The 55347-nt window shown below is 71.2% G+C and carries 55 protein-coding genes and 2 pseudogenes (1 of these 57 only partly in view); 28 read left to right on the top strand and 29 right to left on the bottom strand.

Annotated elements, in window-relative coordinates:
- The 3 genes from ACZ4VL_RS13605 to ACZ4VL_RS13595 all read left to right on the top strand — a co-directional run.
- Positions 1–375, top strand: the 3' portion of a protein-coding gene (locus tag ACZ4VL_RS13605) for a response regulator (RefSeq protein WP_468199340.1). 330 nt of this gene lie to the left of the window's left edge; 375 of the gene's 705 nt are visible here — the last part of the coding sequence; its start codon lies off the left edge, out of view; its stop codon occupies positions 373–375.
- 130 nt (positions 376–505) lie between these two features.
- Positions 506–1723 carry an alpha/beta hydrolase gene (locus ACZ4VL_RS13600; protein WP_468199338.1) on the top strand — a complete coding sequence of 406 codons (1218 nt, stop codon included), beginning with the start codon at positions 506–508 and terminating at the stop codon, positions 1721–1723.
- A gap of 258 nt (positions 1724–1981) precedes the next feature.
- Positions 1982–3223 (top strand): AI-2E family transporter, encoded by a 1242-nt coding sequence (locus tag ACZ4VL_RS13595; protein ID WP_468199335.1) that lies wholly within the window; start codon positions 1982–1984, stop codon positions 3221–3223.
- 31 nt (positions 3224–3254) lie between these two features.
- Here ACZ4VL_RS13595 and ACZ4VL_RS13590 read toward each other — a convergent pair whose 3' ends face one another.
- Both ACZ4VL_RS13590 and ACZ4VL_RS13585 read right to left on the bottom strand, forming a co-directional pair.
- Positions 3255–3545, bottom strand: a complete 291-nt coding sequence (locus tag ACZ4VL_RS13590; RefSeq protein WP_468199333.1) for a hypothetical protein — start codon at positions 3543–3545, stop codon at positions 3255–3257.
- A gap of 295 nt (positions 3546–3840) precedes the next feature.
- A complete protein-coding gene (locus ACZ4VL_RS13585; protein ID WP_468199331.1) occupies positions 3841–4338 on the bottom strand; it encodes a GNAT family N-acetyltransferase in 498 nt (165 codons plus the stop codon).
- A gap of 206 nt (positions 4339–4544) precedes the next feature.
- On the opposite strand from ACZ4VL_RS13585, the gene ACZ4VL_RS13580 reads away from it, so the two are divergent.
- The 3 genes and pseudogenes from ACZ4VL_RS13580 to ACZ4VL_RS13570 all read left to right on the top strand — a co-directional run bounded on the left by ACZ4VL_RS13580 (position 4545) and on the right by ACZ4VL_RS13570 (position 6384).
- Positions 4545–4712, top strand: a complete 168-nt coding sequence (locus ACZ4VL_RS13580; protein WP_468199329.1) for a hypothetical protein — start codon at positions 4545–4547, stop codon at positions 4710–4712.
- A gap of 391 nt (positions 4713–5103) precedes the next feature.
- Positions 5104–5360: pseudogene (locus tag ACZ4VL_RS13575) on the top strand (hydrolase); the annotation flags it as partial.
- Positions 5361–5553: 193 nt separating this feature from the next.
- The gene (locus ACZ4VL_RS13570; RefSeq protein WP_468199458.1) at positions 5554–6384 is read left to right on the top strand and encodes an alpha/beta fold hydrolase; all 831 of its coding nucleotides are present in this window, start codon (positions 5554–5556) and stop codon (positions 6382–6384) included.
- Between the two features lie 74 nt (positions 6385–6458).
- Here ACZ4VL_RS13570 and ACZ4VL_RS13565 read toward each other — a convergent pair whose 3' ends face one another.
- From ACZ4VL_RS13565 to ACZ4VL_RS13555, 3 genes are all read right to left on the bottom strand, one after another.
- Positions 6459–7427: a helix-turn-helix domain-containing protein gene (locus ACZ4VL_RS13565; protein ID WP_468199327.1), complete on the bottom strand. Its 969-nt coding sequence runs from the start codon at positions 7425–7427 to the stop codon at positions 6459–6461.
- Between the two features lie 168 nt (positions 7428–7595).
- Positions 7596–10304: a helix-turn-helix transcriptional regulator gene (locus ACZ4VL_RS13560; RefSeq protein ID WP_468199325.1), complete on the bottom strand. Its 2709-nt coding sequence runs from the start codon at positions 10302–10304 to the stop codon at positions 7596–7598.
- A 140-nt stretch (positions 10305–10444) separates the two neighbouring features.
- A complete protein-coding gene (locus tag ACZ4VL_RS13555; RefSeq protein ID WP_468199323.1) occupies positions 10445–10612 on the bottom strand; it encodes a hypothetical protein in 168 nt (55 codons plus the stop codon).
- A 48-nt stretch (positions 10613–10660) separates the two neighbouring features.
- Between ACZ4VL_RS13555 and ACZ4VL_RS13550 the strand changes: the two genes are divergently transcribed.
- From ACZ4VL_RS13550 to ACZ4VL_RS13540, 3 genes and pseudogenes are all read left to right on the top strand, one after another.
- Positions 10661–11425, top strand: a complete 765-nt coding sequence (locus ACZ4VL_RS13550; RefSeq protein WP_468199320.1) for an SAM-dependent methyltransferase — start codon at positions 10661–10663, stop codon at positions 11423–11425.
- A 176-nt stretch (positions 11426–11601) separates the two neighbouring features.
- Positions 11602–11847, top strand: coding sequence for a hypothetical protein (locus ACZ4VL_RS13545; RefSeq protein WP_468199318.1), 246 nt, complete (start codon positions 11602–11604; stop codon positions 11845–11847).
- 143 nt (positions 11848–11990) lie between these two features.
- Positions 11991–12104, top strand: a pseudogene (locus tag ACZ4VL_RS13540) (IS5/IS1182 family transposase); the annotation flags it as partial.
- 134 nt (positions 12105–12238) lie between these two features.
- Here ACZ4VL_RS13540 and ACZ4VL_RS13535 read toward each other — a convergent pair.
- Positions 12239–12790, bottom strand: coding sequence for an SMI1/KNR4 family protein (locus tag ACZ4VL_RS13535; RefSeq protein WP_468199316.1), 552 nt, complete (start codon positions 12788–12790; stop codon positions 12239–12241).
- 184 nt (positions 12791–12974) lie between these two features.
- Between ACZ4VL_RS13535 and ACZ4VL_RS13530 the strand changes: the two genes are divergently transcribed.
- The gene (locus tag ACZ4VL_RS13530; RefSeq protein WP_468199315.1) at positions 12975–13181 is read left to right on the top strand and encodes a hypothetical protein; all 207 of its coding nucleotides are present in this window, start codon (positions 12975–12977) and stop codon (positions 13179–13181) included.
- A 220-nt stretch (positions 13182–13401) separates the two neighbouring features.
- Here ACZ4VL_RS13530 and ACZ4VL_RS13525 read toward each other — a convergent pair whose 3' ends face one another.
- The 5 genes from ACZ4VL_RS13525 to ACZ4VL_RS13505 form a co-directional block, all read right to left on the bottom strand.
- Complete coding sequence (locus tag ACZ4VL_RS13525) at positions 13402–13962, bottom strand: nucleoside-triphosphatase (protein WP_468199313.1); 561 nt, start codon at positions 13960–13962, stop codon at positions 13402–13404.
- Between the two features lie 253 nt (positions 13963–14215).
- Positions 14216–14599 (bottom strand): VOC family protein, encoded by a 384-nt coding sequence (locus tag ACZ4VL_RS13520; RefSeq protein WP_468199311.1) that lies wholly within the window; start codon positions 14597–14599, stop codon positions 14216–14218.
- A 206-nt stretch (positions 14600–14805) separates the two neighbouring features.
- Entirely contained in the window at positions 14806–15912 is a 1107-nt protein-coding gene (locus ACZ4VL_RS13515) for a translocation protein TolB (RefSeq protein ID WP_468199309.1), read from the bottom strand.
- A 175-nt stretch (positions 15913–16087) separates the two neighbouring features.
- Positions 16088–17305: a M23 family metallopeptidase gene (locus tag ACZ4VL_RS13510; RefSeq protein ID WP_468199456.1), complete on the bottom strand. Its 1218-nt coding sequence runs from the start codon at positions 17303–17305 to the stop codon at positions 16088–16090.
- Between the two features lie 450 nt (positions 17306–17755).
- Entirely contained in the window at positions 17756–18064 is a 309-nt protein-coding gene (locus ACZ4VL_RS13505; RefSeq protein WP_468199307.1) for a hypothetical protein, read from the bottom strand.
- A 361-nt stretch (positions 18065–18425) separates the two neighbouring features.
- Here ACZ4VL_RS13505 and ACZ4VL_RS13500 point away from each other — a divergent pair, with 361 nt between their 5' ends.
- Positions 18426–19442: a phosphodiester glycosidase family protein gene (locus ACZ4VL_RS13500; RefSeq protein WP_468199305.1), complete on the top strand. Its 1017-nt coding sequence runs from the start codon at positions 18426–18428 to the stop codon at positions 19440–19442.
- Positions 19443–19598: 156 nt separating this feature from the next.
- Here ACZ4VL_RS13500 and ACZ4VL_RS13495 read toward each other — a convergent pair whose 3' ends face one another.
- The gene (locus ACZ4VL_RS13495; protein WP_468199303.1) at positions 19599–20342 is read right to left on the bottom strand and encodes a dienelactone hydrolase family protein; all 744 of its coding nucleotides are present in this window, start codon (positions 20340–20342) and stop codon (positions 19599–19601) included.
- Positions 20343–21060: 718 nt separating this feature from the next.
- Between ACZ4VL_RS13495 and ACZ4VL_RS13490 the strand changes: the two genes are divergently transcribed.
- On the top strand, positions 21061–21408 hold the full coding sequence (locus tag ACZ4VL_RS13490; RefSeq protein WP_468199301.1) for a WhiB family transcriptional regulator: 348 nt from the start codon (positions 21061–21063) through the stop codon (positions 21406–21408).
- A 201-nt stretch (positions 21409–21609) separates the two neighbouring features.
- Here ACZ4VL_RS13490 and ACZ4VL_RS13485 read toward each other — a convergent pair whose 3' ends face one another.
- The gene (locus tag ACZ4VL_RS13485; protein ID WP_468199299.1) at positions 21610–23271 is read right to left on the bottom strand and encodes a carboxylesterase/lipase family protein; all 1662 of its coding nucleotides are present in this window, start codon (positions 23269–23271) and stop codon (positions 21610–21612) included.
- 236 nt (positions 23272–23507) lie between these two features.
- Between ACZ4VL_RS13485 and ACZ4VL_RS13480 the strand changes: the two genes are divergently transcribed.
- Positions 23508–24485, top strand: a complete 978-nt coding sequence (locus ACZ4VL_RS13480) for a MerR family transcriptional regulator (RefSeq protein ID WP_468199296.1) — start codon at positions 23508–23510, stop codon at positions 24483–24485.
- Positions 24486–25002: 517 nt separating this feature from the next.
- Here the strand turns inward: ACZ4VL_RS13480 and ACZ4VL_RS13475 are convergent.
- The gene (locus tag ACZ4VL_RS13475; protein ID WP_468199294.1) at positions 25003–25740 is read right to left on the bottom strand and encodes a VOC family protein; all 738 of its coding nucleotides are present in this window, start codon (positions 25738–25740) and stop codon (positions 25003–25005) included.
- A 373-nt stretch (positions 25741–26113) separates the two neighbouring features.
- Here ACZ4VL_RS13475 and ACZ4VL_RS13470 point away from each other — a divergent pair, with 373 nt between their 5' ends.
- Positions 26114–27127: a beta-propeller fold lactonase family protein gene (locus ACZ4VL_RS13470; protein ID WP_468199292.1), complete on the top strand. Its 1014-nt coding sequence runs from the start codon at positions 26114–26116 to the stop codon at positions 27125–27127.
- Positions 27128–27433: 306 nt separating this feature from the next.
- Here ACZ4VL_RS13470 and ACZ4VL_RS13465 read toward each other — a convergent pair whose 3' ends face one another.
- Entirely contained in the window at positions 27434–27958 is a 525-nt protein-coding gene (locus ACZ4VL_RS13465) for a MarR family winged helix-turn-helix transcriptional regulator (RefSeq protein WP_468199290.1), read from the bottom strand.
- A 63-nt stretch (positions 27959–28021) separates the two neighbouring features.
- Here ACZ4VL_RS13465 and ACZ4VL_RS13460 point away from each other — a divergent pair, with 63 nt between their 5' ends.
- Positions 28022–30142: an MMPL family transporter gene (locus tag ACZ4VL_RS13460; protein ID WP_468199289.1), complete on the top strand. Its 2121-nt coding sequence runs from the start codon at positions 28022–28024 to the stop codon at positions 30140–30142.
- 248 nt (positions 30143–30390) lie between these two features.
- Here ACZ4VL_RS13460 and ACZ4VL_RS13455 read toward each other — a convergent pair whose 3' ends face one another.
- A complete protein-coding gene (locus ACZ4VL_RS13455; RefSeq protein WP_468199286.1) occupies positions 30391–31104 on the bottom strand; it encodes a hypothetical protein in 714 nt (237 codons plus the stop codon).
- A gap of 165 nt (positions 31105–31269) precedes the next feature.
- On the opposite strand from ACZ4VL_RS13455, the gene ACZ4VL_RS13450 reads away from it, so the two are divergent.
- Both ACZ4VL_RS13450 and ACZ4VL_RS13445 read left to right on the top strand, forming a co-directional pair.
- Positions 31270–31698, top strand: coding sequence for an Hsp20/alpha crystallin family protein (locus ACZ4VL_RS13450; RefSeq protein ID WP_468199284.1), 429 nt, complete (start codon positions 31270–31272; stop codon positions 31696–31698).
- Between the two features lie 226 nt (positions 31699–31924).
- A complete protein-coding gene (locus ACZ4VL_RS13445) occupies positions 31925–32320 on the top strand; it encodes a DUF2267 domain-containing protein (protein WP_468199282.1) in 396 nt (131 codons plus the stop codon).
- Positions 32321–32465: 145 nt separating this feature from the next.
- On the opposite strand, the gene ACZ4VL_RS13440 is transcribed toward ACZ4VL_RS13445, so the two are convergent.
- Genes ACZ4VL_RS13440 through ACZ4VL_RS13430 form a run of 3 tightly spaced genes read right to left on the bottom strand, consistent with a single transcriptional unit; the run spans position 32466 to position 34155 of the window.
- Positions 32466–32834: a hypothetical protein gene (locus ACZ4VL_RS13440; RefSeq protein WP_468199280.1), complete on the bottom strand. Its 369-nt coding sequence runs from the start codon at positions 32832–32834 to the stop codon at positions 32466–32468.
- Positions 32831–33514 (bottom strand): Asp23/Gls24 family envelope stress response protein, encoded by a 684-nt coding sequence (locus tag ACZ4VL_RS13435; RefSeq protein WP_468199278.1) that lies wholly within the window; start codon positions 33512–33514, stop codon positions 32831–32833. Before ACZ4VL_RS13435 ends, ACZ4VL_RS13440 begins: the two co-directional genes overlap by 4 nt.
- On the bottom strand, positions 33505–34155 hold the full coding sequence (locus ACZ4VL_RS13430; RefSeq protein ID WP_468199276.1) for an RNA polymerase sigma factor: 651 nt from the start codon (positions 34153–34155) through the stop codon (positions 33505–33507). Before ACZ4VL_RS13430 ends, ACZ4VL_RS13435 begins: the two co-directional genes overlap by 10 nt.
- Positions 34156–34313: 158 nt before the next feature.
- On the opposite strand from ACZ4VL_RS13430, the gene ACZ4VL_RS13425 reads away from it, so the two are divergent.
- The 6 genes from ACZ4VL_RS13425 (at position 34314) to ACZ4VL_RS13400 (ending at position 37097) form a co-directional block, all read left to right on the top strand.
- Positions 34314–34796: an Asp23/Gls24 family envelope stress response protein gene (locus ACZ4VL_RS13425; RefSeq protein WP_468199274.1), complete on the top strand. Its 483-nt coding sequence runs from the start codon at positions 34314–34316 to the stop codon at positions 34794–34796.
- 35 nt (positions 34797–34831) lie between these two features.
- Positions 34832–35011, top strand: coding sequence for a hypothetical protein (locus ACZ4VL_RS13420; protein WP_385805212.1), 180 nt, complete (start codon positions 34832–34834; stop codon positions 35009–35011).
- Positions 35008–35436: an Asp23/Gls24 family envelope stress response protein gene (locus tag ACZ4VL_RS13415; protein ID WP_468199270.1), complete on the top strand. Its 429-nt coding sequence runs from the start codon at positions 35008–35010 to the stop codon at positions 35434–35436. The genes ACZ4VL_RS13420 and ACZ4VL_RS13415 overlap by 4 nt, the downstream gene beginning before the upstream one ends.
- 34 nt (positions 35437–35470) lie before the next feature.
- Entirely contained in the window at positions 35471–36121 is a 651-nt protein-coding gene (locus ACZ4VL_RS13410; protein ID WP_468199269.1) for a DUF6286 domain-containing protein, read from the top strand.
- A gap of 52 nt (positions 36122–36173) precedes the next feature.
- Positions 36174–36773 carry an alkaline shock response membrane anchor protein AmaP gene (gene amaP, locus ACZ4VL_RS13405; protein WP_468199266.1) on the top strand — a complete coding sequence of 200 codons (600 nt, stop codon included), beginning with the start codon at positions 36174–36176 and terminating at the stop codon, positions 36771–36773.
- 111 nt (positions 36774–36884) lie between these two features.
- Positions 36885–37097, top strand: coding sequence for a hypothetical protein (locus tag ACZ4VL_RS13400; protein ID WP_468199264.1), 213 nt, complete (start codon positions 36885–36887; stop codon positions 37095–37097).
- Between the two features lie 782 nt (positions 37098–37879).
- On the opposite strand, the gene ACZ4VL_RS13395 is transcribed toward ACZ4VL_RS13400, so the two are convergent.
- The 4 genes from ACZ4VL_RS13395 to ACZ4VL_RS13380 all read right to left on the bottom strand — a co-directional run bounded on the left by ACZ4VL_RS13395 (position 37880) and on the right by ACZ4VL_RS13380 (position 41145).
- Positions 37880–38284 carry an ATP-binding protein gene (locus ACZ4VL_RS13395; protein WP_468199262.1) on the bottom strand — a complete coding sequence of 135 codons (405 nt, stop codon included), beginning with the start codon at positions 38282–38284 and terminating at the stop codon, positions 37880–37882.
- 80 nt (positions 38285–38364) lie between these two features.
- Positions 38365–38751, bottom strand: coding sequence for an STAS domain-containing protein (locus ACZ4VL_RS13390; RefSeq protein WP_468199259.1), 387 nt, complete (start codon positions 38749–38751; stop codon positions 38365–38367).
- A 371-nt stretch (positions 38752–39122) separates the two neighbouring features.
- Positions 39123–40319, bottom strand: coding sequence for an amidohydrolase (locus tag ACZ4VL_RS13385; protein WP_468199454.1), 1197 nt, complete (start codon positions 40317–40319; stop codon positions 39123–39125).
- Between the two features lie 604 nt (positions 40320–40923).
- Positions 40924–41145, bottom strand: coding sequence for a hypothetical protein (locus tag ACZ4VL_RS13380; RefSeq protein ID WP_468199257.1), 222 nt, complete (start codon positions 41143–41145; stop codon positions 40924–40926).
- A 395-nt stretch (positions 41146–41540) separates the two neighbouring features.
- Between ACZ4VL_RS13380 and ACZ4VL_RS13375 the strand changes: the two genes are divergently transcribed.
- Complete coding sequence (locus ACZ4VL_RS13375; protein ID WP_468199255.1) at positions 41541–41819, top strand: hypothetical protein; 279 nt, start codon at positions 41541–41543, stop codon at positions 41817–41819.
- A gap of 1058 nt (positions 41820–42877) precedes the next feature.
- On the opposite strand, the gene ACZ4VL_RS13370 is transcribed toward ACZ4VL_RS13375, so the two are convergent.
- Entirely contained in the window at positions 42878–43225 is a 348-nt protein-coding gene (locus tag ACZ4VL_RS13370) for a carboxymuconolactone decarboxylase family protein (RefSeq protein ID WP_468199252.1), read from the bottom strand.
- A 135-nt stretch (positions 43226–43360) separates the two neighbouring features.
- Here ACZ4VL_RS13370 and ACZ4VL_RS13365 point away from each other — a divergent pair, with 135 nt between their 5' ends.
- The 3 genes from ACZ4VL_RS13365 (at position 43361) to ACZ4VL_RS13355 (ending at position 46864) form a co-directional block, all read left to right on the top strand.
- The gene (locus tag ACZ4VL_RS13365) at positions 43361–44278 is read left to right on the top strand and encodes a LysR family transcriptional regulator (RefSeq protein ID WP_468199250.1); all 918 of its coding nucleotides are present in this window, start codon (positions 43361–43363) and stop codon (positions 44276–44278) included.
- A gap of 1430 nt (positions 44279–45708) precedes the next feature.
- Positions 45709–46227: a DUF6328 family protein gene (locus tag ACZ4VL_RS13360; RefSeq protein WP_468199247.1), complete on the top strand. Its 519-nt coding sequence runs from the start codon at positions 45709–45711 to the stop codon at positions 46225–46227.
- A gap of 76 nt (positions 46228–46303) precedes the next feature.
- A complete protein-coding gene (locus ACZ4VL_RS13355) occupies positions 46304–46864 on the top strand; it encodes a DUF6245 family protein (RefSeq protein ID WP_468199245.1) in 561 nt (186 codons plus the stop codon).
- Between the two features lie 319 nt (positions 46865–47183).
- Here ACZ4VL_RS13355 and ACZ4VL_RS13350 read toward each other — a convergent pair whose 3' ends face one another.
- From ACZ4VL_RS13350 to ACZ4VL_RS13330, 5 genes are all read right to left on the bottom strand, one after another.
- Complete coding sequence (locus ACZ4VL_RS13350) at positions 47184–48017, bottom strand: PIG-L family deacetylase (RefSeq protein WP_468199243.1); 834 nt, start codon at positions 48015–48017, stop codon at positions 47184–47186.
- 650 nt (positions 48018–48667) lie between these two features.
- The gene (locus ACZ4VL_RS13345) at positions 48668–49393 is read right to left on the bottom strand and encodes a dienelactone hydrolase family protein (protein WP_468199241.1); all 726 of its coding nucleotides are present in this window, start codon (positions 49391–49393) and stop codon (positions 48668–48670) included.
- 551 nt (positions 49394–49944) lie between these two features.
- On the bottom strand, positions 49945–51330 hold the full coding sequence (locus ACZ4VL_RS13340; protein WP_468199239.1) for an NAD(P)/FAD-dependent oxidoreductase: 1386 nt from the start codon (positions 51328–51330) through the stop codon (positions 49945–49947).
- Between the two features lie 76 nt (positions 51331–51406).
- The gene (locus tag ACZ4VL_RS13335) at positions 51407–52495 is read right to left on the bottom strand and encodes a terpene synthase family protein (RefSeq protein WP_468199237.1); all 1089 of its coding nucleotides are present in this window, start codon (positions 52493–52495) and stop codon (positions 51407–51409) included.
- A gap of 161 nt (positions 52496–52656) precedes the next feature.
- A complete protein-coding gene (locus tag ACZ4VL_RS13330) occupies positions 52657–53706 on the bottom strand; it encodes a polyprenyl synthetase family protein (protein ID WP_468199235.1) in 1050 nt (349 codons plus the stop codon).
- A 664-nt stretch (positions 53707–54370) separates the two neighbouring features.
- On the opposite strand from ACZ4VL_RS13330, the gene ACZ4VL_RS13325 reads away from it, so the two are divergent.
- Positions 54371–55132, top strand: a complete 762-nt coding sequence (locus ACZ4VL_RS13325) for an SDR family oxidoreductase (RefSeq protein WP_468199233.1) — start codon at positions 54371–54373, stop codon at positions 55130–55132.
- Positions 55133–55347 lie beyond the last annotated feature (215 nt).

The following is a 55347-nucleotide window of genomic DNA, read 5'->3' as shown; positions in this document are numbered from 1 at the left end:
GTCCAGCTCGCGGAAGCCGTACGCGTGCTGGCCCGGGGCGAAGCCCTTCTGGCGCCGGAGATCACCAAACGGCTCATCGCCGAGTTCTCCCGTGTGAGCCCCTCTGCGAAGAGTCCGACCGGGGTGCGCATCGAAGCCCTCACCAACCGCGAGACCGAAGTCCTCGTCCATGTGGCCCAGGGTTTGTCCAACGCCGAAATCGCCCGGACACTGGTCGTCGCTGAGGAGACGGTCAAAACCCACTTCGGCCGCATCCTGCGCAAACTACGGCTCCGCGACCGCACCCAGGCCGCCATCTTCGCCTATGAGACCGGCCTGATCACACCCGGTCATGCCACCCCCGCAAACGCCGCAGGCCCGTTCCACCTGACGTAGCACCGGAGAGCTACATGCCATGTTGGCTCCTGCGGGGGACGCGGAGCACAGGCTCCGGAAGACACTCTCATGGTGTCCCGAACGGAGGCCTCGCCCGCCTCCCACATCCCCATCTCCGAGGAACACCGCCATGTTCACCAGCAGACGCCCGGCGACGACACCAGCAGCCAGCCCTCCCGGCAAGCTCAGGCGAACCCTGCGCGTCGTGGTCGCCGTGCTCGCCTTCGCTGTGGCGTTCCTGACCTCCACGATCATGCTGGGTGCCCACGTTCCGGCAATCCCCAAAGCCGGTGTGATCGGTCCGGTTCTCGGTGGCCAGTATCCCTTCCACGTAGCCGCACTCGCTCTGGCCGGTGCCCTCTTGGGAGGCGTGGCCTGGCGCAGCGGGTTGGTGCGTGGCGGCCGTGTGCTCACCGCGGTCACCACGCTCTCCATGCTGGCGGCGCTGGCGATCGGCGGCATCCAGTTCAGCGCCGCGCAGCAGGCGGGCACGAAGATCTCCGCCCATGAGGTCTTCAGCCAGATCGCCTACCCCGACGCAACCCCTGATACATCTCAGGTGTACGCCACCCGCGACGGCCGAGCACTCACAGCGGACCTGTACCTTCCCCAGCACAGGAACAGCAACGTGCCGGCCATCGTCCTCGCCCATGCCGGAGGCTTCCACACCTTCGACAAGAGCGACCTGCGTGGTACCGGACGCTGGCTGGCCGACCAGGGTGTGGCCGCCATAGCCGTCGACTACAGCCTGGCCGCCCCCGGTCGGCCCACCTGGAACACCGCCCCGCAGGACCTGATGTCCGCCCTGCGCTGGGTGCAGGCCCACGCCTACGAGTACGGAATCGATACCTCCCGCATCTCCATGGGAGGCATGTCGGCTGGCGGCACCCTCGCCATGAACACCGCCTACCGTCTCCAGAACGGCACCATCCGCGCCGCCGAGGGATCCACCCCCGCACCTCCGGCCTCAGTCGTCGGCTTCTATCCCGGCACGGATGTCATACAGATGTGGAAGGACGACGTCTCGGGCTCGCGCGCAGCGGCAGAACTCTTCACCGGCGGCACCCCCGCGCAATACCCCCAGCGCTACCGCGAGGTCTCCCCGACCACTGACATCCGAAAGGGACTGCAACGCACCCTGCTCGTCGTCGGCGACCGTGACCGAAGCGCCCGACCCGAAACAATCAAGAGCTTCGCTGCATCCCTCCGGGCCGACGGGGTAGACACCACGTTCAGGGAACTGCCCTTCGCCGAGCATGCCTTCGACGACGCTTACGGCAGCCTCACCTCACAGACCAGCCGCCAAATCCTCCTCGACTTCCTCACCAAGGGCACCCGGCACCGGTAGCCGGTCGCAGCCACCCAGACGGCCCGGAGGAGCAGCGCCCCATCGAGGCCGTCCGCCCGACGGGATCACCGCGGACTCGCGGCGTTGTCGGTGTACCGCCACCGCCACCACCACCGCCGCCGGTACCAGTACCGGCACCGGGACAGCTGCCGCACCTGACACGATCCGGTGCGGCACGGATAAGGGCGGGTGTGCATGAACGGGGCAGAATTGGACAGCCGCCACGGGTAGGACGTTTCCCGAAGCGAGGCTGTCGTCGTGGCGCACGCAACCAGTTGGTGGCGGGGACGGTTCGCTCCGGCAGCCGCCTCCTTCCGGGCGCGCCTGCGGACCCCGCCCGAGGACTCCGACGACACGTCCTTCGACGACCAGGCCCACGCGGACCTGCCGACCCGCCCGCCGCCCGTCGACGTCATCCCCTGGGGGCTGCGCGTGGCGGCCGAGGCGGGGTGGCGGCTCCTGGTCATAGCGGCGGGCCTATGGGTGCTGTACCACGTGATATCCGCCCTGCGGATAGTGGTCCTGGCCTTCGCCGTGGCGCTGCTGGTGACTGCGCTCCTGCAGCCCGCAGTGGCCTGGCTGCAGCGGCACGGCGTCCCGCGCGGCCCAGCGACCGCACTGACCGCCCTGTGCGGGTTCGTGGTGCTGGGGCTGGCCGCCTGGTTCGTGTTGTGGCAGGTCATGGACAATGTGGACGTGCTCACCGCCCGGGTGAGCGAAGGCGTCCACGAGCTGAAGCAATGGCTGGTGCGCAGCCCGCTCCACGTCACCGAGAAGCAGATCAACTCCCTCGCCGACAAGCTGAGCGACGGCATAACCTCGGGAGGTGGCATCGCATCCCACGGGCTGCAAGGCGTCACCGTCGTCGTGGAACTGCTCACCGGCATCCTTCTGGTGATCTTCTGCACCCTGTTCATGCTGTACGACGGGGCGCGCATCTGGCGCTGGACCTTGAAGGCCGTGCCCGTCGCTGCCCGGCCCGCCGTGGCGGACTGTGGTCCTGCCGCCTGGCGGACGCTGACCGGCTACGTGCGTGGAACCGTCATCGTGGCTCTGGTGGACGCGGTGTTCATCGGGCTCGGCGTGTACTTCCTCGGTGTCCCCCTGGCTGTGCCCCTGGCCGTGTTCATCTTCCTCTTCTCGTTCATCCCCCTGGTCGGTGCCGTGGTCTCGGGTGCCCTCGCAGTGGTTGTCGCCCTCGTCACGGAAGGGCTCTTCGCCGCCGCGATGGTGCTGATGGTGGTGCTGCTCGTCCAGCAGCTCGAGGGTCACGTCCTGCAGCCCTTCATCCTCGGCAGGGCCGTACGGGTGCATCCGCTCGGGGTGGTGCTCGCCGTCACGGCGGGCGGCACCCTGGCAGGGGTCGGCGGCGCGGTGGTGGCGGTCCCCCTCGTCGCCGTGCTCAAGACCGTGGTCAGCCGACTGCGCCGCACCGCGGTGTCCGCCTCGCCGCCCTCAGCGCTGCCTCCGGCACCGGAGCCCGGGCGGTCCGGGTCGTGACGCCGAGCCGTCGCAGCCGCCGGCGGGCCCGTCAGGCCTCGGCTTGCAGCGGGACGTGTCCCACTGCTTTCTGCACCTCGGCCGCCAGCTCGTCGCGGTCCAAACCCAGCTCCTCCGCGTATTGGGTGAGGAAGTCCTCCAGCGGTTCCGAGACCTCACGCCAGTCTTCCCACGCGTCTCGCCAGGCCACGTGCTGTTCGTCGGTCCACTTCTGAACGCTGCCGAGTTCCTCCTGAAGGCGCTTCACCACGGCATGCGCTGCGTCGTTCGCTTCCTGCAGCTCGATCAGTTCATCCATGGCGTCAGCCAGTTCGATTTCCATTCGGGCATGCTAAGCGCCAGGACCGACAGTCGTTCCCACACCTCCGGAGGAGACCACCGGGCTCACCGGCCCGCAGGCTTGGACGTCCCTTCGGAGCAGGGGGATCGGTCGTCCGGTGAGATCGCGCTCTCGGCGTCCGCGTCGGATTCCTCCAAGGCGGACACCCCCGTCCGGACGGCCGATCGGCCCTCCCGCCGCGAACCTCCGCCCCGGCCACGCGCCGCCAGGCTGAGCCGGTCCCCGGCGGCGCCCCAAGCCGAGGAAGATCTCCGCGGCGCCGCACAATCCCAGGTCCTCAGCAGGGACGTTCGTATTCGAGCTGGGCGAGCGGGTTGCCGTCGCCGAAGTCGACGGCGCGTTCACGGCCCGATTCGAAGAACCCGCACTTGGTGTAGAAGCGACGGGACCGGGGAGTGTCGCGGAGCGTCCAAAGGTGCACCCGGGGGAAGTCGGCGCTCCGCAGGTGGCGCAGTGTCTCGGACATCAGGACGGCGGCCACGCCGCTGCCCCAGCCGTCGGGGTGGGCGTAGAAGCTGTAGATCTCCGCCAGGCCGGGACGGCTCGCGGACGGGACGGCGTAGGACATGGCGAGGGGGCGACCGTCGAGGGCGGCGAGCATGATCGTTTCCGGACCGTCCGTGATCCGCGCATGCCAGCGGCCGCGCCTGTCGCGGACGCCGTCGGCGGCGAACCCGGGCGCGAAGAAGGGGGCGTAGGCCGCTTCCCAGGCAGCGGCATGAATCTCACCGAGGGCGTCCCCGTCCTCGGGGACCGCGCGACGAACTTCGATCATCCGGTGAGCGTACCGGGCGGCGCCGCGAACCGCCCGGGGTCGGACGGAGGGGGGACCCTCACGGGGCGGCAGAGGTCTGGGTGCGAGGACGCGGCGCGCGAGCCGGGTCCCGCGGCCGTGCAGCGCCGGGCCGTGCGCAACTCGGGGCCCGTCCAGGACTTCTTCGGTGCCCACAACGGTGCGGCCATCGTGACGGTGCGGCCATCGTGACCGCTGCCCTGGTCGTCCTCGGCTGGGATCGTAGGGGGGTCTTCCTGCTCTGGTTCGGCATCGCCCTCACCTGGCTCCGCGTCGACGGGGACCGGGGCCGGCACGCACTGCAGCGCGCGTACAAGGCGACGTTCGGGTGGGGCGACGGGTCGCAGGCCCGCTGACTTCCTCGTGCCGAACGGTTCGCACGTCTCAGCCGGTCACCAGGGCCATGCCGCACAGGCAAGATCCGTGACCGGACCGAGCACACCTGTTGCTGGGGCGCGGAATCGTGCGCTCCACGTCAACGACCTTGATCGGTAGTCAGTTCGATCTGATGGATGCCAGCCGGCCATCAGGCGGGGCCGTGCCGCCGATGTCTGCCTGCTGGGACACGACCGACACCGTTGATTGCCGTCGAACCCCCTTGCGCTCGAGGGACAACCGTCGGACACGCAGGGGCAACTAGGCCTGGGCCCGCGGCCGTACGGTCGGAGTGTGCCGGGCGCGCGGGACCGCGCGGCGGACACTCGCCTACGCATTCCGACACGTCCGCATCCATCGAAGGGGACCCCCGTGTTCGACGTCGCCCAGGTGCAGGCCGCCCCGAGCGCAGACCTCCTCACCCCCGACAACGCCGTGATGCTCTTCCTCGACCACCAGCCGCAGAGGTTCTTCGGCACCGGCAGCGGCGACCGTGCTGCCATTTCAACCTGTGGACCGAGGTGTGCCTGGGGCTGCCCGCGCTGTCCGCACTGGAGCAGGGTTACGAGGTGTACGTGGTCACCGAGGCCTCTGGCGGCGTCACCCGGGCCGCCCGCGAGCACGCCATCTCCGCGCGAGACCGAGCCTCTCTCGGTTCGGAGCGATCCACCGATGCACCCCGCACCCGTACCCGGACCCGTACCCGCACGCGACCTCCACCCTGCCACCCCACCCGCCAAACCCACCAAACCCGCCAAACCCACCGACCCACCCGCCGTCCGCCCGACCGCAGCGGCGGCCGGAACCTACCGAAGGACACCCATGCCCTACACCGACGTCGCCGAAGGCAACAGCGCCCCCGTCCGCCTGTACTACGAGGACCACGGCGCCGGCCGCCCCGTGGTGCTGATCCACGGCTGGCCCCTCAACGGCGCCTCCTGGGAGAAGCAGACGGCCGCGCTGCTCTCCGCCGGCAACCGCGTGATCACGTACGACCGTCGCGGCTTCGGCCGCTCCGACCAGCCGGCGGACGGCTACGACTACGACAGCTTCGCCGCCGACCTGCACACCCTCCTGACCACGCTCGACCTGCGCGACGCCGTGCTCGTCGGTTTCTCCATGGGTAGCGGCGAGGTCACCCGCTACCTCGGCACCTACGGCTCCGAGCGGATCGCGAAGGCCGTCATGATCGGCGTCGTCCCACCCTTCCTGCTCAAGACCGACGACAACCCGGGCGGCGTCGAGGGGAGCGTCTTCAAGGGGATCGAGGAGGCCATCGCCGCCGACCGGTTCGCGTTCATGACTTCCTTCCTCGCGGACTTCTACAACACCGACGTGCTGGGCGGCGAGCGCATCAGCGAGTTGGCCGTCCAGGCCAGTTGGGCCGTCGCCGCGGGTGCCTCCGCCAAGGGCACCCTCGACTGCGTCCAGGCCTGGCTGACCGACTTCCGCGCGGACCTCCCGCGCATAGACGTACCCACCTTGATCATTCACGGCGATGCCGACCGCATCCTGCCGGTCGACGCCACCGCGGTCCCGCTGGCGCAGCTCATCGAGGGGGCCGCGCTGAGGATCGTGCCCGGCGGCCCGCACGGCCTTCTGTGGACGCATGCCGACGAGGTGAACGCCGCCCTGCTCGCCTTCCTGGACTGAGCGGACACCGCCCCGGGCGCGCCGGAGGCCGGCTCCCCACCGGGAGCGGGCCTCCGGCCCCCGCGGCGGCCCGCTCAGCCGGTGCCGGCCGGCCCCCGGGACGCCCTCTGCCACTCCCGCGGCGACATCCCGTACGCGGCGCGGAAGGCCCGGCTGAAGTGGGAGGGGCTCACGAAGCCCCAGCTCTGCGCGACCGCCGACACCGTCGGCCCCGTCCCGGTGCCGCGCGACAGGTCCCGCCGGCACCGGTCCAGGCGTTCGCGGTGCATCCACCGGCCCACCGACGTCCCGTCCGCCTGGAAGAGCCGGTGCAGGTAGCGCACCGAGATGTGGTGCGCGACCGCGATCCGCTCCGGGGTCAGCCCGGGATCCGCCAGATGCCGTCGTACGTACTCCTTGACCCGGACCAGCATGCCCCGGGCCGCCTCCGGCGCCCGTGGGTCCAACCGGTCCTGCCGCTCGCGGACCAGCACCGCGAGCAGGTCGGCGGCGGTCAGGGCGAGCCGGTGGCCGGTGTCCGGGGCGAAGCCGGACGCCTGCTCCGCGAGCCGGGAGAGGTAACCGGCGAGCAGTCCGGCGGTCCCGGAGCGGCCGTCGAACACGGTTCCCGTCACGGCCCTCAGGTCGTCGTCCGAGACGCCGACGTCCTCCTTCGGCAGGCGGAACGCGGTGAACCGGAAGTCGTCCGGCTGCTCCCGGCGGTACGGCTGGCCGGCGTCGGAGCAGGTGAACGTCCCCGGGACGACCAGCGCCTGCCGCCCGTGCTGGGTGAGCCGTGCCGTGCCCCGGTGCTGGAGGGTGAGGGTCACGTACTGTCCGCCGCCCTGCGCGATGCGGCGCCGGCTGCGGGTGACGGCCTGCGGGCCGGCGTCGACCTCGGATATCTGCAGGGGGCCGACGTGCTGGCTGACGATCGTGCCGACCGCCGGCTCCCGTTCGTGCAGGGTGACGTCCAGCGGGACGAACGTGCCGGAGACCAGGCTGTGCCAGTAGTCGGCGCGTTCGGTGGATGACAGGGCTGCGGTGGTGCTGACCAGGGACAACGTGACTCCGGGAGGATGCGGGGTGGTTCCGCACCCACTCTCGGATCACCGGCCGTCGGTGCCATCCGTCAAGTGACTTGCCTCGTGTACGTCACACCCTCGCCGGCGGCACCGACCGTTTCGGCACCGACCGTTTCGGCACCGACCGTTTCGGCACCGGTCTCCCGCTCAGTGGCCCGCCGCAGCATCCTGCTCTACCACGTCCCGCAGTTGGCTGCGCGAGGTCACGCCCAACGCAGGGAACGCCTGGTAGAGGTGTGTGCCCACGGTGCGCGGGGACAGGAAGAGCCGCTCGCCGATCTCACGGTTCGTCAGCCCCTGGGCGGCGAGCCGGACGATCCGCTGCCGCTGCGGCGTGAGGGACCGCAGGGCGCTGGGCCGTCCCGATTCGACGGTCACGCCGGCCGCCCGCAGCTCCGCCTCGGCCCGCCCGCTCCAGTGCACGGCACCGAGGCCGTCGAAGATCTCCCGGGCCTTGGTGAGCGCCTCGCGGGCGTCGGCTATCCGGCGCTGCCTGCGCAGCCACTCGCCGTACTCCAGCCAGACCTGGGCCCGTTCGAACGGCCAGCGCTGGCCCACCGGGTCAGCCAGTGCGGCCAGGAACAGGGAGCCGGCCTCCGCAGGGTCGGCGAGCAGTGCGGCGGCCCGGTCCACGATCTGCCGCAGCCGGGCCGAGGCCCCGTCGCCGACCTCGGCGGTCACCCGCTCCAGCACCGTACGGGCCTCGTCGGCGTGACCGGTCAACACGGCGGCGGCCGCGAGGTCGGCGACCGCGTAGCAGGAGAGGTGGTGGTGCAGCGGGACGCCCGCGGCGTCGAAGAGGCCGCGCAGGTGCCGGTGGGCGGCGGCGTGGTCGCCGAGGGCGGTGGCCGCCAGGCCGGCGGCGCGGCGGGCGCGCACCACCGTCGCGAGTGCGCCGGCCGGCTCGGTCGCGGCCAGCGCCGTCGCCGCGTGCCGGAGCGCCGGCTCGGGCTCGCCGGTGAGGGCGTGCAGGGTGGCCAGGACCGTCAGAGCCCGTACGGAGCCGAGGGTGTGCTCGCCCTCCAGGAACCGTGCGGCGAGCCGCTCGACGCCGAGCCGGGCGTCCGCCCACCGGCCGCCGTCCACGTTCGCCCAGGCCAGGTCGGCGGCGGTCATCCCGGCGTGGAAGGCGTCGGCGTCCTCCCACTGCGGGTTCACCAGTTCGCCGAGCAGGCTCACGGCCGTCTCGGTCTCGTCGAGCACCAGGCACAGCACGCCGAGGGTGTGGAGTTCGGTGGGGAGGCGGCCGGGGGCCGCTGCGACCGCGGGCAGCCGGGTGCGGATCGAGGCGCCGTGGACGAACGGGTCCGTCACCCCCAGGTCCCAGAGGTGGAACGGGTGGGCGGCGATGTCGCTCGTGTCGCGGCGATCCAACAGGTCGCGCAGGCGCGCACGTTGCGCGGTGGAACCCGAGTGGTAGGCGATGCCGGTCGCGATCGTGGACACGCCGGCGCCGATCGCCGCGGGGTGCATCAGTCCGTCCGAGTCGACCAGCGCGAACGCCCTCTCCATCCGCATCGTCAGCATGGCGACGAGGCCGCTGAGGCCGCAGATCCAGCCCGTGGCCAGCGGGTCCTGGTTCGCTTCGAGGGCCCGCGACGCGATCGCTTCCGCCTGCCCGAGGTCGCCGACCAGGACCGAGGCGTACGCCGCGGTGGCCAGCCGGCGGGTCCGGTCGGCCGGGTCGGTGCCCAGCTGGGCCGCCCGCTCCAGACCGGCGACCGCCTCCGCCATGGCGCCGCGGGCCACCGCCCGCATCGCTGTTTCCTCCAGTGCGCCGGCGACCGACGCGTCGGGCGCCACGGTCGCCGCCGACAGCTGCCAGGCCCGCCGGTCGGGGTCGCCCTGGAGCGCCGCGGCCAGCGCCAGGTGGGCGCGCCGGCGTTCGGCGAAGGGCGCGGCGCCGTAGATGGCGGAGCGGACGAGCGGGTGGCGGAAATCGATGCGGTCCGCGTGGAGGCGGATCAGTCCCGCCTGTTCCGCCGGCTGCCAGACCTCCATGTCCGTGCCGGGCGACAGCGCGCCCATGACGTCGCCGAGGGCGGCGCCCTCCGCGGCCGCGGCGAGCAGCAGCGCCTCCCGGGACGCCGCGGGGAGCTCGTCCACCTGGGCGGCGAAGGTCCGTTCCAGCAGGTCGGTCACGGGCACGTGCCCCGTCGCCGGCAGTCCGCCGTCGCGCGCCGCCTGTCGGGCGAGCTCCACGAGGGCGAGGGGATTGCCGGCTGCCGTGTCGAGGAGTCGGCGGCGGGCAGGGCCGACCGGGGCGTCCGGCTGGGCGCTGAGGAGTTCCTCGGCCTCGGTCGGCGGGAGGGCCGGGATCACCAGCTCCGGTACGGACCGGTCCAGCCAGTCGGGGCGGTGTGTGCCGCGGGCGGCAACGAGCAGCCCGATGGGCTCGCCGGCGAGGCGGCGCGCGACGAAGCCCAGGACCTGGCAGCTGCCGCGGTCGAGCCACTGGACGTCGTCTGCCACGAGCAACACACGCCGTGCGGAAGCGAGTTGCGAGGCGAGGGTCAGCACCGCGAGGCTCATCATCATGAGGTCGGGCGGCGCCGGGTCGTCGCCCAGGCCGAAGGCGCTCAGCAGGGCGACGCGCTGTCGCACGGGCAGGTTCTCCGCGCGGTCGAGGACGGGGAGCAGCAGCTGGTGCAGGCCGGCGAAAGCGAGTTCGGTCTCGGCGGCGTTGCCTCGCACCCGGAGCACGGTGGCGCCGGCGGCCGCGGCCTCCTCGACGGCCGCGTCGAGGAGGGCGGTCTTGCCGACCCCGGGCTCCCCGAGCAGCAGCAGCGACGCGACGGGCGCGCTCGGCGCGAGCGCTTCGGCGATGGCCGCCCGCTCGCTCTGACGACCGATCAACTCATGTCTCCTGAACTCGTCCCGTGTGATGCCGCGCGGCGTTCGGCGTTCACCACGCCACGAACTCGCAGGCCAGAGCATAATTCAGCGTGAGCATCGGTGTCCGGGCGGAGCACTCGGGGGTACGGGCGGGCGTCGCCTCAGCCCATGGAGACGACGTAGCCGGAGGTCTGCGCGGCCTCGGGGGCGAGGGCCTTCGGGGTCCGGTCGGAGATGTCGATGCCCTGCTCCGCCACGGCGGTCGCTGCGGAGGGGCTGGCCCTCTCGCCGGGCATCGAGCCGGCGCCGCAGGCGTATCGAGGGTGCACCGCGTAAACCGGATTGTGTGCGTGCGGGACGTGGGCTTGAGTGTGCCCGTGACTACACTGAACGATCTTGTACGACCGGACCGTTACCCGCGCTCGTCGCGCTACGACCCGGCGTGGCTCGTGGGCCTCGACATGGGGCCCAACCCGCTGTGGCTCCTCGAGGACCTGGCCCGAGACCTCGATCTGCGCCCCGGTATGAAAGTCCTGGACCTGGGCTCCGGCAAGGGCGCCACCTCGGTCTTCCTGGCCCGCGAGTACGGAGTCGAGGTCGTCGCCGCTGACTGGTGGATTCCGGCGGAGGACGCGGCGGCGGTCTTCGCCGCAGTCGGGGTCGCCGACCGGGTGACAGCCGTACGCACGGAGGCACACGTCCTGCCGTTCGAGCCGGAGAGCTTCGACGCCATCGTGAGCATCGACGCCTTCGAGTACTTCGGCACCGCAGACGGCTACCTGCCCTACCTGGCGCGGTTCCTGCGCCCCGGCGGCCAACTGGGCATGGCGACGCCCGGCATGACGCGGGAGGTCCGCGACATCGGGTTCGTACCCGCCCATGTCAAGCGGGTGGTCGGCTGGGAGGCCATCGCCTGGCATACGCCCGAGTGGTGGCGCTTCCAGTGGGAGATCACCGAGCTCGTGGACGTCACGTCGGCGCGACTGCAGGAGGACGCCTGGCGGGACTGGCTGCTGTGGGCACGGGTCTGCGCCGAGGTGCAGCCGGACGGCCTGAAGGCCAACCAGCCGGTGATCGACATGCTGACGGAGGACGGCGGGGAGTACCTCTCCTTCGCCCTGGTGACCGCCCGCAAGAAATGATCGAAGGGGCTGCCGCGGCTTCTGTCACCGTCACACCGGCGCGGGAGTCGCGTGAACGAGGACTTGGATCGGGGAGGTTGATGAATGTGGCCATCAGCAGCCTCCCCCGGCATGCCCTTGTCCGGACCGCGCGCTGACAAGCGGTCCGGGTCGTTCACCATGACCAGGAGACATCCGTGCATTACGCCACTTCCGACGATCCAGGCGAGCTGACCACCGACCGGCTCGTACCCCGCAACTGGACCACGAACGAGGCCACCGCCGTCCTCACCGCCACCCGCCGGCTGGGCGACTGGGCCGAGGACTTCCCCACCGAGGGGGAACGCGTCATCGCGGGCCTCTTCGAGGACAACCCGGCCTGGCTCGGCGCCTACGGTCACCGGCTGATCGTCGAACGGGACAGCGGACTCGTCGTCGGCTGACGTCTCTCACACCAGTCCTGCCGACGACAGAGTCGATGGGACGACCGAGTGGCAGGTGCGCGACGGCCAGCTCGTCGTCCCGCCCGGCGACACCAGACACCAGTACCTCGACGAATAGCCCCCACCCCGTCGTTGCAACACGCGGCAAGCGCATCGGCGTCCGCATCGCCCGGAAAGGCATCGCGTCCTCGGGACGACTCGGGCGCCGCAGGCGGACGACCGAGCGGACCACGTCCTGGCTGACCGGCAGGCGTCGCCGGGGCGGGCAGGTCGACCTTGCTGCGGCGCGGACTCGCCGGTGGACCGTCGCTGGCAGAGTCAAGGGCGGCCTGACCGCTTCGTGCGCCGGTCCCCTTAAGCGCCGACGGAAGTGAGCCTTCGAGCCGTCGACCTATCGGTGGGGTGCAGCCAGCCAGCTGGTGTACCAGGGGCGGAAACCGGTGCTCACGGGTACGAATCCTCCCCAGTCCGGATCGATCTGCCAGATCTCGCCGGCGCGGGGGCCGTTCAGGACCAGCCGGATGAACATGCCGCAGCCCCGTTCGGCCAGCATGAGCGTACCCGGGGTCAGTCCATCGACAGGTCCCCCGATCCGGCCGGGCAGGGGTCCGGAGAGCGGGAACGGCGCGGCGAGCCGGCCCGACAGCCGGTCTTCCTCCCACTCGTCGTCCACGGCCGCCTCCTCGCCGGGGCGGGGGACTGTCAGCGGCATCAGCCCGTGACCGGGCCCGGCCGGACCGTTGCCCACCTCCGCGACGAAGGACCGGTACTCAGCTGGCAGCTCGATGCCGTGGGACTCCTCGAACGCCCGGATCTCCGACGCCGCCAGCCGAGGCGCCAGCGCGTACCGATGTGTGTCGGCCCCGAAACGCTCCAGCTCCGGGTCCCGTGCGGCCATCTCGCGTATCCGTGCACGGATGCGGCTCTCGTTCCAGCTCCCCATCCAGCGACCGTACCAATCCGGGCGAAGACCATGACCAGGGCGTCGTCGTTCGTCGTGAGCGAGCGCTGAGCGCCCGCCTCATTGGCCGCGGCGGTGCACGCCGCCTCGGCTCAGGGGCCGGGGCGTCTGGCCGCCTACGGTCGCGGGCCGCCTTCCGGCCTCGGCCCGCCCCGGAGCCGATTTCGTGGTCTGGTCCGCCATCCACGGTCTCACCGTCCTGCTCATCGACGGCCTGGTCCACATCGACAGCCGAGAAGACATCGACCGCCAGGCCGAACGCCTGGTCCACGCCACCCTGGAAGGTCTGTGCGTGGAGGCCGCCCCGCTCGGCAACTGGCCCACGCCCCACAGCACCCACACCCGGCAACGCCCCGGCTCACCGTCCCTTTGACGCTCTGGAGTCCAGCAACGCCGCGGACGGCTGTGCGTTGCGACCGTGAGCTCGCGGCGGGTGCGGTCACGCAGGACGGCGTACCAAGACGGCGACCACCGACGGTCGATGTCGACGGGAGTGGCCGGTGGTGGGCGGAGCCGTCCAGGTCACCGGGTCGGACCCGTCCGCAGGCGCCTTTCGTCCCGGCTCTGATTCACACGGGTCGGAGTCGCTCTGCTCAGGACGGGGAAGGAGACCTTTCGCGTGTCGGGGGCTTCTGCAGCCGAGCCGCGAGTTCCACGGGCAGGGCGTCGCGGTTCGCCGGGGTGAGGTGGATGATCTCGATGTCGGCATGCCGTTTGAGGGCGTCGGTGAAAGGATCACAGTGCGCGTGAACCGTGGCCACGACGTCGATGTCCGCGGCGAACAGGGCGATGACCGCGCTCCGGAACGCCTCGCACGCCAGTTCCATCCGACCCAGCTCGTCGAGGAGCACGAGTCGTCCTGGCGCCTCGTCGCCTGCCGTCGGTAGGAGCGACGGCAGCGCCAGGCGTTCCATGACGCCCAGGTCGACGCCGTATTTCCCCACCCGTGGCGGACCGGGCAGGTCGACATGGGCGAGCACCTCGCTCCGGCCTGCCAGCGTCTCCAGGGCGAAGCCGACTCGGCGGCCGGACTGCCGGATCTCTTCCGTGGTGAAGCCGGTGGGCGTGCGGGCGGGCAGCAGCTCGGCCAACCGGCGCAGAGCGGTTGTCTTGCCCGAGCCGGGGCGACCCTCAATCAGGATCCTTGTCGGCACACTGCCATCCTCTCCCCGCTCCTGGCGGCGGGCCGCGTGGGCTCGGCCGTACGGGGTGTGGCGTGCGGGCCGGCGCCGGCTCCTGCGCCCCGGGCCGACGCGGGCCCGCCGCGCCGGGTCCGCCGGTCCGGAGGGGGCGACGTTGCGCGGCACGTCAGCGGACGAAGCGCCGGCGCCACGCCCGACCGGGCACCGTGATGCACACGGCGCACGGCGCCCGTGCCGGACGGTACCGGCGCCTCTCGGTGTGCGGTCACCCGGGGCGGCCGGCGCCCAGCACCTCCAGGTAGTGCGGGTTGTACATCACGCCGAGGACATTGCCGAACGGGTCCAGTACGGCTCCGGCCCGGAAGCCGCCGTAGTCGCGCAGCGGCTCGTGCTCCTTCGCGCCGAGCCCGAGCAGCCGGGCCATCTCCGCGTCGACATCGTCCACGTGCCAGTACGCGACCACGCCCGCCGGGGCGGAAGGGGTGCGGGAGACACCCAGTTCCTGCAGGTGGTCGCCGAGTCGGAACTCGATGTAGTCGGGTCGTTCGAAGTACGGCTCGACGCCCAGGACTTCGGAGTACCAGGCGCGGGCGGCGGCCAGGTCGTCGGCGTGGTAGCGGAGGGTGGCGAGGCCACGGAAGGTCGTCATGTGGACAGTGTGGCCGTCATATAGGTCAGTTCCCGTCCTCCATCGGCAACTGACTCGTCCGGCCGTGCGGCGAGGCTGCTCGCGCGGCCGACAGAGTGGTCGGCGGTGACCGGACGAAGGCCCGGGTGACGACGCCGGGCGGAACTGGTTTGGCCGCTGACAGCCGCCACGGTCGGGAGCCGGGGCGGCCGTTCGGGCAGCAGGCCTCAGGTGTGGAACGCGCCCGTCACTTCGTAGACGATGCCGCTCGTGGTCGCGAAGTACATGCGCTTGACGTCCGGGGCGAAGTCCAGCCCCGCCAGGGCCGTGCCGCCCTCAAGGCGCAGGAACGGCGCGATGACGTTGCTGCTGGTGATGGCGCAGACTTCGGCGTTGCCGCCGAGGCCCTCGGTCACGAACAGCTCTTCTGCCGCCGACTTCCCGAGGGGGAAGACCACCTCCCGCGGGCTGGTCAGCGGTTCACCACCGGTCTGGGTGGCGTCGTAGTGGACGCGGAGCAGCGGACCGAACGAGTCGACCCTGTAGATGCGGCTGTCGCCCTGGGTGGGGACGTAGTAGGACACGGAGTTCTGTGCAGCCAGACCGCCGGGCCGGTTGAACCTGACCTGGTCGGGCAATTGGTGGCGGACGGGCGTGGTCGCAGCCGAGGGGTCCGGTACCGGCTTGTGCACGACCTGGCTGCTGCCGGGGGCCGCAGTCCATGCGTAGAGGGTGCTGTTGAACATGCGGTAGACGCCGCCGTCGGGTTCGTCCTCCGTCATGAAGAGGGCGCCGGCGCCGTCGTACGTGAGTCCGCCGCGTTTGAACCGCCCTTGTTCGGGGCGGCGTACGGCCGCCTTCACGCCGCGCGGGTCCGTCTCGTATGCGTAGCCGCCCGTGACGCGCTCTCCGACGAGCCAGCCGCCGCCCGGCATCGAGGTACCGACGGTCGGGGCGGTGCTCCCGGTGTCCACGCGGTGGGCGCCGGTGACCGTGCCGTTGGAGGAGAAACGGATCGCGCTCGCGCCGCCGTTCTCGGAGTGCGAAACGTAGATCCAGCCGGTGCCGTCGGGTACGACGCCGCCGGAGCCGGGAGCCGCGTGCCAGACGTACGCCGTGCCGGCGACGGCCTGGCCCGAACGGGCGACGACCCTGCTGGTGAAACCGGCCGGCAAGCGCAGGCCGTTCGCGTCCGGGGCGAGGAGTTCGCCATAGGGGCTCGGGCCGGGCTGTACGGCGGTCGCGGCCTGGGCGGTCCGGCTGGGCAGCATCCTGCTGATGCCCGCGGCCGAGGCGGCTATGGCGGCGGCACGCAGGAGGACACGTCTTTTCATCACTGGAACCTCTACATCGCTTCGTCATGAGGCAGGCATGCATGCGGTGCCCAGGCCCGGGTCCCGTCCGGCCATCCTCACGGGTCTCGAGGACCGCCTGACAGGGACCCGGCACCGCTGTGTCAGGTCAGGGCCACTGCATCGGAACCCGCCGTCTGGCGGTCCCCGGGGGGACTCAGTACGAGCAGCCGCTGGTGGGCAGGGTGCCCGGCGCCTGCGGGGCGAGGCCGTCGTAGAGGTCGAGGAGCATGGCCTGGGGGCAGTGCTTCACACCGCCGATACGGATCTCGAAGTGCAGGTGCGGGCCCGTGGACTGTCCCGTGTTGCCCGACTTGCCCAGGTATTGGCCGGGAGTGACGGTGGTTCCGGCCGCCACGCCCCGACTGTCGAGGTGACCGTAGACGTACGTGGCGCCGTCGTCGCCGTTGACCTGGATGCCGTTGCCGAAGCCGCCGTCGATGTAACTGACCGTTCCCCGGGTGACGGCGTGGACCGGCGTACCGATCGGCACCTGTATGTCGATGGCCGCGTAGTCGTGGTGCGGGTCGTCGAGCTCGCTGCGCGGAACCGCGGTGTGCGGAAGGACGTAGGCATAGTTCCCGCTCGCGCAGGTTGCCGTCTCCGGCTGGGCGGAGAGCAGCGTCTGGGTCCAGCCGGAGGCGTCGACGGGATCGTCGTTGTGGTAGACGATGTCGGTACCGGACCGGTCGGTGGGGTCGAGGTCCTGGTACCAGTACATGCCGTCGGCCCCGGTGACTCCGTAGTAGAGGCCTCCGCCGGGGGAGACGAGCTGTTCGAACCCGGACCAGCCCGAGGTCACGAGTTCGGCTCCCGACCAGCCGCCACCGCTGTCGATCTTGTATTCGAGGAGGCGGCCGTCGGCGGTGTTGGCGATCAGCCGGTCGTCGCCGGAGGAGGCCAGGGTCTTCAGGGCGAAGCCGCCGCCGATCTCCACACGCCGGCCGATGTGTTGGGAGCCGGCGGGCTTGTCCTGGGAGACCAGGTACTGGAGGAGCGTGCCGCCGGCCGTGCCGTACAGGTGGCCGTGGCCGTCGTAGACGAGCTTGTCGTGGGTCCAGCCCGTACCGATCTGCACCGGGGGGCCGACCAGGGCCAGCGCAAGGTTGTTCGTCTGGATGTCGACGCGGTAGAGCCCGCCGTTGGTGTCCGTGACCAGGACGGTGTTGAAGTTCAGCGTGGCCATGGCCTTGGGCGTGAAGCCGAGGTTCGGCCCGATCAGCGTTTTGATCCGGTCGCCGTTCGACGGGTTGATCTGGGAGTACGTCAACCGGCCGTCGGCGAGCGTGCCGTATAGGGACACGGACCCAGAACAGCTGGCGGTGGCTGCCGCCTGGGCAGGTGTCGTGGTGGCGGATCCCAGGCCGAGCGTCATGACGCCGGCGAGCAGGGCTCCGATCACAGGTCGAGACGTGCGGATCTTCACTCGTCATCCTCCAAAAGGGCGTGCGGTCCCGGCAGATGATCAGGATCCGAACCTACGCATGAGTCCTGTCGGGGCGATATGAATCTTCACGCCACATTGATCACGTCCCATGACCGCGCACTGGCCACATCGCCCCGCACGCACCCCGGTTCGACATCGCTCCACGGCCGCCCGCCCGCTGTTCGCGACGGGCCGGGTGTGTCGGGGCGCTCCCCGCAGGGCGTCGAGGACAACCCCGCAGGCTCCGACCTCTCGCCGCGTCCGGCGCCCGAGGACACACCCCGGCGCGCGTGGGGCCCGTGGTAACGGACACCACCGCACTCGGCGGCCCCGTAAAAAGGCCGTGGCGGGCGTGTGGATCGGCTCTGTGGTCGCCGGCGGCGGGCGGACCGTTGGCCGTCAGGCTCTGGCTGCCGCCTCCAGGATCAGAGGTTCGAATTCCCGTCGCACGTAGGCGTAGAACGGCTCCGTCAGGGCGCCGTCGATCACCCGCCGCACCTGACACGCGGTCGCGAACTTCTTCAATGCTGTGCGGGAGTCCGGCTCCACACCGCCGCCAATGATCAGAACGCCGAATTCCCCGGTCTGCAGCATCTTTCGCGCGTCCTGGTCAGTACTCACCCCCTCGGCGTCGAAGCCGTCCGCGTGCAGGGTAGCCAGGACCTCCGTCACCCTGGCCGGTGTTCTGCCCAACACCAGTGTCCTCATGGCCGTTCCTCTCCAGCAGTCGGTACCAGCGCACCCGACCCTAAAACCTCAACTGCACTTGAGATCAATATTCCCGCGGGCCAAAGCCGAATGTGCTGACCACGGCCGCCGCCGACCACCCCACGAAACCAGGGCTGGAAGTGGGCGAGGGGCTGGTTCCGTGGGTGCCGTCGCGGCCACCCCGCTGAGGAGACGCTGCTCGCTGCGCGCACTCGGGCTCACAGCCCCACTCCGCGCGCTCGAACACTTGTGGGGCGGAAGCGCTGTCAGCAGTTCGTGTCCCGCCGGTGTGGCGATCGAGCGGTGCACAGGCAGGTCAGCATGATGCTGTTGAATCCGACGACGAGACCACGGAGAGCTCATGGAACGGATCGTCGCTGCTGGAGACACATCGAAGCAGGCGCAGGCGCAGGCGGAGACCCAGACCCAGATCTCGACGCCGTATGTCTTCAGCGACTGGGAGCCTTGGTACCAGGGGATCGACCGCGCGGTGGGCACGGCCGATCTCGCCTTCGATGCCGATCCGCCCACGTTGCCCACCGCTGTCCCCCGAAAGCAGTACGTCAACGTGCTGCGCGTCGACCTGGGGAACCCGTGCGTCTCCTTCTACACCACGCCCGCAGGGGGGCAGCCCCAGACGACGGCGGGGCAAACGATCACCGGATTCATGGACTCGGCGCCCACCGTGATGGTCGCGATCAACGCGAACTTCTCCTGGCCCTACCCGGCTCAGGTGGGCGACACCTTCGCGCTGATGGGGCTCGCCGTCTCGCAGGGGAACGTCGTGTGCGATCCGACGAAGCCGGCACCGCCCGGCCAGACACAGGCCGACGTGCGCGACCAAGGCGACGCCGGCGCGATGGCGATGTGGATCACGCAGGGAAACCAGGTGACCTTCCAGGTCGTCACGCAGAAGGACAGCACGGCGCCGCCTCCGGATGCGTACACCGCGATCGCGGGCAGCCCGCAACCGGTCGCAGGATGGCCTCCCCAGGTACATGTGGACGGGCCGCTTCTCCTGGTCGACGACGGCATCAACTGCGGGACGCCCCAGTCGAGTCCGGGCGAGGAGATCGCCGCGCGCACGGCCGTCGGCCTGAGCGCCGACGAGCGGTTCCTGTACCTCGCCACACTCGACGGGAACGAGCACGCCGAGTGGCCCTACGGAGGCGGCTTCTACGACATCGCGCAGTGGCTGATCATCGCCGGCGCGGACACCGGTCTCAACCTCGACGGCGGCGGCTCCACCACGATGGCGTGCCGCGGCGCCGACAACAGTCCGATCCTGATGAACGTCCCCTACGGCACCGAGGCGACCCCGGGTGTCCTGCGCGTCGTCGGGAACTACTTCGGCGTGGTCTCCCAGCCGCTGCCGTAGTCCAGGACCCCTCACCCCGCCGCAGGCGGTCGGCAGACCGCAGCGGCGGCGTACGGCACAACGGCTTCGGGCAGCGTGGGCCCCTCCGATCCGGCAGGGGCCCACGCCACGAACAGCAGAGGGCTCACCGTCTGCTGGTGGTCTGAAAGCCGGGGTTCACTTCAGGTGGCGGGTGAGGAACTGGGCCGCGGCGTCCCCAGCGAACTGCGGGACACCGGTGTGCCCGCCGAGATTGGCGTGCAAGGTCTTCTCCCCGGAACCGAAAGCGTCGAACAGGTCCAGGGCCGCCTGCCGGTCGTTCCCTTCGTCGTCCCACTGCAGCAGGACGTGCAGCGGAATCGTGACCCTGCGGGCCTCCTCGAACATGGCCCGGGGTACGAAACTCCCGGCGAACAGAACGGCGGCCGAGATGCGCGGCTCGACCACCGCCAGCCGGGTCCCGATGGAGATGATTCCCCCCGAGTACCCGACGGGGCCGCCGATCTCGGGCAGCGAAAGGAGGGCGTCCAGGGCGGCCTGCCATTCCGGGACCGCCTTTTCGACGAGCGGGAGAACGAGCGCGTCGATGATCTCGTCGCCGACCCGCTCGCCGGCCTCCAGCGCCCGGCGCAGGTCGGCGCGGGCCCGCTCGGCGGCGGCCCAACGGGGCCGTTCACCGCTCCCGGGGAGCTCGATGGTGGCCGCGGCGAAGCCCTCCGCCGCGGAGTGCCGTGCGCGCGCCGCCAGCCGGGGGTACATCCTGTCGAGTCCGCCGGGGTGCCCCAGCAGGATCAGCGGCGCCGACGCGGAGTCGGATACGGAGTCGGACGCGGGAGTCCACAGGATGCCGGGGATCTCACCGAGCGTGAAAGCGCGCTCGAGGACACCGTCGTCGAGACGCCGTTCGGAAGTGAAGTGCATGGTCGTGCCTTTCGGGAATGCGCTTGAACGGCGCTCCCGGACGACCTACCGCCCGACCGTGACCCCGGAGGGGAGCACCCATGTCGATACTGCGTTCACGGGTACCACCTCCTCGTTCTCTTGCACGGCCTCCGGAAACGTAGCAGGGTCGCAGTGGTCCGCCAAACGGTTTCCTGCCGGAGACCCTCCGCCCCGGAGGCTCTGCGGCCGCCGAGAGCTCCGCGTGTGGCCATCCGCTCGTCAACGCCGGCGAGTAGCCGCCACGCCGCCGTCGGTGGGGCCACCCCACCGACACGGGCGTCGGGACCACCGAGGCCGACGGCAGGTCCGGCCGCAGGCGGCGATCACGGCAACGGCCAAGGCCGTGACCACGAGGAGACCGACCCCCGGTCCTCGTGCCCTCTCCGCACCCACCGCCGGTCGGCCAGGGAATTGTGGACGTCCTGGGGCAGCTCGCGAGCGGCGTCACGCAAGCCAGTCGGCGAGCACCCGCAGACGCAAGGGACGAGCGCCCCGTCGACGCGACCGGTTGGCTGACCGCCATGGGGCGTGTCCGGCTGCTCCGGCACGGACGGTCGTCGCTGCGAGGCGGTCGACTGGGGGCCGATCCGTCACCGTCCCGCGTACCGCCGAAGCCGCGCACCGCGATCGACACCCCGCGACCGCGAGACGGCCACTGAACGATCACGCCGTTTCCCACGTGTACAGGTCGAACAGCATGAGCGGGGACAAGTGGAAGGACAGCGGCCGGATGAGTATCGACGCTGGGGTGTGGCTGGAGCAGGCGGCGTGCCGCAATGCGGATGCGGACGACTTGTTCGTGGATGGGGCGGCTCAGCACATGGCCAAGGCCGTGTGCGCCGATTGCCCGGTGAGGCTCGAGTGCCTTGCACAAGCCCTGGACGATCGGATCGCGTACGGAGTCTGGGGTGGCATGACCGAGAGGGAGCGACGGGCGCTCCTGCGACGCCGGCCTCTGGTGACGTCGTGGCGGCGTCTCTTCGAGAGGGCCCGCGCCAAGCACGATCAGCAGACCAGGGCGTGCCTCGACGGCACCGAAGGGTGATGCCGCCAGGCCGCCGCCCACCGTGTAGGGCGCCGCGCGCCCGAAACGCCCACGCGATCCTCTTGCCGACGCCGTGGCCGGGCCGCGGCCCGGACCGCCGCCCTCCCGCCGGCCCACCCGAAGGGGCCGGGGAGGGCCTCGCCCGGCCCATGAGCGTACCGAGCCGGGTACGCCCAGGGCGGGCTCACCCGGCCGGGCGGCTCACTTGGCCAGACGGTCCCACAAGGAGCATTCGTGTGCGGCGTACGCGTCGACGGGGCGGATCCCGCCCGGTCCCGTAGCCAGCGACTGCACCGACGGCCCGAGAGATGACGACGGGCGGAGCCTGGGCCAGCGCGGTGCATCGGCGGTGTTCGGGTTGCCGGTGCGCGCGAAGTTCGTCCAGTAGCCCACCATCCGGTCCGACAGCGCGGACTCTTCGCCGGTCAGCGGTCGTTCGGTGGGGAGGGAGGGGAAGAGGAACGGCATCTCGAAGCCGTGCGCCGCGCCGTAGGGGAAGCCCGGGTTCGCGGGCAGGCCGGCGAGTACGGGAGCGTCCGGGACGTTGAACTCGTAGGCGTAGAGCGGCAGGTCCGGGGCGTGGGCTGCGACGGCGCGGCCGGCTGCCAGCGTGGTGCACGTGAAGGACCGGTCGGTCAGCGCCGCCGCCCAGGCCAGCGCGGGGGAGCCGTGCCGTGCTGCCGGGTACCGCGCCTCGACTGCCGCGGCCGCGGACCCGAAGGCGTCCGCCAGACGGGCGCGGTAGTCGCTCTCGGTGCGGATGGGGAACGCGGCGAGCGACAGGCCCACGAACATCCGCATCTCATCGTGGTTGGTGCCCAGCACGACCGGCACGCGGTGGAAGCGTCCCGACGCCAACGCCTCGTCCGGTGCGTGCGGCAGCAGCCCGTTGCCGTAGGCGGGCCGGTTGAAGGACTGCATCAGTTGTGCGGTGGCGAGACGTTCGGTGCCCTGCTCGCGCAGGCATGCGAGCACCTGGCTCCCGCCACCCTCCGTGCACCCCAGTTGTCGGGCGGCTTCCGCGCCGGCCGCCTGGACGTCGCTCTGTGAGGCGAACGGCTCGTACGTCGGCGTTCCCGGCGCGAGCGCGCCGCGCGGGAAGGAGGTGAGGCAGGAACCGCTCTGGAGGACGGCGCGCTGGAAGAGCCCCGCGGCCGTCGGCGAGGTGAGGTGCGCACAGATACCGAGGGCGCCCGCGGACTCGCCGAACAGCGTGACCTTGCCCGGATCGCCGCCGAAACGCTCGGCGTTGGCCCGCACCCAGCGCAGGGCGGCCTGCTGGTCGGCCAGGCCGAACGGCGGGGCGGCGCCCAGCCCGGCGTGCCCGAAGTAGCCGAAGATCCCCAGCCGGTAGTTGACCGTGACGATCACGGCGTCACCCTGAACCGCCAGGCGTTCCGCGCCGTAGTCGCTGCCGGAACCGCCCAGGAACGCGCCGCCGTGCATCCACACCAGCACGGGCCGCTTCTTCCCGGCCGGCTTCGCCGCGGGCACCGTCACGTTCAGGTAGAGGCAGTCCTCCGAGCCGACGACAGCGCCCGCACCCGTGGGCGCATCCCCGCCCGTACCCGGTGTCGGCATCTGCACACAGCGCGGGGCCGGCTTCGTCGCGTCGCGGACGCCCTGCCAGTCCGCGGCGGGCACGGGAGCCTGCCAGCGCAGCGGCCCGGTCGGGGGCGCGGCGTAGGGAAGCCCACCGAAGGTGGTGTACGTGCCGTGGGAGACACCGCGTACCAGGCCCTGTTCGGTACGGACGACGTTCCCGCCCCGCCCCGCGGCGTCAGGGGCGCCGGGGCGTGCGCCGGCAGGTGTGGTGGTGGCCGTGAGCAGCGCCGCCGTGCACAGCAAGGGAAGGAGCAACACGCGAACTGCGGCTCTGCGGCCGGGACGCGGTGCTTTCGTGGTCGGGGACATGCACACCCACCATTCTCGGGTCGGGGACGGCACGGGGACGAGGCCGCACCCGGCCGTACGCGGTCGCACGCGGGCACACCAGGTCAGCCGGCCGCGCACATGGTCTGAGCTGCGACATCGGTGCAGACCGATGCCGTCGGTGATCCATACGCTAGAACCTCCCGCGCACTGGAGGTTCAAGAGCTGTGACGCAAGACACGTGGAGCATCGGTGAGCTCGCGACCAGAGCGGGTCTTCCCGTCAAGACGATCCGCTACTACTCCGACAGTGGTCTGCTGCCCGTGGCCGCCCGTAGCAGCGGTGGCCACCGGCGCTACGGCCCCGAGGCGTGGGAGCGGATCCAACTCATCAGACGCCTGCGGGCGCTGGACACCCCCATCGCGACCATCACCCAGGTGGTCACGGGCGAGCGCACGCTCGACGAACTGGTGTCGTCCGAGCTCGGAGCAGTACAGGAACGCCTGACCGAACTGCGGTGGCGCGAGGCCACGCTCAAGGCCCTGGACGACTGCGCGGGGGAGGAGCGGCTCCGGCGACTGGAGATACTCTCGCGCGTGCAGAGGCTTCCGGAGGCGCAGCGCACGCTCACCGACCACTGGTACCGGCAGCTGTCCGCGGCCATGCCCGAACGCCGACTCGACATCATGATCGCCATGTTGGCCCCCGACCCGCCACAGGACCCCGTCCCCGCCATGGCCCTGGCCTACGCCGAACTGCACCTGCTCATCGCCACGCCCAGCTTCACCCGCTGGACCCAGGACCACGAAGAGGAGATGAGGGACGGCCCGGCCTTCTACGCGGAGATCGACGAAGCCGCGGCCCTGACGGCCGCCGCCCTCGCCCAGGGGCTGCCGCCCGGGGCGGGGCCCGCGGTGGACGCGTTCGTGTCGGCCCACGCCCGAGCCCGCCGGGAGCTGGACACCCCTGCCTTCCGCGCCTACCTGCACGGGCTGGTGTCGCGGTCGTCGGGTTTCGACCCCCGCCTGGAGCGGTACTGGTCCCGGGTCGGCACCGCCACGGGTGGCCGCGTCCTGAACATGACGGTGGCTCACCGGTGGCTGACTGACGGCCTGTCGCTCTCGATCACTGGCACCGCCCCCGGCACTCCGCCGTCTCAGTGGGGGGTGGTGATACGCCGTAGGGTCCGTGGGGCGCCGTGGTGATTCCACCGCCCCCGCGCCCGGCCGGCCCGCGGTCCGATCACCGTGGTCTCGCTCCCGGGCCTGCTCCGGACGCGCACCGGCGCCGCCGCCCGCGCCCCGCACCGCGCGACTTCCACGACACCGACGTCGAGGTGAGCTGGGATCCGCCCCAGGAGCCCTGGTCATGGACCGCCCACGTCACCCTCGCCGCCGATCACGAAGCACCTTCGCCGGACGCCGAAGGTCAAGCGCAAGCTCAGGAGTAGAGCAGCACGCGCTTCGGAGCAGTGCGAAGCCTGCTCGGCCGAACATCTGACGCTTCACCATCTTGATCCGGTTGACATGGCTTTCAACGACCCCGGAGTTTCCACGGCTGCGAACGAAAGCCGGCGCGTAGGCCGCCGCAGGCGCCGGGGCCGTACGGGCACCGCCGACGGCTACGGCACGCTCGTGGCCTTCCTGGCCTCCGATGACCCCGTCTCTGGCAGCATGCGCTGAGGCCGAGCGGTCTTCGCCGGGCCGGAGCCGCTGCTCAGGGTCAGCGAGGAGTCAGGAGGCAGAACTCGTTGTCTTCCGGGTCGGTCAAAACCGTCCAGTGGATTGCGGACTGGTCGATACCAGGGTCGGTGGCGCCCAAGGCGCGCAGTCGAGCTGCTTCTGCTTCCAGGTCGTCACCGGGGTAGGGGCAGACGTCGAGGTGGACGCGGTTCCACACGCTCTTGGTGTCGGGGGTGCGGAGGAACTCGAGGTAGGGGCCGACGCCTTTGGCGGAGCGCATGGTCGCGTGGTCGTCGGTGACCTCGTGCAGCGTCCAGTCCATCGCCTCTCCCCAGAACCGGGCCATCCCTCGTGGGTCGGTGCAGTCGACCACCACCGCGGCGATCGGCCCGGTGTCCTGGTAGATCGGGCGGGGCTCCAGGACGCAGAACTCGTTGCCCTCCGGGTCGGCCATGACCGTCCAGGGGACGTCGCCCTGACCCACGTCGGCGAGCGTCGCGCCGAGGTCCTTCAGACGCTCGACCAACTCCGCCTGATGGGCGAGCGAGGTGGTGGCCAGATCGAGGTGCACCCGGTTCTTCACCGTCTTGGGTTCCGGGCGGGCGATGAGGTCGATGCAGACGGCCGTGGGATCGGGGTACGTGAAACCCACGGGTTCGAGGTTGGTAGCTCCGGGTCCCTCGCTGTCGACACCCCATCCGAGTGCTTCCGCCCAGAACCGGCCGAGCGCGGAGTCGTCCTGGGCCTTCATGTTGATCTGCACGAGTCTTGTTGCCATGCCCAGATCCTAAGAGCTGCCGCAGCCCGGCCCGCCGGGACCGGACGAGTGATGCGGGCAGCGATGCCCAACACGGCCACCGCATCCCGATCGGGGACGGCTGCTCCACCCGGTCGACGGGGCCTGCGGCGAGGGGGAGCCGGGACTCGCGGAGCCGCCGGGCGGCGGGTGCAGGGCCGATTCAGCGGAGCTTGCCACCCGCTCGGCCACGCCTGTCCCGGCATGGATACCGCCGGGGCTGAGGATGCTGGCGACGGCCGGCCGCCCGAGGCCGACCAGATCCGTTCCCGACAGCGTAGGAGAGACATTGCCCCCCACCCCGAAGGACCATGAGTACGCACCGGCCAGGCGTGCGGAAGGCAGACAGGCCCCGATGGGGCACGGCCGACGCGCGTGGCTGGCGGCGCTCTTGGCGGCGGCGTCCACCGCGCTGCTGCCAGGAGTCACCCCCCAGGCGGCAGCAGCCCACCCCAAGCCTTCGACGGTCAGCCGTCTCTACGTGACCAACTTCGAGGTCGACACGGTGACGGTGCTCAACGCCTCCACCAACGCGGTGATCGCCACCATCCCCGTCGGTGACACCCCGACAGACGTGGCGGTGGATGCGGGCCGTGCCCGCGCCTACGTGGTCAACCGCGAGGACGACACGGTCACCGTGATCAACACCAACAACAACACGGTGCTGACCACGATCACCGTCGGCAACGCGCCGCAGCAGGTCGCGGTGGACCCGCGTCATGGCCGCGCCTATGTGACCAACGCAGCCGACGACTCGGTGTCGGTGATCAACACCGACACCAACGCCGTCGTCGCCACGGTTACCGTCGGCGACTCCCCGTTCGGCGTGGAGGTGGACCCGGCCCGCGCCCGCGCCTACGTGGCCGACCGCGAGGACGACACCGTCTCGGTGATCAACACCGACACCAACGCAGTCGTCACCACTGTCCCCGTGGGCGACGGCCCGTTCGACGTGGCGGTGGACTCGCCCCGCGCCCGCGCCTACGTGGTGAACCAGCAGGACAACTCGGTGTCGGTGATCAACACCGACACCAACACGGTCGTCACGACCGTGACGGTCGGCGCCGGCCCGACCGGGGTGGCGGTCGATCCGGGTCGTGACCGTGCCTATGTGGTCAACTTCGAAGCCGACACGGTCGCGGTCATCAACACCGAGACCAACGTCGTCGTCGACAGCCTCCGCGTCGGCGACGAGCCGGCGAGGGTGGCGGTGGACCCCGCCCGCGCCCGCGCCTACGTGACCAACTCCGCCTCGGACACGGTGTCGGCGATCAACACCGCGACCAACGACGTCATCGACACCTTCCCGGCCGGTGACGGACCGGTCGGCGTCGCCGTCCTGAACACCGGCGGAAAGAAGCGACCGTGAACAGGCCCCGTCCTTAACCGCAACCGGACGTGAACGGCCTGGCCAGCCGTCCTCGCTGGCGGCGGTGACGCCCGCTCGGACAGGAGCAAGGAGGACCAGGACCGTCCCAGTGGCTCTGCCGCCGGTGCCTGATGCGCTGTGCCAGTACGGCGCGGAGCGGGACCGGCTGCTGGACATCGCAGCCGGTTGTGGTGGTACGGATGTCGACTTCACCCCCCGCTCCGTAGCCGGACCGTCCGCGCCTTCGTGCAACCCCGCCTGCCCTGCCTGCAGGAAACACGGCTTGGGGGCTCGAAGCCGTCATCCCTACGGCGCTTGGGCGTCGAGGTAGGAGTGGTAGGCCCGTGCGAGGTTCTCGAGGTATCTGAGTGCCCCCGCCCGCTCGGCCTCGGTCAGACCCTCCGAGGCATGGAAGAGCGTGCCCAGCAGCGGGGCGAGTTCGCCCATGACGTGGCGGAACCCCGTCCCGGTGACGTCGAGGACCTGGCGGCGGCCGTCGTGCGGGTGCGGTGATCGGCTCAGGTGCCCCTCCGTGACCAGCCGGTTGACCGACTGGGTGCCGGCGGCCGTGGTGATCCCGAGCCGCCGTGAGAGCTCGGCCGGGCCGATCGGTGCACCGGCGTTCCTGGCCATGATCACGTGTTCCACGGCTTCCACCTGCGTCAACGGCATGTCCAGCCGCTCGGCGAGGGCGGCCCGCGCCAGCTGGGTCAAGGTCAGCACCTCACGCAGAGCCCTCGACAGCTCGTCCGATTCGGGCGCCCCGCCGGAAGATCCGGACGGGCCCTCATGCGCCGGAACGTGTGCGTCGAAGGGGTCTGGTTGCGTCATGGCCTCAAGTCTGACACGGTAAAAGTCGCTAAGTGACTTAACTACCCAGTGAGGGTGCGCTCCGTGTCCAGAACAATTCCGGGCCGTCTGCAGCCCGGTCCGGCCGATGTTTCCGGGACCGGCCCGCGCCGGCCCGAACGCCTGGCCTGGCTGGTTCTGCTGCTGACCCTGATCGGCCTGGCGGCCGCCTTCTCGTCGGGGCCCTCCGGCGCTGCCACCACCGACTCAGGGGACGGGGGTCTCCCGGCCGCGTCGCAGTCCGCGCAAGTCGCCGAAATCGTCAAGACCTTCCCTTCCGGATCCGTCGCACCGGCCGTCGTCGTCTACGACAACGCCGACGGCAGTCCCCTCACGGATGCGCAGCTCGAACAGATCACCCGGCGCGCACAGCCGCTCGGCGCCCTCGGGCTCGCCCCTGAGGCGGCCCGGCCCGTGGTCCTGAAGGACAAGGTGGCCACGGTTGCCGTCCTGCTGCCCGCCGACGCCGGTGAGGAGCGGAACACCGCAGCGATCGAGAAGATCCGGCGGACAGCGGCCGACGGCATCGCCCGGCCGCTGCGGGCACAGGTGACCGGCGGCCCGGCCTTCCGCGCCGACATCGCCGCAGTGTTCAAGGGCGCCGACACCACCCTGCTCATCGCCACCGCCTCCGTCGTCGGGCTGCTTCTGCTGATCACCTACCGCAGCCCCGTGCTGTGGCTGGTGCCGCTGGCCGTCGTGGCCACGGGAGACCAGGTCGCAGCCGTTCTCGTAGGGGCCCTCGCTCCGCACGCCGGTATCGAGGTCAGCGCATCGTCCGCCGGCATCCTGTCCGTTCTCGTCTTCGGTGCCGGCACCGACTACGCCTTGCTGCTGGTCTCCCGCTACCGCGACGAACTCCACCTGACCGAGAACCGGTTCACCGCCATGGCCCGCGCCTGGCGCGGCACCGCCCCCTCCGTCGTGGCCAGCGGCACCACCGTCGTACTGAGCCTGCTGACCCTCCTTGCCGCGGAACTGACCGGCAACCGGGGCCTTGGATTCGCCGGTGCCATCGGCATCCTCGTCGCCATGGGGTTCGCGCTGGTCGTCCTGCCCGCCGCCCTCGTCCTGCCGGGCCGATGGCTCTTCTGGCCCCTGATCCCCAAAGCCGGTCAGGCCCCCGCGGTGGACCGGCGGGGAGTGTGGGCACGCATCGGAACCGCCGTCGCCGGACGCCCCGCACAGGTCGCCCTCGCCGGCGCCGCCTTGCTCGTCCTCCTCTCGTGCGGGGCGCTGGACCTGCACACCGGCCTCGCCCGGAGCGATTCCTTCCGCGAGACGCCGGAAGCCGTCCTCGGCCAGCGCGCCCTGGCAACGGTCCAGCCCGCCGGCGCGGGCGAACCCCTCACCCTCATCTCCACCCCTGCCGCCGCGGACGAGGTCCTCGCCGCGGCCCGGCACACCCCCGGCGTCGCATCGGTGACCGCAGGGGACCGCACGGCCGCCCATGCCCGTGCCACCGCCGTACTGGCCGCGGGACCCGGCACCGACGCCTCGGACGCGGCCATCGGCCGCCTGCGCTCCGACCTCGCCCGGATTCCCGGGGCCAGGGCCCTGGTCGGCGGCACCACGGCGGAGAACTACGACGTCGAGCAGGCCACCGAGCACGACACCCGCCTCGTGGTCCCTCTGGTCCTGGCCATCGTCTGCATGGTGCTCATCGCGCTGCTGCGCTCCCTGGTGGCTCCCCTGCTCCTGGTGGCGACCGTCATCGCCTCCTACTTCGCCGCCCTCGGAGCGAGCTGGATCATCTTCCGCACCGTCTACGACTTCCCGGCCCTGGACACCACCGTCCCGCTCCTGTCCTTCCTCTTCCTCGTCGCCCTGGGCGTGGATTACAACATCTTCCTCATCGCCCGGGCCCGCGAGGAGACCCTCGCCGGACACCCCACCCGCACCGCGATCCTGCGCTCCTTGTCGGTCACCGGCGGAGTGATCACCAGCGCCGGAATCCTGCTGGCCGCCGTCTTCGCGGTCCTCGGCGTCCTACCTCTGATCACGCTGACCCAGATCGGCATCATCGTGGGAATCGGAGTCCTCCTGGACACCCTGCTCGTACGCACGGTCCTCGTGCCCGCCCTCGTCCTGCTGACCGGCAATCGGTTCTGGTGGCCGGGCCGGACCGAGCAGGAAACCGCTCGGCCCGGCCGGCCGCCCGGCTGACCGCACCCGCGCAGGAGGCTGCCGTACCGGGAACCGGACGCGGCCCCCGCCCCCGGTACTGACCCCCTCGCCGACGACCTTGTTCCTCGGGGCGTCGTGGTATCGACGAGGCCAGCGGCCCGAGGCGGAAGCGCCCTCCGTGGCCGCGCTGGTCGGCAGCGGCATGTCGGGTGGGCCTGCGGATGGCGGGAGGTGTGGTGACCCTCGTCGGGGCGGCCAAGGGGACCGGCTGCGTCCTGGCTGCGGCGTCAGGTCCCGGGGTCCGCCGGCCGCTGAGCGTGTGGCGCGTTGCCGGGCTGTCCCGTGCCCGTGCGGCGTTGTTGGTCGCTGGTGTGGCGGAGGCGGTCGGTCTCGTGGAGGAGAGCGGCGATACGGTCCGCGAGAGTGGGGTCGTCGGGGCGTACGTGCGGTTCGGCGGCGGTCAGCGGATCCACCAGGTCGGCGGGGTCGCTGCCGGCGAGGGCGGCGTGGACCTGGCCCAGGTAGGCGCGTCCGGGGGCGTCGAGCGGGGCGAGTGCGCTGACCTGGCCGGCGAGTTGGCGCAGGTCGGCGGCGTGGTCCCGGGCCCACGTGTCCACTGCGCGTTGGGCGGCGCGCCCGTCGCGGGTGGCCTGGACGCGCTGTTCGCCGGTGCTGCCTTCGGGACCGGGGCGCAGCCGCAGGTAGCGGCGTTCGGCCGCTTGGCGGCTGGCCACGCCGAGCGGAGCGGCGAGGTCGGCCCAGCTGGCGCCGGCTGCACGGGCGGTCTCGATCAGCCCGCTCTCCCAGCCGGCGAGCTGCTCACGGACCTCGCGCAGGAGCAGCAGAGCGGCCAGGGCCTCCCGCGGATCGTTCGGCGCGTTGCCGGCCGGGGCGTGGGCGTCGCCGAGTTCCCGCTCGATGGCGGTCAGGGCGGCCGCGGCCGCCAGGAAGGACGCCGGCGAACCGGCCGGCCGGGGATCGGGCGAAGAAGCAGCGGGCACGGAGCCTCACCTCCACAGGGCTGTTGCCGGGACCGGTGCGCGGTCACCCTCGTCGAAATGTCATCCGTTGGATGCCGGACACGATTGTCATCGTTTAGACGACATGCTACAACGGAGGTACCTGAAGCGCACTGGCACCCCATGCAGACACCTCAGGAGGTTCCCATGCTGATGCGCACCGACCCCTTCCGTGAGCTCGACCGCCTCACCCAGCAGCTGACGGGCCCGGGCACCTGGTCCAAGCCGTCCGTGATGCCGATGGACGCCTACCGCGACGGCGCCGCCTATGTGATCGCCTTCGACGTCCCGGGCGTGGCCAAGGAAGCGATCGACATCGACGTCGAGCGGAACATGCTCACGGTCAAGGCCGAACGCCGACCGGTCGCGAAGTCGGACCAGGCCCGGATGGAGCTCTCGGAGCGGCCGCTCGGGGTGTTCTCGCGGCAGGTCGTACTGGCCGACACCCTCGACACCGAGCACATCACGGCGGACTACGAAGCGGGCGTGCTGACCCTGCGGATCCCCATCGCCGAGCGCGCGAAGCCGCGCAAGGTCGCCATCGGTGACGGCAGCGTCAAGCAGCTGAGGAGCTGAACCTCCCGGCCGCCGACCCGGCCGAAGAGCGCACGAGCCGTCCGGCGCCCGTCCGCCCGTGACGGCCGTGCCGCCCGGCGCGCCCGGTTGCGGCACGCCGGTCCGGGTTGCGACGGCCCCGCCCGGCACCACCCCCTGCAGCTCACGGTCCGGACGGGGGACTGCTCCCTTTCTCCCGTCCGAACCGGCGCCGTCACCGCGAACGCGCCATCGAGGAGCATCGGTCATGACCTTGCGCTGGGACGCCTTCATCGAGCACGTACAAGAGCGTGGCGAGTACGCCTCCCGCGAGGAGGCCGACCGTGCCGCCCGCGTCGTCCTCGCCCTCCTCGGGGCCCATCTCGTCGGCGAGGACCGCGCGGAAGTGGCCGCCCGCCTCCCGGACACGTACGCGCTGATCCTGCTCAACCCCCTCCAGGCACACGAGCCGCTGGATCCGCAGCGCTTCGTCCGCGCGACCGCCGCCTGGATCGAGGGTGCGACCGAAGCCACTGCGGCCTGGGACGTCAGTGCTGTCCTGAGCGTCGTCGCCGACGCCCTCGACGACGACCTCCTCCACCGGCTCCTCCTTCAACTCCCACCCGGCTACGACCTCCTCTTCGGCCGCCCCGGCCCCGACTGACCCGCCGCCCGACCCCTCCCTCCCCCGACCAGTTCCCCCGCCGGGGCCGTCCCCCGCCCCGGCGAGCGGCCCACGCCGCATCCTCGGCCAACGGCTCACCCTCACCGCCTGGGGCTTCGTGAAGGACCTCGCCACCTGCGGCGGGCTATACGGTGCGGGTGACGCTCACCACGACCCTGATGGTGAGGGGCGGCACCGCGTCGGGTTGGGTGAGGCACGCGGCGACGGCCGCCCTGACGTCTGCGCGGACCCGGCGGGCGACGTCGACGACGCGGTGGTATCCGTCAACGATGCAGCGTACCTCCAAGTGCCACTCACCGGTCGGGGCGAGTTCACATCGGACCCCAGCGCCCTCGTGGGCCCCTGTGGTCCCTGGGGCCGCGGCTTCGTACACATGGGAGGCTGCCAGCGCCAGCCGTTCGGCAAGTGCCGGCTGGAGTGCGATCACACCGGGAACGTCGAGGGCGGCCCGGGCCGCGGTCCGGTGGATGGCCTCGCGGTCGGAGGCGCTCATCGTCCCCTCGGCCCGGACAGTCCGCCACTCGCCATGGGGGAGGGGTCCAGCACAGCGTTGATCTCCACGTTGACGGCCGTCACAGCGAGGCCGAGAGCGTGCTCGGCGCTGTGCAGCACGGCCTCCCGTATCGCCTCGGCCCGTCCCCGAAGCGGCCGGTCGAGCGTCGCTGCCACCGTTATGGTGACGACATGCGCGGCGGGGCCGCCCTCCGAGGCGGCGATGCGGCAGCTGGCGGCGCGGACACCGGGGACGGTGTCGGCGGCGCGGCGCAGCACTTTCGCAGCGGCGCTCTCGGCAATGCGCAGATCGTGGTCGGCATCGTCGAGCAGCAGCATCGAGCCCAGTCGTACCTCGGTCCGTACCGCGTTGATGACACGGGTGGCGAGGCTGTCACCGTCGGGCTGCTCCTCGGCGCGCAGAGCCCGGGTCGCCCGGTCCAGGGCCGTCAGCCCCTCGATGGCCTCACGGCAGTGGGGGCAGCCGCTGCTGTGCGGATCGGAGGTGCCGCCCGCGGTGCGGGCCTCTTGCCAGGCACGGCCCAGGGGGTGCCCGCAGGGCAGGAGCTCCGCACCCGCCAGCAGCTCTGCTTCGGTGGGCAGCGGTGTTCCGGCGCGCGCGGTGGCCCCACCACCGGGCCTGCCACCGTCCGAGGTCGGGTGCGGGTCGTCTAGCGCCATGGGCGCATCGCCTCCATCAGAGCGCGTCGTGCGCGAAAGAGCCTGCCGCGCACCGTTTGTTCACTGGTGCCCATCACGTGGGCGATCTCTTCGTAGTGCAGGCCGTGCAATTCCCGCAGCACCCAGCACGCCCGAAGTTCGGGGCTCAGCCGTTGCAGGGCTGCTCTCAGGGCGGCCGTCGCAGCGTCGATTTCGGCCGCATGGGGCGGTGAGCTCTCCGAGTCCGCGGCGGCGGGTTCGGGGACGGTGTCCAGGGGCACGGGGTGGGGCCGGCGGCGCAAGGTGCTGAGGCAGCGGTTCGTCACGATGCGGTACATCCAGGTGCCGAACGAAGCGGTGTGCCGGAATTCCGGCAGGCGCCTCCATGCGCTGATGAAGGCGTCCTGGACCGCGTCCTCGGCATCCGTGCGGCTCCCGAGCAGATGCTGGGAGAGCGCGAGCAGGCGGCTGCTGTGCCGGCGGACCAGGACGGCGAACGCGTCTTCGTCCCCCTCCGAGGCCCGCACCGCCAGCAGGCTGTCGTCGAGGGCACCGGCCTCGTCCTGATCCGTGGCCGCGTCGCCGACGCCGGTTTGCGGCGGGACCCGGTGCGGGGGGACGCCCGCGGCGGGCCGGGGCGAGGGGCCGGTTCGGTTGCGCATCCGCCGCTCGCTTCCTGCCGAAGGCGTCTGGCGCCGCCTCCGTACGTACTCCTCGATGGTAGGCCGTGCGGTGCGCCGCGTGAGGAATGTCCGTCCCGGGTGTCCAAACAGATGAGGGCGCCGCACCGGCGCCCGGACGGACGCCCAGGGAGGTCCTCATGTCGGACACCATCAGCCCCGGCTCGGGCGGGAGCGAGTCAAGCCCGGTGGGCAAGGCCCTCACGGGCCAGGCCGGCCCCGGGACGACGCCCGGCACGCGGGGCCGTACGACCATTGCGGACGGCGTGGTCGAAAAGATCGCCGGTATGGCCACCCGTGAAGTGCCGGGCATCCACAGCCTCGGCTCCGGCGTTGCCCGCACGCTCGGCGCGGTCACCGACAAGGTCTCCGGCGGCCGTCCCAGCGTGGCCCGCGGAGTCAAGGTCGAGGTGGGCGAACGCCAGGCCGCCATCGACCTGGACGTGGTCGTGGAGTACGGGCTTTCCATCGTGGACATCGCAGCCGACGTCCGCACCGGCGTCATCTCGGCCGTGGAAGGCATGACCGGCCTCGAGGTCGTCGAAGTCAACATCGCCGTCGATGACGTCCACCTTCCCGACGAGGAGGACGACAACGAGGACGGCGAGGGACGCGTGCAATGACCCCGAACACCCAACCGTGAATTCAGGTGAGTGAAATGAGCGCAGCAACCACGGGCCTGCTCGCCGGCATGGCCCTGGGCTTCGCCGCATTCTTCGGCGGCTTCTGGGCGTTCCTGCTCGTGGCGTTCCTGGGCCTGGTAGGCCTGATCATCGGCCGCGTGCTGCAGGGCGACCTGGAGCTGTCCGACTTCACGCGTTCCCGGAACCGGCAGTGACCTCGCCCTCGGGATCTGCAGCTGCTCCGCACCCGGCAGCAGCCCGCTCCAGCCGGCCGGTCCTGCCGGCGGCCGAACGCGGGGCCACGGTGATCCCCGAGAAGGTCATCGCCCGCATCGCGGTTCGTGCCGCACAGGAGGCGCTGGGCGCACTCACCGACACCTCCCACACCACCAACACCTCCACGGCTCTGGCAGGGCTGGCTGCTCCTCGCGCTTCGGTCACCGTGGGCAGCGGCGCAGCGCGGCTGGGTCTGACGCTGGGCCTTCCCTACCCGACGGACCTCGCCGGAGCCTCCCGCCACGTCCAGCACTACGTCAGCGAGCGTGTGGCCCATCTGACCGGGATGCGCGTCACCGAAGTCACCCTTGCCATCGAGCAGCTGGCTCTCGCCGGTGGCTCGCAACACGGGCGCGTGCAGTGAGCCGCGGCCGTCCCCGCCGAACAGGAGAGCAGGCATGGAACGCGACCACCGTTCCGCAGCCGAGAAGGACCAGCTCCCGGCAACGGATGAGGTCACCTCACGCACGGTGGGGCTGCTGACCGAACAGCCTTCGCCCGGCCCCCGGCCAGCCCCGCGGCGCCCGTGGTCCGACCGCCGGACACCCGCCGCGCTCACGGCCCTGGTCGTCGCGGCCGTGGCGGGCACCTTCCTGTTCGACGTCCTCAGGGTTCGAGCCGGCCGGCCCGCCGCAGCATGGCGCAGGCACCTGGCCGACGAACTGGCCTCCCGTCCGCTGGAGGACCCCCTGGTGCAGGCTGGTGGGGCCGTCATCACCGCCCTGGGGCTCTGGCTGATCGTCCTGGCCCTGAGCCCGGGTCTGCGCAGCCTTCTGCCCGTCCGGACTCCAGCCGCGCAGATGCACGCCGTCCTGGACCGCGAGGCCGCGGAACTGCGGATGCGTGACGCCGCTATGCGTGTCCCCGGAGTCAGTGCCATCAGGGTCCGCTTCTCCCGGAGGCGCGTCACGGCACGCGCGGAGGTGCGATTCCGCCCTCCCGGGGACGTCAGGGTCGACCTCCGCAACTCACTGCGGGAGGAACTGGACCGGCTCGCCCTCGCCCGCCTTCCGTCACTGGAAGTCCGGGTACGTCCGCACCACCGATGATCACACCCGGGCGGCGGGGCATAGGGGAGACATGGGGAGAAGGGGAGATGCGATGAAGACGAAATCCGTCACCAACCGAGTCCTGCTCCTCCTGGCAGGCGTCGTCCTGCTCGGCACGGGCCTCCTGGTCCTGGCGGGCGGCGTCGACCTGTACCGGCGCTGGCCCCTGACTCCGCCCGACGGCTGGCCCCTCACCACCCCCCAGGACGTGCTCCTCGACGACGCCGACCGCACCCGCTGGACGGACGAAGGCTGGTGGTGGCCCACGGTCGTCGCCGGACTGGCCGTTCTCACCCTGCTCGCTCTCTGGTGGCTCCTGGCGCAGTTCCGCCGCACTCACCCCGGCAACCTGTCGGTGGGAGTCCCGGAGCAGGACGGCGTGGAACTGCGCGAGGACGCCCTCAGCGACGCCATGACCGCCGACGCCGGGCAGCTGCCGGGTGTCCGGCGAGCTCGTGCGCGGATGGACGGCTCCTCCCACCATCCCGAAGCGCACATCGACATCACCCTGAAGCCCGACGCCGAGCCCGGCTCCGTCCTGCAGGCGCTGTGTGACGGGCCGCTGAAACGTGCCCGCCAGTCGACGGGGCGGCCACTTCCTGCCCGGATACGGCTGCGGATGACCCCGCACAAACCCCACCGCGCCCAATAGCAACGCCGCCGTCTGCCGGGTGCGGGAAATCGGGTGAGGCCCAGAAGGGCCCTAGGCCCGACGCGCGTCCGCCGTGCAGGAAGCCCCCGGCCGAAGTCGGACGGCAGACCAGTGGCAGCCCTCTCGGTGCGGGCCTGCGCCTTCGGGGCCGGTCTGCTGGCAGCGGCCTTGATTCCGACGACGGAAGCCGAGGAAGACCTCGGCCGACTGGTGCGCGAGCGCACCGAGGACCTCCTGCAGCCGGTCAGGCAGACGGTCGTTGAGGCGGTGCAGGACGTCAAGGAGAGACGCGCGAGCCCGCGGCCGACGCCGTCGAAGCGCTGAAGACGACTGCCCAGGAGGCGGCGCAGACCGCAGGAGACGAGCTACGGAGCAGGGGCCGGGAAACCGCCGAGGGACTGCGCGACATGGGGCAGGAGACTGCCGAGGAGGTACGTGGTCCGGGCGCCGCAACGGAAGGAAACGGGCAGCCGCGCAGGAGCCTGTCCGTCCACCCCGAGATCAACCCGGCCTCCGGAATGGCTTCCTTCAGTAGGGCGGCACGACTGGGTGCCCTCTCGGCGCGGGCCACGGGCACAGCGTCGCTCTGACCCGGTCACCGCGCTGACCGAGCGGTTTCCTTCCCGCACCGGCGTTACCTCTGCGATCCCCCGCCGTGCCCCGGCATCGACCTTGCGGTCCTTCACCTGGGAGGGACCACGCTGCCGGCGGTCTGCTCGTCACGATGGACGCCGAGCAGCGGGTCGAACTGCCCCGGCTGCTGCGTCCCTCCCGGCTGGTGCCGGTGCACTATGACGAGTAACCCGTGATGAAGTCGCCGCTGTCCGCCCTTCTCGCCGCCGTACGGCGGGAAGGCCTTGCCGCCCGGGTCGTGCACTGCCCTCCCGGCGGCACAACCGTCCTCCACCCTGCGTTCTGCGTTCCCCGCGCCCTGACCATGGCCGCGTTCGGCCCCTCCGCCGACTCCCACGACGGCCCGCGGAGCGACGGTTTCGGCCCTTACGGACCGGGGACGGGCACCACAGCTGAACGGTGGTGACCTTGCGGGCGCGCTGACACCGCGGCAGCTGACACCGCTGCAGGAGTCCGGAGGCTCCTGGCGGGCGTCAGCACGGTAGGCGGACGTCTGCCCAAACGGTCTTGCCCGGGCCGTGGGATTCGCTTCCCCACTGCTGGGCGAGGACGTCGACGAGGAACACGCCGTGGCCACCGGTGGCATCGGGGCGGTGTTCGCGGAGGCGGGGCGGGTCGGGGCTGGGGTCGGTGACGGCGACCCGCAGCAGGTGCCCGTGCCAGTCAAGGGTGAGGCTCAGGATGCCGCCACCGTGCTTGGCTGCGTTGGAGAGCAGTTCCGCGGCGACCAGTACGGCGTCTTGGCCCTGGCCGAGCAGGTCCCAGTCGGTGAGCGTCCGGCGTACCCAGGCGATGCCCGTGTTGCAGGTTTTCGTGTCCGCACACTCGTTCTCGAAGGCGATTTCTCGGTGGCGTATGGCAGACGGCGGAAGACCCATGGCCAGTCCCTGGCGGCCGAAGGAGTATTGCTTCCCGCCTGCCCGCCGCTACCAGGGCCACACCGGCCACGGCCCGTGGATTACGGCTGGAGTCCGGCCCGAGCCACGGCTTCCGCGATGGTGGAGTGGATGGTGAAGAGTTCGGCAGCGCCTGTCATGTCCAGGACGCGGCGGACGGATCTGCTGGGGGAGACCAGAACCAGCGGCATACCGTAGGCGCCTGCGGCATCGCGCAGCGTGAGGAGGACGTTGAGGCCTTCCGCGGTGAACAGCTCCACCGCGTCGAGATCCACCGCGAGCAGGGCCGGACGGAGGGCGAGCGCCTCGCGCAGCGCCTCATCGCCGAGGGCCTTGGTGCCAGTGTGCACATCACCGGCCATGACGCACACGACGGCATCACCGACACGCACGATGTCGGTCTTCAGCCCTGGCGCCGGCATCGGCAAGTCCGCCGGGTCCCTGTCCATGCCCGCCTCCTCCATGCCACCTTCCGCGCCCGCCGCGCGCACAGCGCCATTGCGGGGCGGTCGGCGTCCTGCCCGGCCCAGCCGCCGGGGGCGGTCTTCGACCAGGGGTGCCTCCACCGTACGCCCGACGAACGGGGCCCCGCCGCATCGGCGGCGCTGGCCGAAGGTCCCTGTACTGGGACCGCCCACGGCGACCGACGACTCCTGACGCTCGTCTCCGCCTGCCATCCCCGGGGCCCTGCGGCAGGTGCGCTGGACCAAACCATGATCAAAACACCGTCTTCGCAGACCTATCCGTTCCCTGCGATGGTCGACGCGCTGCTACCAGGGGTCGTGGACGTCCCTGGGCCCCACAGGCCAGGCCCCGCGCATCACAGGCCGGCCGCGGCCTTCTCCCGCAGCGCCGCCCACGCCCGCGGGCCCACCTCAGGGCGCAGCAGCACATCCGCCGCTGTGCAGGCGAGTGCTTCCGCCGCCGCGAGCACGACGCGGCGACCGCGGAATGACGCCGCTGCGGCGGCGAAGAGACGGGTGTGGTCGGAGCCGTCGGTCGCATCCATGATGGCGATGAACGGGTGGATGGCCGGTACGCCCGTGCTCACGTTTCCCATGTCGGACGACCCCAGGTACACGCCGGGCTCCGGTTCGGTCAGCTGGATCCCGGCCCGCGCCAGGTGCCCGGCGAACCGGCGGGAGAGCACGGGGTTGTCGCGGAAGTGCTCGTAGCGCCCGCCCACCCGCTCCGCGGTGACTTCGGTCCCTGTGGCTGCCGCCGTCCCTTCGGCGCACCGCCACAGCTCGCCTTCGAGAGCTTCCAGCGCGGCCGTGGTCGCGCCGCGGATCCCGAACAACCCCTCGGCGTACTCGGGCATGATGTTGGTGGCCCGACCGCCGTCGCTGATGATGCCCTGGATGTGGGACCCGGGCGCAAGCCGACGGTGCAGCACCCCCAGCGTGTTGAACAGCTGGATCAGCGCGCCCAGCGCGTCGATGCCTTCGGTGGGGTTGGCCGTCGGGTGGGCGGCGCGTCCGTGGAACCCCACGCGCACCTGCGAACTGGCCGTGAGCGGCGCCCACGACCAGCTGTAGACGCCGGGATGCATCATCAAGGCCGCGTCCACGCCGTCGAACGCCCCGGCTTCCACCAGTGTCACCTTGCCGCCGCCCCGCTCCTCCGCGGGTGTGCCGAGGGCCAGCAGGGAGCCCTCCGGGTCGCCGAGAGCGGCCCGCAGGGAGAGGGCGGCCCCCAGGCCGGCCGCGGCGATCAGGTTGTGCCCGCAGGCGTGCCCGAGCCCCGGCAGCGCGTCGTACTCCATGAGCAGCGCCACCCGGGGCCCCCGGCCGCTGCCGGCGGCAGCCGTGAAGGCGGTGGGCAGTCCGGCCGTCCCGCGGTCGACCCGGAAGCCCTCCTGCGCCAGCTCCGACGCGAGCAGCTCGGCCGCCCGGTGTTCCTCGTACGCCGACTCGGGGTCACGGTGCAGGGTGAGGGCGGTGTCCCACAGGCGATCCGCGCGGGCCGCGACCTCCTGGCGGATCAGGTCGTACACCGCGCCCAGACCGTCCTCCACGGGATGGGCGGCGGAGGACACCGGGTCCGGACGACCGGGGTGGCCGGGGACGGGAGGGTCGAGGTGGTGGGGCACGGTATGCCTCCCTACGGTGTGGGGCGCCTCTTGTACGTGTTCCACGTCAGCGGCCCCCGATGCGTGGTCTCCTGCTGGGTGAAGAAGGAAGTCGTTGCTGCGCCGGACGGATACGCACGCACGGATCCGTGCCGGGCCGGCCTACGTGCACGACGCGGCGGCCATCGCACGTGCCCGACGGAGCGGCGAGTGCGGACCTGGCCCGGAGGTAGGGGCGTGCAGCGTGAGAGCTGCGGGCGGTGGCTCGTAGCGGCTGTGCGTGACCTCACCGCGTAGGGGCGCCCTCCGGTCCGACGATCGTGCAGGCGTAGCCGAGGGAACGGACCGAGTTGCCCAAGGGCTTGCATCAGCGAGCGGCGGGCAGATCCGCGCCCTGGCGCCTTATGGCAGCGTGACCACCCGGGTACCGCAGGCGAGGGCTTCCACCGGGGTGTTGTCGGCGCTCGCTCCGGTCAGGAGCAGTGGGGGGACCGGTCCTCGGCGCGGCTGCGGGTGCTTACTCGTCGTCCCCATCGCCGTGCCGTGGGAGTCAGGAAAAGACGCCGATCAGCAACTGCAGACCAAACATGAACATCATGCAAAAGCCGAAGGCGGCAAGGAGCCATTGGGCCACCCCGCGCGGGGCGTCGAACTGGACGAAGTAGCCGCCGACGCCCGCGATCCCCAGAAGGCCGCCACACCAGAAGACGGGGCCCTCGTGCCACTTCGCCAGCACGGCTATGGCGGCCGACAGCAGGACCAGTGCCACCACTTGGCCCCGCGTGGCCAATCCGCGTGTTGCGTCCCCCGTATGAGTCATACGGTTGATCTTATCCGTCCCTGCGGAAGCCTCGGCGCCAGTGGGGAGAGGGCGGGAAGCGGCACCATAGGCGTCACGCGGTACCAAGGCCATCGCTACTGCGGCCCGCACCCTCCTCGTCTGGGAAGACAACCGACTTGTGCCCCCTGACCACGGACCTGGGCAAAGTCCTGCTGCCCACGGCCGTAGGACCGCGGCATGGCTGGCGGGAATGCCAGGCACACCTGTCGGAAATCACCGCACAGCATGCGGAAAGGGCCCGCGCAGCAGCCCGAATCGTTAACCCGCTAACGGCCGGCTCCGCTACGGTGGGATCACCAGTCGTGATTCCACCGTGGAGGCCGGTCATGAGCGAGACCCCGTGGACCATCGAACGGATCTGCGAGGCACTCGGCAGCCCCGACCTGGCCCAGCGATTCCTCTCCGAGATCAACAAAGCGCCTGCCCACGAACTCCTCACCGTGTTCGCGAAGTGGGAGCGGATCGCGAAGAACACCATCCTTGCCGTCGAGCGCGGCCGTGCCCTCGCCGCCTTCGACGACCGTGGCGAGCGGTTCCCCGGCGAGTGGGCCGACGCCACTCACCGGATCCTCGATCAGAGCGGATCCGCACGAGGCGCCGCCTGAGGCTGAGAGTATGCGTGTGTGTACGCGCTGAAACTGGACCCAGCCGCAGAGGCCGTCTACGACGCCCTTCCTTCGCACGCAAGCAAGAACCTCACGCGATCCCTCGCCCTTGCATGCGAGCGGCCCCTCGACGCGACGCACTCGTACGGCGTGGACGATAAAGTGATCCGACAAATCCTCACTCCCGAAGTCAGAGCCATCCTCCTCATCGGGCACAACACCCGGACCGTCGCCGTGCTCCAACTCGACTACCTGGGTTCAGCCTCCTGCACCAGCCGGGATCCGAGCCGGAACCTCATCTCCCCTCGCGGCGCGCTGGACCTCTTCCGCGGCAGCGCCCGATCCTCGGGGACTTCGAGCAACACCATCAAGGCTCGAGCCGCGCCTCAGCGGATCGAGTCGTGTGGAGCCTGGCATTGGGTGTCCGTGATGTCTGCCGCCGGCGGACCGGGTCCTGCAGGTTGCCGTGCCCGACCGCACCCACCCCACGATGCGGCCGCCGCCGCCCGCCCCGCTCTTCGGGATCTGCCCGGCTCCCTTCTGCCGGCTCATACAGTGCCTTGGACCGCTTCTGGCGCTTGAGCCGTCGATAGTGACGGAGCGCTGGTCCCGGTCCGCGCCCGGCGGGTCCGGGCTTCGTCGGCGAACGTTCGGGCCATCGTCGAGGCGGACACCCGCTTGGTGATCTCATCGGCCGCTCGATCAAAGCGACTCGGAGGATGATGAACGCGGACGGGACGGTGCCTACCTGGGCACGAGGCTGATCGTCCCGCACCGCAGAGGAGCCGGACGGCCACTCCTGCGCGGCCAGGAGGAGGCCGACGCCGAACACCGGCGGGTGAGCGCCCGCACCGAGTACGCCTCCGCCTGCATGAAGCCCTGGAATACCCGGGGTGCGGCGACCAGCGACAGCCCGGCGGGCAGTGGGCCGATCACCGCGAGGTTCCCCGAACCTGTTGCGCAGCTCCATCGCGGCGTACGGGCACGCTCGCACCCGTACGGTTCGGCCGGACCCGCGTGGGGGAGGACCCCGCGGGTGTTCCCGGCCGAGTGCGTCCTCACTCGTGTGAGTGGGTGGTCTTGCCGTGGTGTTCGTAGAGGCGATCGGCGAGCAGGGCGTGGGCGAGGGTGCCGCCAGCGCGCACTGAGGCGGTGACGAACGCGGTCTCGGCGAGTTCCTCGGCGGTGACGCCGTGCCTGCGGGCCGCGGCGGTGTGCACGTCGAGGCAGTACGAGCACTGCGTGACGAGGGCCACCGCCACCGAGATCAGTTCGCGGTAGCGGCGCGGAACCGCACCGTCCTCGCGGTCGACCGCGTTTTGGAAGGCGAGCCAGGCGGCGAACTCGGGCGCGGCGGCGCCGCCGACGGATCGGGCACGGTGCAGGTCGTCGGGGTGCGCGTACATGGGGACTCCTTGCGGAAGGTGTGGAAGGTGCGGGAGTTGTGGTCCCGGGAACGGATCCAGCTCACCGTGAATCCCCCTGCTGCGTCCAAGACCGTTTTCGTAGGGGCGGTGCGGTTCTCGGTATCGTGGCCGGTCATGGACTTGCGGACGTTGCGTTGTTTCGTCGCGGTGGCGGAGGAGGGCCACTTCGGCCGGGCGGCCGCGCGGCTCCACCTCGCCCAGCCGCCCCTCAGCCGCAGGATCCGGGAACTGGAGACGGACCTCGGTTGCCGCCTGTTCGACCGGATTCCGACCGGAGCCCGCTTGACCCCGGCCGGGGAAGTCCTGCTCGCCGAGGCGCGCGACCTCCTGGAGCGGGCCGAACGCGCCCGGGAGCGGGTGCGCGCCGCGGAATCCGTACGAGAGGTAGTCCTGGGCACGGTCGCCGGGGCGGGTCTGGACGCCGGCCACGCGGCACTGGCCGTACTGCGGACCACCCACCCCGCGTTGCGGGTCCGGCTACGGGAGGCGCCCGTTACCGACCCCACGGGCGGACTACGTGAGCGGCAGGCCGACCTCGCGCTGACCCGGCTCCCCTTCGACACCGCCGGACTGGCCACACGTCTGCTCGGAGTGGAGCCCGTGGTGGCGGCGCTGCGCGCGGACGATCCGCTGGCCGCCCGACCGCGGCTGCACGTCACGGAGCTCGCGGGACGCCCGCGTTTCCGGTTGCCGGCCGGGACGGACCCGCGCTGGCGTGCGTACTGGCTCGCGGCCGGCGAGGACGCCCCCGGCCCGGTGGTGACGTCCGCGGAGGAGTGCCTGCACGCGGTTCTCTGGGACGGGGCGGCAGGCCTGATGCCGGCGGGGGCTGCTCGGCGGCACGTCCGCCCTGGCATCGTCTTCGTCCCGGTCGACGGCCACCCGCCGAGCCGTGTCGTGTTGGCCCGCCGCGCGGGTCCCGCCGATCCGCTCGCTGACGCGGTGGCGGACGCTCTGGCCGACGCTTACGCGGACGCGGCGTCCGCGCGGTCACCCGTCGGCGCGAGTGGCGACGCCGGGGCCGAGGCCTGAGCCGAAGCGCGGATCTTCGCTGGACTCCACCGACAATGCGGCCATGTGGTAGCGGATGCCGATCGCGCGGGCCGGGAGCATCAGGGGGCTGGTGACGTCGAGCCAGAAGAAACCACAGACCGCGGCGGGCGTCGGGCAGACGGGCGTAGGCCCGCAGGTTCGTCTCTGTGAAGGCGGGGGCGGCAGGGGCGCTCGCAGCGCTTCGACCGGCCGCATGACGAAGGGGTGAGGCGGACCCACGCGGCCTCGTCGAACCGGTCGACGAGCAGCCCGGGGACAGCAGGTCCTGGATGGCTTCGGACGGATAGCGCCGGTGAACCAGCGTCTGTTGCCGCCAGTGCATGGTCAGCACGGCCCGGGTGACGTGCGAAGCCCCGTACGGCGTTCTACGGATGGGCGCGGGGCCGTATTGGCGCCGTGGTGGTCATGGGACAACGAAGGACGGGCGAACCGGGCGTCGACGCCAACGGCACACGGCACACGGCACACGGCCCCGGGCCGCCCGGTTGCGCGCCCGTGGTCGAGGAGGCCTCGCGCCGTCGCCGCACGGTGGCGGCGCGTCCGGTCGGCCAGCAGCCGAGAAGTGCGTACGTCATCTGGTCGGCCTGCGTCGGCCGGGGAGAGACGGATGCGATGCCAGCCGGCCCATTGCGGCAGGACAGTCACGGCGCCCTGGCCGGGCATCCTCCTCGCCGTCGCGGCGGCGGTGTTTTCACCGCGCGCTGTCGCCGCCCAGCGGAGGTCCTGTGCACCCGGCACACACTCCCCGGTACCGGCACTCCATGCGGAGCCCCTCGTCGGGGCCGCCGCCGGGCCCGGAAGGGCGAAGGCCGCCAGGGCGCGACGCCGGACGCCGTCTCGGTGTCCGCGCGTGGGGGAGGAGCGCGTCGCCGCCGGTGCCAGATGTGGGACTGCCGGGGCCGGGCATACGACTCTCGCAGCCCCGCCATGCGGGGCCGACCAGACCAGCGACGCACCCCGCCGCCCGCGGTTCCGCCGACAACCAGGAGCAGACCCCGACGTCCGCGTAGCGAACGACGCCTTCGCCCCGCGCCGAGACGTATGCGAGCCGGTGACACGCGGTCGCTCGACCGCCCCGTCGAACAAGACGGGGGCTGCGGGTCCGCATCGTCGTCCGACGTCCATACAGGACGGGAGGGCCCGATGCCGCTGCCAACCGGATGATGCCCGTCGCGAAGGACGTCTTGGTCGCGGTACGACTGACAAGGGCGCGCAGGCTCGGTTGCCGACTCGTGCAGCACCGGATGGTCGTTGCCGCACCGGCCCGCGGACTATGCAGGAGGCGACCGGGTAGCCGGGCGCGTCCCGGAGGGATCTGCGATCATTTCAGGAGGTGACCGCTCATGGCCATCAGGTACCCGAGCAGTTGTCCTGTGCTGGATCGGCTTCTCCGTACGAGGCGGCGCCCCATGATCGCCCGCGCCGCGAACGTCGGCCAGCGGCGCGAGACCTGCGACGAGCGGGCCGACCGCCTCTGGCTGGCGTTGATGCACGAAGTCCGGGTGCTCCTGACCGCCGTGCAGCTGCTCTTCGCTTTCTTCCTCGCAGTAGCCTTCACCCCCGCCTACGTCCGACTGGACCACACCGACCGCACCCTCTACCTCCTGTGCCTGTTGTGCGGGGCGGGTGCGATGGCGGCGTTGACGGGCCCGGTCGCGCTCCACCGGATGGTCACCGGGCTGAAGCTGAAGTCGGAGACGGTCGCCTGGGCCTCCCGCCTGGTCGCCGCCGCCCTGGTCCTGCCGGTCCTGCCCGCAGATCGGCCTCGCCGGGCTCCGGGCCGGTGCCTTTTGGGGGCCAGCCGGTGCCCGGCGGCTTCCGGCTCGGCGTCTCGTCGGGGACGGCCAAGCCCCAGGGCACCCGGACCGTCCTGTGGGCGGAAGAGCTTCGAGGACGCGGCGGCATCTTCATCTGAACTGCCGACCTGACACAGGATCGAGAACCACTGCCGATTTGCCATCACAGAGGCCCCCACGCCCGGCCGGGCACGGGTAGCGTGCCGGTATGACGAGCGACGGCATACCTGTGACGGTGGAACAGATCGGCGCGGCCCTGGCCGCGTTGGGCGTACACGACGGCAACAAGACGCCGGTCGACAGAGCCGAGAGCATCGCGCTCGGCAATGCCGACTTCCACAGGCTACGGCTGCTCAACACCCTGCTGGGCGTGGTGCAGGAACAGGCGAAGCTCGCCGACGAGGCCGAGGTGGATGGCGAGGACCTGTTCACCGCATGGTTCGAGCAGCTGAAAGCCGCCGACGCCTGGGACGACGCGGCGCGGCAGATGGCGTTCCTGGGTTGGCAGGTCCGACGGGCGGGCATCCCGCTCTACTTGATCGCCAAGGATCCGGACGCCGGGGCGTTCGTGGTCGCGGCCGCGCACGCTGCCGAGGCACTGCACGTCATGCTGGGTGTGATCGCCGTGAGCGACGAGGCGAACGCGGTCGGCGACGCCGCAACCGTCCTCGCCCAGCTCAGGCCGATGAAGGCGGCCCGGGAACTACTGGTGGCCGCCCTCGACAACGCCGACATCATGCTGGACTCCATCACATCGGCCGGCCAGTAGCCTCCGTCAATCCCGACGTCACCGGGACGCCAGGGCGACTTCCCCGACACATCCACCAGTCTCACCGTTTCCACCGACGCGGTCCCCGTGCCGCCATCGCCGACTTCGCCGCCCTCGTCCAGGTTCGTTCAAGCCGCATGAAGGTAGGGGGCCCGTACTCCCGACTACCTGTAGTGCGCTGTGGAGGGTACGCCTCCAGGCCGTCGGCGAGGGCCTGGAGGCGGGCTGCCGGAGCGGAGTCCGCCTGGGCTAACCTCCGGATGCGTGATCCGATCGACCACGCCGTGCGGTCGATGCGCATTCCGGTCGGAGGAGCCGATCAGCGCAGTCCGGCGAAGAGGTCGTTCTCGGGTATGGCCGCGCCCGTGGAGTCCAGGACGCGTACGAAGGTCTCCATGCCCATCAACTCGCCGAACCTCTCCTTGCCCATCCTGAGGAAGAAGATGTTTTCGCCTTGACTGGCGTGCGCGGCCAACGCGTCGAACTTCTGACCGCTGAACGCGGTGGTGTCCACCCACGTGGTGATCTCATGGTCGGGGAGGCCGATCTCGGCCATCGCGGCGGCCTCGGCAGGGTCCGGCTCCGGCATGTCCTCATGGAACTCGCGCATGATCTCGCCGAACCGGTGCATCGTCGAGCGGGGCACCGTGGTCCAGTACACCTTCGGTGCCAGGCCGGTCATCTCCAGCGCCGCCATCGTGATGCGGTGGGCCTGGATGTGGTCGGGGTGGCCGTAGAAGCCGTTCTCGTCGTAGGTGACGACCACATCAGGTCGGTGGTGCCGCATGAGTTCCGCGAGTCGGGCCGCTCCTTCCTGTACGGGGGTCTGCCAGAAGGACCCGGGGGCGTTGTTGCTCGGCCAGCCCATCATCCCGGAGTCGGCATAGTCCAGCATCTCCAGGTCACTGACCTTCAGGACGTCACAGCTCTTCTGCAGTTCTTGACGCCGCATCAAGGCGACCGCCGCCGGGTCGTGCCCGGGATCGCCAGGCTTCACACCCCCCGGTCCGTCGCCGCAACTGCCGTCGGTACACGTGACGAGTACCGTGCGGACACCTTCCGCTGCGTACCGTGCGAGGACTCCTCCGGTTCCGGTGGCCTCGTCGTCGGGGTGGGCGTGTACTGCCATGAGCGTCAATGGCCGGTCGGTCATAGAACAGTCCTCCTGCTGAAATACGTATGCGTCCGAGTGCGCCTCGGTCGATGCAACCTCGCCGGCCGGACCGCTTGTTCCCGCGGCGGCCGCTTGGCGTTCCAGGCATCGGCGTTTCAACCTGAACGAGGTACGAGCGCGACCTCCATGGTGAGCGCCACATCGGACCCGCTCGGCTTGCTCGTGGTCCGCCGGGACCGCGACGGGGCCTCAGCGGGCCGGGCAGGGGCAGGGCGGACGGAGACGCATCCCGAGGGCGCGAGCACCCGTGCACACCTACCCGCCCCACCAGGGGAACCCCTTCGCCGCCTCGGACGGCCGCGGCGGCGGCTTCATGGACCACGTCGGCGCCTCCCAGCCGGTCCAGTCCACCGACGCCTTCACCGCCACCGCCCTGCTCGCGCTCCCCCCTGCTGCCGCACCCCGGTACGCCAGCCGGCGGAATGCTGAGGTGCCCGCGGGCATCCGGCGGCCTCGCTGGTGGTTACCGCCGGCAGGGGGCGGACGCACCAGTTCCGGTTCGATATCAGGCGGCCCGCGAACACGAGCGCGCTCGCCGAGGCCCATGACACCGGGGCCGCGGCGTGGACGACAGCACCGACGACCTGATCGCGGTCCTCGGCTCCCTGGCATCGCGGTTGTCGACCAGATCACTCCGTTACGGGCAGGCACTCGGCGAGCAGGTTGACGATGTCGTGCCAGGCTCGCTGCGCGTGCCGGGGGTGGTAGCCGACGCCGGGGACCACGGGGTGGTCGACCGGCGGGTGGTGGAAGGCGTGCAAGGCGCCGCCGTAGACCACGAGGCGCCAGTCGACGCCCGCGGCCTGCATCTCGGCGGTGAACGCCTCCCGTTGAGCGGGCGGCATGATCGGGTCCTCCGACCCGACCCCGGCCCACATCGGGCAGCGAATGTGCGCCGCCTCGCCTGGTCGGCCCGTGGTCAACGCGTTGACTGTCCCGATCGCGCGCAGGTTGACGCCGTCGCGCCCGAGTTCCAGCCCGACGGCACCCCCGGTGCCGTAGCCGACAGCGGCGATCCGGTCGGGGTCGGTCCGCGGCTCGGCGCGCAACACGTCGAGCGCCGCATGACCGATGCCCCGCATCCGGTCGGGGTTGGCGAGCAGCGGCATGCAACGGGCCAGCATCTCCTCGGGGTCACCCAAATAGCGCCCGCCGTGAAGGTCGAAGGCCAGCGCCACGTATCCCAGCTCGGCGAGAGCATCGGCCCGGCGGCGCTCGACGTCGCTGAGCCCCATGCCCTCCGGCCCGAGCAGCACCGCGGGCCGGCGAGCGACTCCGGCCGGGAGTGCGAGGTGCCCGATCATCGTCAGACCGTCGGCCGGGTACTCGACCGTGCGCGTTGTGATCGTCGTCATGCGACTGGACTGTAGTGATCGTCGAGTCCGGTCGGGCCGCTGTTCTGCCGCTGGCAGAACAGCGCGGGTGTTCCTCTGCAATGCGGCGATGGCTCACGATCCGCCACGAACCCCGTTCCCGCGGCAGCGGTTTCGGGTCACCTGCCCGGGCCGCGGCGCTGGAGGTGGACCTGCCGGTTCTTCCACCGTGGGCATACCCCGCGCCGGACGAGCAGCCATCAGATGCGCCATCGGTCGCTACGGGGCGCACGCCCTCACAAAGACCTGATCCGGCGGCCGCCGGGCATGGCACCGTCCCCCGTGCAGCACTCGGCGGCAACTGCGGGCTCCGTCGGGGATATCCGGCAGAGTTCCTGGTGGACCAGCAGTAGGAACTCCCGCTCCGCACCCTGGGAGGCAGTCGGCGTAGGGCAGCGGGCAGCAGGGCGGGGTGTCGGTGGAGTCGTGGCCCTCGATGTCGACCGGCGCGGACCTGCGGTGCCGTCGAAGACGGCGTGCCGCTGCTTCTCGCTGTCCTGTACGGGTCGACGGCGCGGAGCCCGTGGTTCGGGTCACTTCGCCGTCGTCTCCGGTTGCCGTGATGTCGGCGGGTGGAGCATCTGGCGGAGGATGCGGGGGTGGACGAGCTTGAGGGGAGAATCAACGAAGGAGAGTGATCTGAGTACCGCGGATGCGGTTCTCGGGTCGCTTGCGGCAGCGGCCATGAGACGGCGGAAGGAGGAGCCGAGAAGCCGAGCGCTGAATCCATCCTGTACGAGGCTGTAGTCGCCGATCTTGGACAGCCACCAAGCCGGATAGGTCGCGTCGTGTGCAGAGGAGAAGTAGCGACGAGCCAATGGCTTGGCGTCTTCCTCGGCAAGGCATTCTCCGAGCAAGACGGCTTCGCGGGCGGCCAAGGAAATCCCGGCGCCGTAAACGGGGTTGACCGAACAGAGAGCATCCCCGACGGCCAGCAGCCCATCAGGGAAGCGCTTCAACCGGTCGTAGCGGCGTCGGACCCCACAAGGGAAGCGGTACACCGCGATCGGATCCAGCGGTTCGGCACGCCGTAGCTCGCTCACGACATCGGGAGGGGCGATCGTGGCGGCGAAATCCAGGAACTCCTCGTCGTCCACAGGAGTCCGGTGGTTGCCGTAACTGTGCAGGGACACTACCCAACTGCCGTTCTCCTGCACTGCGAAGACCATCCCGCGTGGCTGTGACGAGGTAGCGCCGATCATGATGGCCCGGTCGGCGCCGAGCGCGTCGGACGGGAGCGCGAAATGCCGACTGGCGTAGGTGACGTTGATCCGGGTGCGCTCCTCCGGGGCCCTTTGATAGCCCATCTCCTCCAGCCAGGCTCCGCTTCGCGCACCGCGGCCCATTGCATCGACCACGAGGTCCGCTTCCAGGACCTCACCACCAGTTTCTGCACCCCGTGGACACAGGCCTACTCCCCGTACAGCCGCCTCTCCCCGGGCGCCCTCGGTGACCAACCCCGTGACCTCTACGCCGTCGCGAAGGGAGAGGGACCTCAGCTGCAGAGTGCGCTCGCGGAGCCTGGCTTCCAGGAACGGCCGTGATGCCATGATCCCGTCAACTCCCGCGAACCGCTGGGGCAACGTGTGACCGTGGTAGGTGATGCGGCTCTGACTGCCGAGCTCGGCGCTCACGGCACCGCCGGCCAGACACTGGTCGATCAGTCCGGGAAACAGCTGTTCCATCTCCTGTGCCGCGCGTGTCAGGACGGTATGGATGTGCGGACTCTGCGGGACTCCCCTCCTGCCCCTACCGTCTGCGCCCGCCCCCTTGATCTGGTCGCGTTCCACCAGTGTCACTCGGGCGAAATGACGGGTGAGTACGGCGGCGGTGCACAGCCCCGCAACACCCGCGCCCAGTACGACGGCGTGGTCACGGACAGCAGGGACCTCGGCGCGACGCATCGAGACGACCTCCAACGGATCGATGGGAGGTTTGCGGCCGGACCGGTTTCGTTGCCTGCCGGAAGCAGCCGCCTTCGTGCCGGCCGGCTGTTCAGGGCAGGTATTCGGTGCGGTCGGGGTGGAGGACCACTGTGCCGGAGGTGAGACCGTTCCAGGTGTGACCGACGCCGTTGTAGCGGCCGGCCAGGTAGACCGAGCGCAGGTAGCCGGAGCAGAACATCTCCAGCCCCTCGAGGAAGGCGATGACCGCGGGTTCGGTGGCTGCTGCGGGGGAGGCCAGTGTGGCGGCACGAGCGGCGTACAGATCGCGTTCGGCGGCCAGGATCAGTGAGCTCAGCCGGTCAACGGCTCCCTGGAGGTTCTCACCCGGCTGTTGGAGGAAGACCGTGATCGGATTGATCGACGCGTCGCCGTGGAAGTGTTCGCGGCGATAGGAGAACAGGTCGTTGACCAGGAGGACGTGGCGGATCGCGACGTTCACGGTGGCTCGGAGCGCGGGGCAGGTGGCCAGCGCGGAGCTGACGTCGATGCCCAGCGCGTACTCGATCAGGACCATGACCAGGCCGCGGAAGCTGGTGCCCACGTGCACCTGCTGGTAGGTGTCGAAGTCCGGCACGGTGCCCGCGGCGCGCAGGCCGTCTTCCCGCATGCACCCGTCGGCGTATTCGGACAGGGCATGCAGGAGCCGTTCGCCCTGGCGCGGGCTCAGGTGCTGGTGCAACCGGGTCATCAGGTCCAGCAGCTCCCGCAGGACTTCGGGAGCCGTGCCGGTGGCGTCACCGGTAGGGCCGGACTTGAGGGCGTCGAGTACGGGTTCCAAGAGGGCCCGGGTGGCGGATCCGGTGCGATCGGTGGCGCGGACGTCGTCCAGCACGTTGTCGACGGCTCCGAAGAACTGCATGAGGTCGGTGATCAGGCCGAGGCGTTCGAGCGGGGTGTCCGGGTAGCACCACAGCGCGAAGTACTCCGCGTGCTCGGCGATGAAGAGTTCCAGGGCGGCGTCGTCGGGCAGGATGCAGCGCAGGTGGGTCCGGCACCAGTCGGCGGTGCGCCGCGTCTCCTGCCTCGCAGCCGGGTGCAGGCGCGGTGCGGGCAGTTGCACGGTCAGAACCGGGAGGGTGAAGGCCAGAGGCCCGTCCCGATCTTCGCCTCCGGAGACGGCCGACGGGGAGAGAGACATCGTTTCTCCTGTCACATCGTGGGGGTCAGGACGTACTCCCGGCCTTGGACAGCCCTCGGCCTTGCGCTGCGGCCCGTCCTCGACCGCATCCCCCTCCACACCCGTGGACGGGAAGACGGCGGAGCCCACCGTGCAGTCCGCCACGGGCCTGTCCTGCCGGGTCAGTGATCACGGCAGGTCACCAGATCGGCGAGGGCGCGTAGCTCGGCAGCCGCGGTCCGCTGCGGCCGCGCGGCCGCAAGCTCCTCCAGTGCCTGCCTCGTGTGCCGTTCTGCCGCGCGCACTGCCCATCTGCGCCCACCGGCCTCCTCGACCAGGCCCGCCGCCCGCGCCACTTCCGCCGTGCCCAGCGGCCCGCCCCCGGCGTACAGCCGGCCCAGCTCCCGCCCCGCCGCACAGCCGGAAGCGAGCGCCGCGGCGATCGGCAGGGACTTCTTCCGCGCCGCCAGATCCGCCCCCGCCGGCTTGCCGGTCCGTACCGGATCACCCCAGATCCCCAGCACATCGTCAATCAGCTGGAACGCAGCCCCCACATGCACCCCGAACGCGCGCAGACACCCCACCCGCTGCCCGTCCGCGCCACCGGCCACCGCCCCCAGCGCACACGAGGCGGCGATCAGCGCGCCGGTCTTGCCCTGCGCCATCGCCGTGACCTCCGCTACCGGCACCGACGCCACCTCGCGGTCCTCCAGCAGCGTGTCCATGTACTCGCCGTCGATCAGCTCCTGCACCGCGCGCGTCAGCATGCCCGGCCCCGCCGCGCCCAGCGGCCCGGGAGCCTCGGCGACCGTCTGGACGGCGAGGAAGAACAACGCGTCCCCGGCCAGGATCGCCGCCGGCACCCCCAGCGCAGCCCACACCGCCGGCCGCCCCCTGCGCAGCCGGTCTCCGTCGATGATGTCGTCGTGCAGCAGGGAGGCGTTGTGCACCAGCTCCACCGCCACCGCCGCCGCGACTCCCGCCTCTCGTGCCCCGCCCACCGCCTCACACGCCGTAAGCACCAGCGCGGGGCGCACCGCCTTGCCCGCCCGCCCACCCTCCAGCGGAGTGCCCGCCGGGTCCCACCAGCCGAAATGCACCCCTACCGGATGCCGGATCGCCACCGGCAGCCTTTCTACCGCAGCCCGCAGCACCGGGTGCGTCAACACCTCCGCATCCCGGATCACCTGATCCGCGCCCCGCACCGTACCCGCCGAGGACACCACCGTCATTCCCGTCGCCTCCCACTGCCGGAAACCCGATGAGCCACACGTCGTCCCAGCTCCGGTCGCCTCATGAGGCGACCGGCAACACCGCTCTGCGCTGTTCTGCCACTGACGCGTCCTCACGCGCCAGCGGCAAGAAGGGCATCTCAGCCAGCCCTCGAACAGCGAACCACCTGCAACCCACTTTGAGTGCGTAGGCGCACAACACGCTTTCCCCGCGTGACCCCGGCACCCCACGCCCGGCGGAGCCCCTCGTCCCGGCCGGCGGCCCGCAGGCGGTGACACGCGACCAGGGCGTAGCCGACAACGGGGGCTCCTGAATGGTGTCGGAGACACCGCCTCGCACTACTCCGCTCGGGTGGTGGGCCGTGGCGTGGGCGCCGAGTGGTGCGCCGGAGCGCACTGACGTGGACGGCGGCTGGTGAGACGGCTCGGGGAGTGGACACGGACCGGCTCGCGAAGGGCGGTCGGGGCTCGCTGAGCCGGCCGCCCGCGGAGACGGGGGAGCCCGGCCCAGGGTGGTACTGGCTTTCCCAGGGAACGGCAGGCTCTGGTTGGCCGTTCCGGCCGGGCACAGAGTGGTCTGCATCCGCCCACTGCACTGGCCCACCGGGGCACCCGGCCGGTCCATCGGAACCGGCCCGCGCAGCAGAAGACCCAGGAGCATCCCATGAGCTACCCCGCCCTCGCCGCCCGTACCGCCGTCGTCACCGGAGCGGCCAGCGGCATGGGTGCGGCCACCGCCCGCCTACTCGCCGCAGGTGGCGCACGCGTCGCCCTGCTCGCCCGGCGCACCGACCGGCTGGACGCACTGACCGCCGAGCTCACCGCCGCCGGAGGCCAGGCACTCGCCGTCACCGCCGACGTCACTGACCAGGCCTCCGTCGACGCCGCCGCCGAGGCCGTCCACGAGGCCTACGGGCAGGTGGATCTGGTCGTCAACAACGCCGGCGTGATGCTGCCCAACCCCCTCGCTGCGGGTCGGCTCGACGAGTGGACCCGCATGATCGACACCAACCTCACTGGCGCCCTGCGCGTCATCCGCGCGTTCACCCCCGACCTCATCGAGGCCGCCGCCGCCGGCCGCACCGCGGACCTGGTCAATGTCTCCTCCATTGCCTCCCACGTCCTCTTCCCCGATTACGCCGTATACGGGGCCACCAAGGCCGCCCTCACCCAGCTGTCCGCCGCACTGCGCACCGAGCTGGGCCCGCGCGACGTCCGCGTCAGCACCATCGAGCCGGGCCTGACCGACACCGAACTCGGCGGGCACATCGACAACCGGGAACTGCGCGACCAGTTGGACGGAATGTTCAGCGCGATCCCGGCCCTCGCTGCCGAGGACATCGCCGATCTCATCGCGTACACCGTCAGCCGTCGCCAGCACGTCAACCTGCGCCAGTCGATCGTCCTGCCCACCCGCCAGGCCTGACACTTGTCCCGACCCCATCGGGGCCGCCTGCGGAGGCGTGCTCATCGCGTGACCAAGCGGTAGGACAGCGTCCCGACCAGTGGTGGGGGGGGGGGGGGGGGGGGGGGGGGGGGGGGGGGAAGAGAAGGAAAGGAAAAAACAGACAAAGGACCGAACAGCAAAGACACACCAACCTCTCCCTCCCCCCTCCTCCCCCCCCCCCCCACCAGGCGCGT

It is taken from the genome of Streptomyces sp. NPDC029014 (assembly GCF_055564695.1).
This window is presented reverse-complemented; position numbering and strand designations above follow the sequence as displayed.

Bases quoted from the DNA above. Each gene is read 5' to 3' on its own strand.
- ACZ4VL_RS13600 (WP_468199338.1), top strand. From the start codon at position 506: ATGTTCACCAGCAGACGCCCGGCGACGACACCAGCAGCCAGCCCTCCC.
- ACZ4VL_RS13590 (WP_468199333.1), bottom strand. From the start codon at position 3,545: ATGGAAATCGAACTGGCTGACGCCATGGATGAACTGATCGAGCTGCAG.
- ACZ4VL_RS13585 (WP_468199331.1), bottom strand. From the start codon at position 4,338: ATGATCGAAGTTCGTCGCGCGGTCCCCGAGGACGGGGACGCCCTCGGT.
- ACZ4VL_RS13570 (WP_468199458.1), top strand. From the start codon at position 5,554: ATGCCCTACACCGACGTCGCCGAAGGCAACAGCGCCCCCGTCCGCCTG.
- ACZ4VL_RS13535 (WP_468199316.1), bottom strand. From the start codon at position 12,790: ATGGGGAGCTGGAACGAGAGCCGCATCCGTGCACGGATACGCGAGATG.
- ACZ4VL_RS13520 (WP_468199311.1), bottom strand. From the start codon at position 14,599: ATGACGACCTTCCGTGGCCTCGCCACCCTCCGCTACCACGCCGACGAC.
- ACZ4VL_RS13515 (WP_468199309.1), bottom strand. From the start codon at position 15,912: ATGAAAAGACGTGTCCTCCTGCGTGCCGCCGCCATAGCCGCCTCGGCC.
- ACZ4VL_RS13510 (WP_468199456.1), bottom strand. From the start codon at position 17,305: ATGACGCTCGGCCTGGGATCCGCCACCACGACACCTGCCCAGGCGGCA.
- ACZ4VL_RS13505 (WP_468199307.1), bottom strand. From the start codon at position 18,064: ATGAGGACACTGGTGTTGGGCAGAACACCGGCCAGGGTGACGGAGGTC.
- ACZ4VL_RS13500 (WP_468199305.1), top strand. From the start codon at position 18,426: ATGGAACGGATCGTCGCTGCTGGAGACACATCGAAGCAGGCGCAGGCG.
- ACZ4VL_RS13495 (WP_468199303.1), bottom strand. From the start codon at position 20,342: ATGCACTTCACTTCCGAACGGCGTCTCGACGACGGTGTCCTCGAGCGC.
- ACZ4VL_RS13490 (WP_468199301.1), top strand. From the start codon at position 21,061: ATGAGCGGGGACAAGTGGAAGGACAGCGGCCGGATGAGTATCGACGCT.
- ACZ4VL_RS13475 (WP_468199294.1), bottom strand. From the start codon at position 25,740: ATGGCAACAAGACTCGTGCAGATCAACATGAAGGCCCAGGACGACTCC.
- ACZ4VL_RS13470 (WP_468199292.1), top strand. From the start codon at position 26,114: ATGGGGCACGGCCGACGCGCGTGGCTGGCGGCGCTCTTGGCGGCGGCG.
- ACZ4VL_RS13465 (WP_468199290.1), bottom strand. From the start codon at position 27,958: ATGACGCAACCAGACCCCTTCGACGCACACGTTCCGGCGCATGAGGGC.
- ACZ4VL_RS13450 (WP_468199284.1), top strand. From the start codon at position 31,270: ATGCTGATGCGCACCGACCCCTTCCGTGAGCTCGACCGCCTCACCCAG.
- ACZ4VL_RS13445 (WP_468199282.1), top strand. From the start codon at position 31,925: ATGACCTTGCGCTGGGACGCCTTCATCGAGCACGTACAAGAGCGTGGC.
- ACZ4VL_RS13440 (WP_468199280.1), bottom strand. From the start codon at position 32,834: ATGAGCGCCTCCGACCGCGAGGCCATCCACCGGACCGCGGCCCGGGCC.
- ACZ4VL_RS13435 (WP_468199278.1), bottom strand. From the start codon at position 33,514: ATGGCGCTAGACGACCCGCACCCGACCTCGGACGGTGGCAGGCCCGGT.
- ACZ4VL_RS13430 (WP_468199276.1), bottom strand. From the start codon at position 34,155: ATGCGCAACCGAACCGGCCCCTCGCCCCGGCCCGCCGCGGGCGTCCCC.
- ACZ4VL_RS13425 (WP_468199274.1), top strand. From the start codon at position 34,314: ATGTCGGACACCATCAGCCCCGGCTCGGGCGGGAGCGAGTCAAGCCCG.
- ACZ4VL_RS13420 (WP_385805212.1), top strand. From the start codon at position 34,832: ATGAGCGCAGCAACCACGGGCCTGCTCGCCGGCATGGCCCTGGGCTTC.
- ACZ4VL_RS13410 (WP_468199269.1), top strand. From the start codon at position 35,471: ATGGAACGCGACCACCGTTCCGCAGCCGAGAAGGACCAGCTCCCGGCA.
- amaP (WP_468199266.1), top strand. From the start codon at position 36,174: ATGAAGACGAAATCCGTCACCAACCGAGTCCTGCTCCTCCTGGCAGGC.
- ACZ4VL_RS13395 (WP_468199262.1), bottom strand. From the start codon at position 38,284: ATGGGTCTTCCGCCGTCTGCCATACGCCACCGAGAAATCGCCTTCGAG.
- ACZ4VL_RS13390 (WP_468199259.1), bottom strand. From the start codon at position 38,751: ATGGACAGGGACCCGGCGGACTTGCCGATGCCGGCGCCAGGGCTGAAG.
- ACZ4VL_RS13375 (WP_468199255.1), top strand. From the start codon at position 41,541: ATGAGCGAGACCCCGTGGACCATCGAACGGATCTGCGAGGCACTCGGC.
- ACZ4VL_RS13370 (WP_468199252.1), bottom strand. From the start codon at position 43,225: ATGTACGCGCACCCCGACGACCTGCACCGTGCCCGATCCGTCGGCGGC.
- ACZ4VL_RS13365 (WP_468199250.1), top strand. From the start codon at position 43,361: ATGGACTTGCGGACGTTGCGTTGTTTCGTCGCGGTGGCGGAGGAGGGC.
- ACZ4VL_RS13360 (WP_468199247.1), top strand. From the start codon at position 45,709: ATGATCGCCCGCGCCGCGAACGTCGGCCAGCGGCGCGAGACCTGCGAC.
- ACZ4VL_RS13355 (WP_468199245.1), top strand. From the start codon at position 46,304: ATGACGAGCGACGGCATACCTGTGACGGTGGAACAGATCGGCGCGGCC.
- ACZ4VL_RS13350 (WP_468199243.1), bottom strand. From the start codon at position 48,017: ATGACCGACCGGCCATTGACGCTCATGGCAGTACACGCCCACCCCGAC.
- ACZ4VL_RS13345 (WP_468199241.1), bottom strand. From the start codon at position 49,393: ATGACGACGATCACAACGCGCACGGTCGAGTACCCGGCCGACGGTCTG.
- ACZ4VL_RS13335 (WP_468199237.1), bottom strand. From the start codon at position 52,495: ATGTCTCTCTCCCCGTCGGCCGTCTCCGGAGGCGAAGATCGGGACGGG.
- ACZ4VL_RS13330 (WP_468199235.1), bottom strand. From the start codon at position 53,706: ATGACGGTGGTGTCCTCGGCGGGTACGGTGCGGGGCGCGGATCAGGTG.
- ACZ4VL_RS13325 (WP_468199233.1), top strand. From the start codon at position 54,371: ATGAGCTACCCCGCCCTCGCCGCCCGTACCGCCGTCGTCACCGGAGCG.